At 64.0% G+C, this 50,126-nt stretch carries 42 protein-coding genes, 1 tRNA gene and 1 CRISPR repeat array; of the genes, 30 read left to right on the top strand and 13 right to left on the bottom strand.

All coding sequences use genetic code 11. From position 1 onward, the window contains the following. Both Q7S20_00285 and Q7S20_00280 read left to right on the top strand, forming a co-directional pair. The coding region (locus tag Q7S20_00285; protein MDO8500262.1) for an Ig-like domain-containing protein at positions 1 to 903 on the top strand (903 nt) is incomplete at its 5' end. Between the two features lie 3 nt (positions 904 to 906). Next, the gene (locus Q7S20_00280) at positions 907 to 1,668 is read left to right on the top strand and encodes a sulfite exporter TauE/SafE family protein (protein ID MDO8500261.1); all 762 of its coding nucleotides are present in this window, start codon (positions 907 to 909) and stop codon (positions 1,666 to 1,668) included. A 37-nt stretch (positions 1,669 to 1,705) separates the two neighbouring features. On the opposite strand, the gene Q7S20_00275 is transcribed toward Q7S20_00280, so the two are convergent. Beyond that, positions 1,706 to 2,734 (bottom strand): ion channel, encoded by a 1,029-nt coding sequence (locus Q7S20_00275; protein ID MDO8500260.1) that lies wholly within the window; start codon positions 2,732 to 2,734, stop codon positions 1,706 to 1,708. Positions 2,735 to 2,883: 149 nt separating this feature from the next. Between Q7S20_00275 and Q7S20_00270 the strand changes: the two genes are divergently transcribed. From Q7S20_00270 to Q7S20_00260, 3 genes are all read left to right on the top strand, one after another. Next, a tRNA-Pro gene (locus Q7S20_00270) sits at positions 2,884 to 2,957 on the top strand. A gap of 181 nt (positions 2,958 to 3,138) precedes the next feature. Next, on the top strand, positions 3,139 to 3,438 hold the full coding sequence (locus tag Q7S20_00265) for a nucleotidyltransferase domain-containing protein (protein ID MDO8500259.1): 300 nt from the start codon (positions 3,139 to 3,141) through the stop codon (positions 3,436 to 3,438). Further along, positions 3,428 to 3,628 carry a hypothetical protein gene (locus tag Q7S20_00260; protein MDO8500258.1) on the top strand — a complete coding sequence of 67 codons (201 nt, stop codon included), beginning with the start codon at positions 3,428 to 3,430 and terminating at the stop codon, positions 3,626 to 3,628. Before Q7S20_00265 ends, Q7S20_00260 begins: the two co-directional genes overlap by 11 nt. Before the next feature lie 195 nt (positions 3,629 to 3,823). Here Q7S20_00260 and Q7S20_00255 read toward each other — a convergent pair whose 3' ends face one another. Continuing rightward, the gene (locus Q7S20_00255; protein MDO8500257.1) at positions 3,824 to 4,258 is read right to left on the bottom strand and encodes a hypothetical protein; all 435 of its coding nucleotides are present in this window, start codon (positions 4,256 to 4,258) and stop codon (positions 3,824 to 3,826) included. A gap of 550 nt (positions 4,259 to 4,808) precedes the next feature. Here Q7S20_00255 and Q7S20_00250 point away from each other — a divergent pair. The 8 genes from Q7S20_00250 to Q7S20_00215 all read left to right on the top strand — a co-directional run bounded on the left by Q7S20_00250 (position 4,809) and on the right by Q7S20_00215 (position 13,497). Beyond that, a complete protein-coding gene (locus Q7S20_00250; GenBank protein MDO8500256.1) occupies positions 4,809 to 5,513 on the top strand; it encodes a PTS sugar transporter subunit IIA in 705 nt (234 codons plus the stop codon). Beyond that, a complete protein-coding gene (locus Q7S20_00245; protein MDO8500255.1) occupies positions 5,510 to 7,471 on the top strand; it encodes a proton-conducting transporter membrane subunit in 1,962 nt (653 codons plus the stop codon). The genes Q7S20_00250 and Q7S20_00245 overlap by 4 nt, the downstream gene beginning before the upstream one ends. Positions 7,472 to 7,478: 7 nt before the next feature. After that, a complete protein-coding gene (locus Q7S20_00240) occupies positions 7,479 to 8,405 on the top strand; it encodes an NADH-quinone oxidoreductase subunit H (protein MDO8500254.1) in 927 nt (308 codons plus the stop codon). Continuing rightward, positions 8,402 to 9,043, top strand: coding sequence for a hypothetical protein (locus Q7S20_00235; protein ID MDO8500253.1), 642 nt, complete (start codon positions 8,402 to 8,404; stop codon positions 9,041 to 9,043). The genes Q7S20_00240 and Q7S20_00235 overlap by 4 nt, the downstream gene beginning before the upstream one ends. A gap of 7 nt (positions 9,044 to 9,050) precedes the next feature. Beyond that, entirely contained in the window at positions 9,051 to 10,496 is a 1,446-nt protein-coding gene (locus Q7S20_00230; protein ID MDO8500252.1) for a proton-conducting transporter membrane subunit, read from the top strand. Next, positions 10,493 to 12,004 (top strand): hypothetical protein, encoded by a 1,512-nt coding sequence (locus Q7S20_00225; GenBank protein MDO8500251.1) that lies wholly within the window; start codon positions 10,493 to 10,495, stop codon positions 12,002 to 12,004. Before Q7S20_00230 ends, Q7S20_00225 begins: the two co-directional genes overlap by 4 nt. A 344-nt stretch (positions 12,005 to 12,348) precedes the next feature. Then, a complete protein-coding gene (nuoB, locus tag Q7S20_00220) occupies positions 12,349 to 12,831 on the top strand; it encodes an NADH-quinone oxidoreductase subunit NuoB (GenBank protein ID MDO8500250.1) in 483 nt (160 codons plus the stop codon). A gap of 141 nt (positions 12,832 to 12,972) precedes the next feature. Further along, complete coding sequence (locus Q7S20_00215) at positions 12,973 to 13,497, top strand: hypothetical protein (protein ID MDO8500249.1); 525 nt, start codon at positions 12,973 to 12,975, stop codon at positions 13,495 to 13,497. A 15-nt stretch (positions 13,498 to 13,512) separates the two neighbouring features. Here the strand turns inward: Q7S20_00215 and Q7S20_00210 are convergent, their stop codons facing one another. Beyond that, positions 13,513 to 14,541, bottom strand: coding sequence for a deoxyhypusine synthase family protein (locus Q7S20_00210; GenBank protein MDO8500248.1), 1,029 nt, complete (start codon positions 14,539 to 14,541; stop codon positions 13,513 to 13,515). Positions 14,542 to 14,754: 213 nt separating this feature from the next. Here Q7S20_00210 and Q7S20_00205 point away from each other — a divergent pair, with 213 nt between their 5' ends. Continuing rightward, the gene (locus Q7S20_00205; GenBank protein ID MDO8500247.1) at positions 14,755 to 15,735 is read left to right on the top strand and encodes a threonine/serine dehydratase; all 981 of its coding nucleotides are present in this window, start codon (positions 14,755 to 14,757) and stop codon (positions 15,733 to 15,735) included. Positions 15,736 to 15,771: 36 nt separating this feature from the next. Here Q7S20_00205 and Q7S20_00200 read toward each other — a convergent pair whose 3' ends face one another. Further along, positions 15,772 to 15,936 (bottom strand): hypothetical protein, encoded by a 165-nt coding sequence (locus Q7S20_00200; protein ID MDO8500246.1) that lies wholly within the window; start codon positions 15,934 to 15,936, stop codon positions 15,772 to 15,774. Positions 15,937 to 16,149: 213 nt separating this feature from the next. Between Q7S20_00200 and Q7S20_00195 the strand changes: the two genes are divergently transcribed. Beyond that, entirely contained in the window at positions 16,150 to 19,269 is a 3,120-nt protein-coding gene (locus Q7S20_00195) for an Ig-like domain-containing protein (protein MDO8500245.1), read from the top strand. Here Q7S20_00195 and Q7S20_00190 read toward each other — a convergent pair. From Q7S20_00190 to Q7S20_00180, 3 genes are read right to left on the bottom strand one after another with little or no spacing between them, the layout of a single operon-like run. Further along, positions 19,266 to 20,186, bottom strand: coding sequence for a biotin-dependent carboxyltransferase family protein (locus tag Q7S20_00190; GenBank protein MDO8500244.1), 921 nt, complete (start codon positions 20,184 to 20,186; stop codon positions 19,266 to 19,268). The two genes, Q7S20_00195 and Q7S20_00190, sit on opposite strands and share 4 nt — an antisense overlap. Before the next feature lie 46 nt (positions 20,187 to 20,232). Beyond that, positions 20,233 to 20,895 (bottom strand): 5-oxoprolinase subunit PxpB, encoded by a 663-nt coding sequence (pxpB, locus tag Q7S20_00185; protein ID MDO8500243.1) that lies wholly within the window; start codon positions 20,893 to 20,895, stop codon positions 20,233 to 20,235. Beyond that, positions 20,892 to 21,665, bottom strand: coding sequence for a 5-oxoprolinase subunit PxpA (locus Q7S20_00180; GenBank protein ID MDO8500242.1), 774 nt, complete (start codon positions 21,663 to 21,665; stop codon positions 20,892 to 20,894). Before Q7S20_00180 ends, pxpB begins: the two co-directional genes overlap by 4 nt. A 40-nt stretch (positions 21,666 to 21,705) precedes the next feature. Between Q7S20_00180 and Q7S20_00175 the strand changes: the two genes are divergently transcribed. Next, positions 21,706 to 23,031 (top strand): MFS transporter, encoded by a 1,326-nt coding sequence (locus Q7S20_00175; protein MDO8500241.1) that lies wholly within the window; start codon positions 21,706 to 21,708, stop codon positions 23,029 to 23,031. Here Q7S20_00175 and Q7S20_00170 read toward each other — a convergent pair. Then, positions 23,004 to 24,290, bottom strand: a complete 1,287-nt coding sequence (locus Q7S20_00170; protein MDO8500240.1) for a M48 family metallopeptidase — start codon at positions 24,288 to 24,290, stop codon at positions 23,004 to 23,006. The genes Q7S20_00175 and Q7S20_00170 overlap by 28 nt on opposite strands. A 199-nt stretch (positions 24,291 to 24,489) precedes the next feature. Here Q7S20_00170 and Q7S20_00165 point away from each other — a divergent pair, with 199 nt between their 5' ends. Next, the gene (locus Q7S20_00165) at positions 24,490 to 27,690 is read left to right on the top strand and encodes a hypothetical protein (GenBank protein ID MDO8500239.1); all 3,201 of its coding nucleotides are present in this window, start codon (positions 24,490 to 24,492) and stop codon (positions 27,688 to 27,690) included. Positions 27,691 to 27,723: 33 nt separating this feature from the next. Here Q7S20_00165 and Q7S20_00160 read toward each other — a convergent pair whose 3' ends face one another. Beyond that, a complete protein-coding gene (locus Q7S20_00160; GenBank protein ID MDO8500238.1) occupies positions 27,724 to 28,521 on the bottom strand; it encodes a LysM peptidoglycan-binding domain-containing protein in 798 nt (265 codons plus the stop codon). Between the two features lie 107 nt (positions 28,522 to 28,628). Between Q7S20_00160 and Q7S20_00155 the strand changes: the two genes are divergently transcribed. The 7 genes from Q7S20_00155 to Q7S20_00125 all read left to right on the top strand — a co-directional run bounded on the left by Q7S20_00155 (position 28,629) and on the right by Q7S20_00125 (position 37,488). After that, on the top strand, positions 28,629 to 29,393 hold the full coding sequence (locus Q7S20_00155) for a lytic transglycosylase domain-containing protein (protein ID MDO8500237.1): 765 nt from the start codon (positions 28,629 to 28,631) through the stop codon (positions 29,391 to 29,393). A gap of 114 nt (positions 29,394 to 29,507) precedes the next feature. Beyond that, positions 29,508 to 30,065 carry a helix-turn-helix domain-containing protein gene (locus Q7S20_00150; protein ID MDO8500236.1) on the top strand — a complete coding sequence of 186 codons (558 nt, stop codon included), beginning with the start codon at positions 29,508 to 29,510 and terminating at the stop codon, positions 30,063 to 30,065. Beyond that, entirely contained in the window at positions 30,049 to 30,780 is a 732-nt protein-coding gene (locus tag Q7S20_00145; GenBank protein ID MDO8500235.1) for a lytic transglycosylase domain-containing protein, read from the top strand. The genes Q7S20_00150 and Q7S20_00145 overlap by 17 nt, the downstream gene beginning before the upstream one ends. Before the next feature lie 41 nt (positions 30,781 to 30,821). Then, positions 30,822 to 31,730, top strand: coding sequence for a DMT family transporter (locus tag Q7S20_00140; GenBank protein ID MDO8500234.1), 909 nt, complete (start codon positions 30,822 to 30,824; stop codon positions 31,728 to 31,730). A 49-nt stretch (positions 31,731 to 31,779) separates the two neighbouring features. Continuing rightward, on the top strand, positions 31,780 to 34,539 hold the full coding sequence (locus Q7S20_00135; protein ID MDO8500233.1) for a M14 family metallopeptidase: 2,760 nt from the start codon (positions 31,780 to 31,782) through the stop codon (positions 34,537 to 34,539). Positions 34,540 to 34,548: 9 nt separating this feature from the next. After that, positions 34,549 to 35,385 carry a hypothetical protein gene (locus Q7S20_00130; GenBank protein ID MDO8500232.1) on the top strand — a complete coding sequence of 279 codons (837 nt, stop codon included), beginning with the start codon at positions 34,549 to 34,551 and terminating at the stop codon, positions 35,383 to 35,385. 27 nt (positions 35,386 to 35,412) lie between these two features. After that, on the top strand, positions 35,413 to 37,488 hold the full coding sequence (locus tag Q7S20_00125; GenBank protein ID MDO8500231.1) for a S9 family peptidase: 2,076 nt from the start codon (positions 35,413 to 35,415) through the stop codon (positions 37,486 to 37,488). Between the two features lie 11 nt (positions 37,489 to 37,499). Here the strand turns inward: Q7S20_00125 and Q7S20_00120 are convergent, their stop codons facing one another. After that, positions 37,500 to 39,374: an ABC transporter ATP-binding protein gene (locus Q7S20_00120; GenBank protein ID MDO8500230.1), complete on the bottom strand. Its 1,875-nt coding sequence runs from the start codon at positions 39,372 to 39,374 to the stop codon at positions 37,500 to 37,502. Between the two features lie 3 nt (positions 39,375 to 39,377). Further along, entirely contained in the window at positions 39,378 to 40,805 is a 1,428-nt protein-coding gene (locus tag Q7S20_00115) for an MBL fold metallo-hydrolase (protein ID MDO8500229.1), read from the bottom strand. Positions 40,806 to 40,808: 3 nt separating this feature from the next. On the opposite strand from Q7S20_00115, the gene Q7S20_00110 reads away from it, so the two are divergent. Next, entirely contained in the window at positions 40,809 to 41,048 is a 240-nt protein-coding gene (locus Q7S20_00110) for a hypothetical protein (protein ID MDO8500228.1), read from the top strand. Positions 41,049 to 41,126: 78 nt separating this feature from the next. Here Q7S20_00110 and Q7S20_00105 read toward each other — a convergent pair whose 3' ends face one another. Then, positions 41,127 to 41,921, bottom strand: a complete 795-nt coding sequence (locus Q7S20_00105) for a hypothetical protein (protein ID MDO8500227.1) — start codon at positions 41,919 to 41,921, stop codon at positions 41,127 to 41,129. Between the two features lie 25 nt (positions 41,922 to 41,946). Further along, positions 41,947 to 43,041: a MauE/DoxX family redox-associated membrane protein gene (locus tag Q7S20_00100; GenBank protein ID MDO8500226.1), complete on the bottom strand. Its 1,095-nt coding sequence runs from the start codon at positions 43,039 to 43,041 to the stop codon at positions 41,947 to 41,949. 411 nt (positions 43,042 to 43,452) lie between these two features. Here Q7S20_00100 and Q7S20_00095 point away from each other — a divergent pair, with 411 nt between their 5' ends. The 5 genes from Q7S20_00095 to Q7S20_00075 all read left to right on the top strand — a co-directional run. Next, positions 43,453 to 43,860 (top strand): thiamine pyrophosphate-binding protein, encoded by a 408-nt coding sequence (locus tag Q7S20_00095; protein MDO8500225.1) that lies wholly within the window; start codon positions 43,453 to 43,455, stop codon positions 43,858 to 43,860. Further along, a complete protein-coding gene (locus Q7S20_00090) occupies positions 43,860 to 43,988 on the top strand; it encodes a hypothetical protein (protein ID MDO8500224.1) in 129 nt (42 codons plus the stop codon). The genes Q7S20_00095 and Q7S20_00090 overlap by 1 nt, the downstream gene beginning before the upstream one ends. Positions 43,989 to 44,203: 215 nt before the next feature. Then, positions 44,204 to 44,456: direct repeats of the CRISPR family, unit length 36 nt; unit sequence GTGTCGTTTTCTGTGATGCCGAAAGGCGTTGAGCAC. Between the two features lie 3 nt (positions 44,457 to 44,459). Further along, positions 44,460 to 45,674: a hypothetical protein gene (locus Q7S20_00085; GenBank protein MDO8500223.1), complete on the top strand. Its 1,215-nt coding sequence runs from the start codon at positions 44,460 to 44,462 to the stop codon at positions 45,672 to 45,674. 179 nt (positions 45,675 to 45,853) lie between these two features. Further along, complete coding sequence (locus Q7S20_00080) at positions 45,854 to 49,837, top strand: PAS domain S-box protein (protein ID MDO8500222.1); 3,984 nt, start codon at positions 45,854 to 45,856, stop codon at positions 49,835 to 49,837. Beyond that, on the top strand, positions 49,837 to 50,126 hold a 290-nt coding region (locus Q7S20_00075; GenBank protein MDO8500221.1), incomplete at its 3' end, for a hypothetical protein. The genes Q7S20_00080 and Q7S20_00075, both read left to right, overlap by 1 nt.

Here is a 50,126-nt window from a genome sequence, read left to right as displayed (position 1 = left end):
ACGGTGAACATCACGTTCAGCGAGGCGATGGACGCAACCACCGTCTCCGCGACGAACATCACCGTTCGCGTGACATCTTCGGGCACTGCGGTGACCGGAACGGTCGCCTACAACACGACGACACGCGTGGCGACGTTTACGCCTGCTTCACCGCTCGCGCAAAGCACCGGCTATTCCGTCACCGTTTCCACCGGAGTGAAGGACGCCGCGGGGAACGCGCTGGCGGCGCCATTCCAGTTCGCGTTCTCGACCGGTGATACCGCAGCTCCGACGATCGTCGCGCGGACGCCGACCAACGGCGCCACCGGCATCGCCATCAATACGAACGTGACGGTGACATTCAGCGAGCCGATGAATGCCACGACGATCAACTCAACGAACATTACCCTCACGCCGACCGCGGGTGGATCTCCGATAGCCGGCACGGTGACGTACAACTCTGCGACGAACACGGCTACTCTCGACCCGACGGCGGATCTGGCGAACAACACGAGCTACACGATCACCGTGACGACGGGAGTGAAGGACGTGGCGGGGAACGCGCTGGCGGCGACATCGACGTCCACGTTTACGACTGTGACCGACTTGATAGCGCCGACCGTGATCGCCCGGACGCCGACGGACTCAATAAATGTACCGAGGGATACGACGATTACTGTGACGTTCAGCGAAGACATGAACGCATCAACCGTTAACACAGCTTTCAGTCTTGCATTTACCGGTGGTGCCGCTGTTCCAGGGAGTGTTGTGTACGATTCTGCGACGAGGACTGCGACACTCACGCCCAGCGGGACTCTCTCTGCGACTACTAGCTACACGGCAACGGTGACAACTGCGGCCAAGGATACAGCAGGCAATGGGCTCACCGGAAACTTCAGCTTCGCATTTAAGACGGGATCGTAGCCAATGACCGCGCTCGGCGCGGGGCTCGCGCTCCTCGTCGGGTTCGTCCTCGGCCTGCTCGGCGGGGGTGGGTCGGTGCTCACGGTGCCGATCCTGATATACGGGCTTCATGTGCCGGTCAAACCGGCGATTGCGACCAGCCTCTGCGTAGTGGGGCTGGTCGCTTTCATTGGGTTCCTGTCGCATGTGAGGCAGCGGACTGTCGTGTCGAAAGTCGCGATGGTGTTCGGGCCGTTCGCTGTGATTGCCGCATATGCCGGCGCGCGGCTGGCGAAGCACGTCCCCGGGGAGGCGCAGCTCGTATTGTTCGCGGTTGTCGGCCTCGCCGGATCTGTGATGATGCTTCGCGGGACTTTTCGAAAATCCGCCACGCCGGAAATTGTGGACTATGAGTTCAGCGGCGACCGGCGCACTTACGTCCTGCTCGCGCTCCAGGGAATCGGTGTCGGACTCCTCACCGGACTGATCGGCGTCGGCGGCGGATTTCTCATCGTCCCGGCGCTGGTGCTCGTCGCGAAACTTCCGATGCGCCTCGCCATCGGGACGTCACTGCTCGTGATCGCGATGAACGCCCTGAGCGGATTCCTCGGCTACGCGGGCACAGTGCCCGTGGACTGGTCTCTCGTGGCGTGGTTCACGGCGGTCGCGGCAGTCGGAAGCATGACGGGGACGCTTCTCAGCAAGAGGGTTCCGCAACGCCGCCTGCGCCAGGTTTTCGGAGTCCTCCTGATCGGCGTTTCGCTTTATGTACTTTACAGGCGATGACTGACACACAGGCAGTGGTGCATCCACCCGACGCGGTCTAGCTCTTCGGCGGTCCCGGGCGCGGGGGCGCATACCCCCTGAAGTGTCCCGTGTCGTGCCAGGTGCGTGTCGCGGACCATTCCTCGGGGGCCGGTTCCGTGTGGCCCAGCTTGCGCACGTCAATGGCGACTGTGCCGTCGGCGCGCACCGGCTTGTAGATGTTGACGAAGCGCTCGCCGAACACGATCTCGTGCGGCTTGTAGGATGTGCGCGCGTGCACCATCTGCGAGAAGGTCTCATCTATGCCCGAGAGGAGCACGAGGAACTCGGCGTCTGTGTCCGCGAGGTCAGTATCGGTGAGGCCCCACATCGGGCTCTTCTCGTTGATCGGGTGGACGATTGTCCAGCTGAGCGGGAAGAAGACGAGGCGGGTGCGCTCGAGCGTGAGCTGGTCGTACCGTCGTGACGCGCCGTCCATCCTGCTGAAGAGCACCTTCGCCTCGAGCTCGATGAGCTGATTTTTGCGGGCGTTGGTAAGTCGGAACATGAAGCCCGTCTGGTCGCGGTATCCAGTTACGACAGCGCGCTCGCTGAACACGATCGCCGCCGTGGGGCGCGAGAATCGGGCGAAGAGGATTCCCGTGCCGAGGGCGAGCATGAGGAGGCCGGTGAGCGACTCGATCGTGACGATCAGGTTGGCCGCAACACCTGTGGGGTAGATGTTCCCGTATCCGATCGTGCCGATCGTTTCGACGCTGAAGAAGAATGCGCGGCCGAACTCTCCTCCGAAAAACCTCGGGTCCTGTCCTTCGATCGCGTTCGGCCCGCAGGCGAGGTACGCCAGTGCGAAGATGACGTTGGCGAGGAAGTATCCGCCTGCGACGGTGGCGAAGAATTTCTTCCAGGAGATGTTGAGGAAGAAGTGGTACGCGCTGCGTCCCGCCAGGAAGCGCAGTCCTTCGCGCCGCGGGTTGAACGATCCGTCGCGGTTGAGCAGCCGCTTCTCGTTGGCTCCGCCGACGACGGAGCCGAAGCCGAGATCCCGGAGGTCCTGCGTGGATGTTGTGGAGAGACGTGAGTCGGCCACTTGCGCGGTGCGATAGGGGTCCAGTGAAGCAGGAAATTACAATGCGGCGAGGAGGTCTGCTTGGCGAGTGGCGAGGCATTGCCGGTCGCGAGTTGATTAGGGGGTGGTGCAGGGGTAGATTGCGCTTTGCTTCGCAGACCACCGCGTAGCGGGACGTGGCGCAGCCCGGTAGCGCACCTGAATGGGGTTCAGGGGGCCGCGGGTTCAAATCCCGCCGTCCCGATAGAGTAAGTGGCTGATTTGTATAATGTTAGAAAGAACGCCCAGCGAAATGATCGCTGGGCGTTTTGTTTGTAGGAAGCACATCGGAAGCCACGAGGGCGCGTCGGTGGGGCCTGCTCTTCGCCGCTCGCCGCCGTTCGGCTGATTGTAGGCGAACCGCGGACGCAGTAGGTTAACACCCTATGTCGCTGCTCACGAACATTCTCACGAGACTCCGCGCCCACGAGGTCGAACTTCGAGAGCGGGGCGTTGTCCACGTCGCGGTGTTCGGTTCGGTGGTGCGAGCGGAGAACCGAGCCGATAGCGATGTGGACCTGTTCGTGGACCTCACGCCGGATGTCGCCGACAACTTCTTCGCGTACGCGGGAATAGCGGCCGACCTCGAAGAGATCGTGGGACGAGACGTCGATGTTGCGCGACGCGACCGCCTGCGGCCTCACGTGCGTCCGAGCGCAGAGGCGGAAGCGGTGTATGCCTTCTGACGTTCCCAACGAACGGCTGCACGATATCATCACCAACATTGATCGGGCCCGAGCCCATCTGAAGGGCATGACGCCTGGGTCGGAACTCGACGACAAGACGCGCGACGCGGTCGAGCAGGAACTGGGACCGCTGCGTCAGGCCTGTGTCAACGATCTGGCGGTACGTCAGGAAGATGAGGGCGCGCGCTGAAGAAGTCCCTGTGAAGCGAACCTCCGCCTCGCGCCCGAGACCTCAGGGCGCGCACGCGTGGGCATTCAGGTTGCGGTTTCGCCGCAATGCGTTCGGTTGGCGCGGATCGCGGCTCGCGATCAAGCGCGTGAATGAGGCGGTCAGCGAAATCAGAAAGGCGGCGCGAACGGGTCCCCTCGTCGCCGCCGTTGATCGTCACGGCGCAGGGCCACCCAGATTCTCAGGGTCGTTCTGCGCATTCCTGACTTCAGTGCGTTCTCTCGACTCTGCTGCTGCGATTTCCATCCGATCTTCCCGAATCTCCAGACGCAACCTGCCAAAGAAGCTCATGTAGACGTTGGCCAGCCATACCAGCGAGAAACCGGCGATGAGATAGCCTCGCCAGTCATCGAACAGCAGCTTGTAACGGGTGATGAACAGGAAGAAGGCGGTGACGTAGTGACTGAAGCAATACTCGCACGTGAACAGGTAGAACAATTTGCGCGAGTATAGGCGCTGGCACGATTTGCTTTTCGCAGCGCACCAGTCGCGAGGCTCGCGAAACAGATCTTCGTGCGTCACGGTCCACGCGATGGACGCAATCGGAATCGGGAGAACAAACAGCAACACGAGCTGACGGTCCAACGTCATACATCCACCGCGTCGTTCCATTTCGACGTGCGCGCCGCGTCAAAGGGATGTGGGGTCTGGGTCAAGGTGCCGTCAGAGATCATGAATCACCTTTGGGAAAAAAGGGCGGCCGCCACACCGACCGTGGCGGCCATCATGACCGGGGCATCATTGATGCCATCCCCCACGCAAAGTGTTTTGGCGCCTGGCATGACCGCTCGGATCGGCCATTGATGGCATCGCCGAGACGCCGCGCCCCGATCGCCCCATCGGTTGGTCTGGGTACTCCGTGCGCTGGTCGCGAGCGTTGACCTGTCGCAACAACGCATTCGCCGGCGCAGTTCGCAGCGGACGACAGAGTGTGCTATTGTTGGCGCGAACGTCTCGCGTTGCGACGATGCAGAAGGACATTCGCGCCGCGTGCATCCCAGGGACGGTGATTCGCACAGTGCGGATATGGGCAAACCGCATCTGAACACCACCGCTACAACCGAGGGCTGGGCGAAATGACCGGCAGGGAACTGAGTGCGCTTGAGGAGATCGGAGTTTCGACGCCGTCGCCCGAGACCGAATGCAGCTGACAGTTCGTGAGGCCGCCCGCCATCTCGGTGTGAACGAAGCTACGATCAGGCGTTGGATCAGTCAGCGCGCGCTCCCCGCCCACCACGCGAATGAACAGATCTACATGAATGCCGTCGAGCTATGGGAGTGGGCGGTCGAAAATGGCGTCCCGGTTTCCCGGCAACTGCTCGATCAGGCTCGGGGCTCGCCGGACCCCGTCCCATTGCTGAGCGAGCTCCTGCGCGCTGGTGGAATCTTCAGCGACATTGGAGGAAACACAAAGGCCGAGGTGCTCGGCGAATTCGTCGAACGGTTGCCGCTGGCGCCGGAGCAGGATCGTGCATTCCTGTTGAGTGTGCTCGAGGCGCGTGAAGCCATGGGCTCCACTGGCATCGGCGACGGAATCGCGATTCCCCACGTGCGAAACCCGATCGTTCTGCAGGTCGAACAGCCGTTCGTTACACTCGGGTTGCTCCGCCACGCGATCGAATTCGGATCTATGGATGGCAGGCCCGTGCACGCGCTATTCATGGTCGTCAGCCCGACGGTGCCGGCGCACCTGGCGATTCTCGCACGACTCGGATTTGCGCTCCGGGACGATACTCTCCGCGGTCTGCTGCGAGATCGCGCACCGGCCGACGAGATCCTCGATCGTGTCGCGCTGGTCGAAAGCACCCGCAACACGGGATCCTTCAAAGTGGTGCCCCTGGCGTGATTCTGTTCTTCGCCGGACTCGGAATGCTCGTGGCCGCCGTTGTCACCGCCCTTGTGGTCCGCGGCGATGCGATGCGCGATCGAGTATTCGCGACGTTCGTTGTCGCGGGGGCGAGCCTGGCTTCGGTTCCTGCCTTTCGCGTGCTCGGCGGCGCGACCAGCCTGGCCACGCGCTGGCCTTCGGGCCTTCCGGGGGGCGACTGGGTGATCGGCATCGACCCGCTTTCGGCCGTGTTTCTGCTCGCGGTATTGGTCGTCGGGGCCGCCAATGCCGTATACGGTGCTGCCGACATGCGCGCCGGTGCGAACACAAGCGTTTCACGACAGGCAAACACGACATACGCCGTGCTCGTCGTCGTTCTCGCGCTCGTAGTCACCGCGCAGAGTGTGATGTTGTTCCTCTGCGCGTGGGAGATGATGGCGATCAGTTCGTTCCTGCTCATCATGACGGACCATCACCAGCCGCAGGTGCGCCGTGCAGGGTTCATCTACATCGTCGCGACCCACACCGGCACGCTTTTGCTGTTCGTGATGTTCGCGGTCTGGTCGCGAGGAACGGCCGATTGGTCGTTCGCGTCGCTTGCTGCTACCCGACCGACGCTGATGTGGGGCGGGGGACCGCTCTTCCTTCTGGCGCTCGCGGGCTTTGGAGTGAAGGCCGGTTTTGTGCCACTGCATTTCTGGTTGCCTTCCGCCCACGCCGCCTCTCCCTCACACGTTTCGGCGGTCATGTCGGGTATCGTCATCAAGACGGGTATCTACGGCTTGCTTCGCGTCGTGATGCTTGCGGGTCCGCCGCCCGCGTGGTGGGCGTGGACCGTCCTCTTGCTGGGCGCTTTGTCTGCCGTGCTTGGAGTGCTGTGGGCGCTCGCGCAGCACGACATCAAGCGTCTTCTCGCGTATCACAGCGTCGAAAACATCGGCATCATCCTGATCGGCATGGGACTCGGCGCGCTGGGGACTGCATACGGGCACCCCATCCTGGCAATTCTTGGATATGGCGCTGCCGTCCTCCACACGGTGAACCACGCGCTCTTCAAGGCGCTCCTGTTCATGAGTGCAGGCGCCGTGTACCGAATGACGGGCACTCGCAACATGGAGGAGCTCGGAGGCATCGCACGTCGCATGCCCATTACCTTTGCGGCGTTCCTGATCGGCTCCATCGCAATAATCGGCGTGCCACCGCTGAACGGCTTCGTAAGCGAGTGGCTTGTCTACCAGGGGCTCTTTCGTGCCGGGTATTCGCCGGGCGCGCTGCGGATCGCGCTGCTCGGCGCTCCGGTACTGGCGCTCGCTGGTGGTCTGGCCTTGGCCTGCTTCGCAAAGGCCGCCGGCGTAGTGTTTCTCGGCCGCCCCAGGAGCGACCGGCCGCTTGCGGCACGCGAGGTCGGCCCGGCGTTTCTCCTCCCGCAGCTTGCGCTGGCTGCGATATGTGTCGCCATCGGGCTACTGCCAGCATTGATCGTCCGGCCGTTTCTCTTCATTGGGGCGACAATCGGCGGCCAGCCCCAAAGTCAAGCGGCCGCAGCCTGGGCTGAGGTATCGCCCGCCGCGCAAAGCGTCGCCGTCTTTGCTACGGGTCTTTTACTCGTCGTTGTGGTGATCTGGGCTGGAAGACGGTTCGTGCTGCGTCGCAGATCGGTGCGGCTGGATGCCACCTGGAGCTGCGGATACGGAGCGACGACGTCGCGAATGCAGTATACGGCATCGTCGTTCGCCGCGCCGCTGCTCTCTGTATTCGGACCTCTGACGGGCGTGCAGGAACATCGTGGTGCAACCGTGTTCCACAGCATGCCACGCGATCTCATTCTCGACCGCGTTGTCGCGCCATTGTGGGCGCGCGTGCGGAGATCAGCTCTTCGGCTGCGTCCGATTCAGGATGGACGGTTGCACTTTTATTTGCTTTACGTCGTCGCCGCCGTTCTGGCGTTTCTCACCTATCTGGTTGTTGCGCCGTGAGCGCCGAGTGAACATCACGACGTCCGCGGCGTTTGCCTTCATCCTGGTATTGCTTCTCGCTCCTGCTGTTGCTGGCGTGGCGACGCGGACGAAGTCGGCGCTTACCGGTCGCCAGGGAGCGCCGGCACTGCAACTGTACTTCGATCTCTGGAAGCTCGTTCGGCGCGGTGCGGTGTTCAGCGAAACGACGACGTGGATCTTCCGGTTGGCGCCCGTCCTGGTGGTGGCGACGACCCTTCTGGCGGCGACGGTCGTCCCGCTGGATGGCCGTGTGTCACTCATCCGATTCAGCGGCGATTGGGTGGCGTTTGCGTACGTGCTCGGCCTTGGCCGCTTTTTTCTTGTGCTGGCAGCGCTCGATACCGGGTCGAGCTTCGAGGGAATGGGCGCGAGCCGGGAGGTCACTTTCGCGAGCCTCGTTGAAGTCGGCCTGTTCCTGTCGTTCGGGACACTTGGCGTGGTGACGCACGAGCTGTCTCTGTCTGGAATGCTGGGCGTGCCTTTCGCGCGCCATTGGGCAGCAAACGCTCCGGCACTCGTAATGATCAGCGCCTGCCTGTTCGCGTTGCTGCTCGCGGAATGTGCCCGCGTGCCGGTGGACGATCCGGCCACACACCTCGAGCTGACCATGGTGCACGAAGTGATGGTTCTCGATCACAGCGGCCCGGACCTCGCGCTGATTCTGTATGGAAGCGCGCTGAAGCTCGCTGTTCTCGGCGCGATGGTTGTCAGCGTGCTCGTGCCTCGCGCGAATCTGTCAGCCGCGGGCTCGGTCGCCGTGCTCGGGGGCGGGCTGCTCGCAGTTGGAGTCGGTATCGGCATCGTCGAGGCGACGATGGCACGACTGCGGCTGCCGAAGGTACCGTTGTACCTCGCCGGCGCCTCATCGCTCGCGCTGTTCAGCCTCATCCTCGTGCTCTGGAACCCGGCGTGACGCACTCGTCGCTGCAGCTGCTGCTCCTCCTGGTGGTACTGACTGATTTCGCTGTGTTGGGCACGTCTCGCCTGAGCGCCTGCATTCGCTGGATCGCGTTCCAGGGCGCGATTCTGGGACTTCTTCCATTGGTCACGGAGGGCGAGCTCACGACGCATGTGGTCGCGCTCGCGATTGGCACGGTGATCGTCAAAGCGATACTGCTCCCCGGGTTTCTTCGCTGGGCTATCCGGGAGGCCGCGATTCGGCGTGAGGTCGAGCCCCTCGTGCCTTACATGGGTTCGATGCTTCTCGGCGCCGCTGCACTTGGCGCGGCGTTCGCCGTCGCGAGTACGATGCCGGTTTCGGCGCGCGGCAGCCTCGTTGTGCCTGTGGCACTCGTGACCGTGATGATCGGTATGGTCATACTCATCACGCGCGCAAAGGCAGTGATCCAGGTGGTCGGCTACATGATGCTCGAGAACGGTGTTTACATCTTCGGTCTCACTCTCGCCCGCCGAGTCCCTTTTCTGGTCGAGGCGGGGGTCCTGCTCGATGTCTTCGTCGGCGTGTTCATCATGGGCATCGTCGTGTTCCACATCAACCGCGAGTTTGACTCGATCTCCGCGGTGAATCTGACCGAGCTGCGCGAATCATGAGAGGGATGTGCTGATAGAACTTCTGATTGTGGTGGTCCCCCTCGCAGCCGGCGCGCTCGCCTATGTGGTTCAGGGGGCTCGAGCGCGCTCGGCGTTGCTGCTCACGATCGCGACACTACACACCGGCGCCGTCGGCCTGCTATGGGTGCATCAGGCGGACCGGGCGCCTGGCGGCTGGTTAATGGCCGACGAACTGGGCCTCGTCGTTCTCAGCACCGTGAGCGTGCTTTTCCTCGTCGTGGCGTACTACGCGGTGGGCTACCTCCGCGACCAGACTCCACGCGGCGGGCGCGCCTTCGTGAGCTGCCTCCTGGCGTTCCTGTCCGCCACATCGCTGGTCGCCCTAAGTCAACATTTGGCGCTGCTGTGGGTTGGGATGGAATCCACAACGCTCGCCATTGCGCCGCTGATCTATGCGCGCCACGACCGGCGCTCGCTCGAAGCAGTGTGGAAGTACCTCGTGCTCTCGTCCGTCGGAATAGCACTCGCACTGCTCGCGGTGTTTCTACTGGCGACAGCTCAGCCTGTAGATGGCGGCTCGCGAGCGCTTCTGCTGCCGGACCTGATTGGCGGCGCCAGCCGCCTGGACCCGTGGTGGTTGCGAGCATCCTTCGTGTTCGCGCTGGCCGGGTTCGGTACCAAGATGGGACTCGCTCCGCTCCATACCTGGAAACCCGATACGTACGGCGAGGCGCCGAGTCTCGTCGGCGGCCTGATGGCGGGGGCACTCACGAGCTGCGCCTTTCTGGGTCTGGCGCGTTTCACTCAGGTCGCGATGGCCGCCGGTCTCCAGGACTTTGTGCGGCCACTCCTGATCGCGTCCGGCCTCTTCTCACTGCTCGTCGCCGCGGCGTTCATCATCGGCCAGGCCGACGTCAAGCGACTGCTCGCGTATTCAAGCGTCGAGCACATGGGGCTTCTCGTGCTCGGTCTGGGGATCGGTGGAGCAGGGGCGTATGGCTCAGTGCTTCACCTGATCAACAACGGACTCGTCAAGGGCATGCTGTTTCTGGCCGTCGGGAACCTGGTGCTTGCCGCCGGGACGTCCGTCGTGGCCGACATGCATGGCATGCTGCGCGTGCGTCCTGTGTCGGCGTGGCTGTTGGTGATCGGCCTGTTCGCGGTCACCGGATCGCCGCCATTCGGACTCTTTATCAGCGAGTTCTCGATCATCACCGGCGCCGTGCGTGAGCATCATCCGTGGGTCGCCGCCGCGACGGTGTTGATGCTCACGATCATCTTTGTGGGAATCGCGGGGATGATAATCGACATCGTCTATGGTGAACCCGCCGGCGCGGCTGACGAGTCGTCGTCCGGCGCGGAGCGACCCTCATTCGTGGTGGGACCGGTGATTCTCGCGAGCATCGTACTTCTGCTCGGCTTGTACATCCCGGCCCCGTTGCGCGCAGCGATCGGTCGTGCCGCTGCATCGCTGGGCGGGATGAGGCCGTGACGATCCTGCCTGGTGCGCGAATCGGCAATCGGCGAAGCGTCCGACTCGCCGACGTTCCAACGCTGCCAGTGACGGAAGTCGCCACCGTGATCTCGACGGCGATCGGTGATCAATGGCGCCTCGTGTCCCTGTTTGGCGTCCCCGAAGCCGAGGACCGATTGCGGCTCATCGCCGTGTTGGCGCACGACGAGAGCGGGCAGCTCGCCGTCCTGAGCGCGATCGTCGGGCAACACTATCCCGCGCTGGGAGCCGCTTGTCGCCAGGCGGCGCTTTTCGAACGCGAGATCGCGGAGCAATGTGCAGCAGCGCCCGAAGGGCACCCCGCGTTGAAGCCGCTGCGCCGCCATCCTGCCGACCACGCGCCTTCGTCGTGGCGCATCGAGGAGCGTAGCCACGCCGAATATCGGTTCTCCACGATCGCCGGAGACGAGGTCCACGAAGTGGCCGTCGGACCGGTCCACGCAGGCATCATCGAACCTGGACATTTCCGAATGCAGGCGCATGGCGAGGAGGTTCTCTCACTCGAGATCATGTTGGGATATCAGCACCGGGGAGTGGAACGTCTTCTGGAGACGTTGGACCGGGCACGCGCGATCTACGTCGCCGAGTCGATCGCTGGCGACTCGGTCATTGCGCACGCCAGTGCGTACTGTGGTGCAATCGAGGCGCTCGCCAGGAGCCGCAAGAGTCCTCGCGCTCAAACGATTCGTGGCATCGCGTTGGAGTTGGAGCGGCTCGCGAATCACATCGGGGATCTCGGTGCGATCTCTGGCGACGTGGCATACCAGCCTGCAGCTGCATACTTCGGCAGAATGCGCGGGGAGTGCCTGAACCTGCTCATGACGATCTCGGGCAACCGTTACGGGCGCGGACTCATTCGGCCGGGTGGGGTGACGTTTGACATTCCGGACGAGATGGGTGAAGAGATCGGGCGGCGTGTCCGGCGGCTCGGCCAGGACCTGCGCCAGGTGGCTGGCCAGTTTTTCGGAGCCGCATCCGTGCAGTCACGCCTGGAAGGTGTGGGCGTGGTCACGAAGGACGTTTGCATCGCGCGCGGGTATGTCGGCCTGGTCGCGCGAAGCTGCGACGTCGCGCTCGACGTGCGACACGATCATCCGTACGGGGTGTTCCGCTTCGCGCAGATTCCGGTGGCGAGAGCCTGGGCGGGCGACGTCTACGCGCGCGCGCTCGTTCGGTGGCTGGAGATTCAGCGCTCACTGGACTTCGTCGCGGAGCAGGTGCGTGCATTGCCGAAGGGTGAGCTTCGGTCGCCGTGTGCCGCGCTTGCTCCCGGCGAACTGGTCGTCTCGCTCGAAGAAGGGTGGCGTGGGGAAGTCGCCCACGTGCTTCTCACAGATGATCGTGGTGGCGTCCGTCGCCACAAGGTGACCGACCCATCGTTTCACAACTGGGGGGCGCTCGCCATGGCGATGCCCGGAAACCAGATCTCTGACTTTCCGCTCTGCAATAAGAGCTTCAACCTGTCATATGCCGGCCATGATCTCTGACCGTCCCGACCATCGCCACGGTCGGCGCCAAGGTGAAGCCCCGGCGTCGCGAACCGGAGGCGTCGGTGTTTGAGTTCCTGCGAACATGGGTCGAGCAGCGTGGACAGACCTCGCCCTTTCCCACAGAGGACACGCCATTCCCTGAGCGGTTCAGAGGGCGCCCGAATGTCGGCTGCGTGGGAAATGCCGCGCGCGTGGATGAGTTCTGCGCGCAAGTCCCATCCGGGGCGGCCCGCAAGGGACCGCGGGGTCTTCCCGTGATCGATCTCGGAACGTGTTTGTTTTCGCCGGAGGAGGCGTCCGAAAGCCACGGATGCCGGACGATCTACACGCGGGACTTTCGGATGGCGACGAGCGCGCGCGAGGGATTGGTCACTGCGACCGGCGAAGTGGAGCTCGCGCGCGCTCTCGATAAGAAAATGCGCCAAATCCTCGGCAGGTCGCTTCGACTGCGCTCCGTCGTCGCCGGGAGTTGCAATGGCTGTGAGTCGGAAATGGTCGCGCTCTCGAACGTCGTTTTCGACATGGCGCGCTTCGGCGTGCAATTTGTCGCGTCTCCGCGCCATGCGGACGGAATTGTAATCACCGGAGTTGTGAACTCGAACATGGTCGAAGCGCTCGAGCGATCCTACGCCGCCGTCCCGGATCCGCGAATCGTCGTCGCTGTTGGGGCCTGTGCCGTGAGCGGAGGACCGTTTCGAGGAAGCTCCGCGATCGTCGGGATTCCCCCATCGATTCCGGTGGATTTGTGGATACCGGGGTGTCCACCGCACCCGCTTACGATACTCGACGGCCTGTTGCGCCTTGTCGGCCGCATCGCCGGCTGATCCGTGCGCCGGCGGTCTGATCCGCTCGGTCGATCTCAGGCGGGGCGTTCGAGAAGTCCAAGCGTGCCCAAAGGGTCCGGTCCGCGTTACCATTCCCCTCGGAGAGCGTCATCAGAGACAGTACCCTTCACTCCGATTTCGATGAGACATCCGCTTCTTGCCGCGTCAGCCGCAATTCTCGCCGCGTCCGCCTGCACGATGAAGGACACGGCAGCGCCTGATGCTCCTCCGACCTACCGCCTCACCGCGACAGTCACCGAGAACAACAGCTGCGCGGTGACGGTCATGGCCAAGACCTACTCGTCCATAGGCCAGATCCGCGGCGACGTGCCGAGCAAGTTCATCGGGACGATTCCCGACAAGAGCTATCACGGCTTCGGCTGCTGGGTTGCAACTGACGGAGGCGATGGCGATCTGATCATCCTCTTCTCGGGCAACAATCTCGGCAAGCCGCTGGATGTCGGCACCTATCCGCTCCGCTTCGAGATCCTCGACAACACGCCGCCGATGATGGCGCAGGTCAGCTTCCGTCCCTCGGCACTTGGTGGCGACAACCTGCGCACGACGGACGGCGCGGCGGGAAGCGTCGTGGTAGAAAGCACCCCGTCGGGGGGCCGTCAGATCCGGGCCGACGTTGACGTTGTCCGCTGGGGGTCCAGCTTCTGAAACTGAGACGTCCGGCTACCAGCCCAGAATCAGTGCGAACATGAGCGGCGCGACGATGCTCGCGTCGCTCTCGATGACGAACTTCGGCGTGTCCATCGCCAGCTTGCCCCACGTGATCTTCTCGTTCGGCACGGCGCCCGAGTAGGATCCGTAGCTCGTCGTAGAATCGGAGATCTGACAGAAGTATCCCCACACCGGAACATTGTTGCGCTGCAGATCCTGGTGCAGCATGGGCACCACGCAGATGGGGAAATCGCCGGCGATGCCGCCGCCGATCTGGAAGAAGCCGACGGTGCCGTCGGTGGAGTTGTTCGTGTACCAGTCCGCGAGCACTATCATGTACTCGATTCCCGTCCGGACGGTGTGGACGTTCTTGACGTCGCCGGAAATGCAGTGGCCAGCGTACATGTTGCCGAGCGTCGAGTCCTCCCACCCCGGAACGAACATCGGGAGGTTCTTTTCGGCTGCGGCGATCATCCACGAATTCTTCGGATCTATCTGATAGCTGCCTTCGAGCGAGCCGTTCTTCAGGATGCGGTACATGAACTCGTGCGGAAAGAGACGCCCGCCGCGCTTGTCGGCGGCGATCCACTCGTCGAGCACCGCCTTCTCGATGCGCCGCATCGCCTCCATCTCGGGGATGCAGGTATCGGTCACGCGGTTCATGTGGCGATCGAGCAGATCCTGCTCGTCACGCGGTGTCAGGTCGCGGTAGTGCGGCACGCGCTCGTAATGATCGTGAGCGACGAGGTTGAAGATGTCCTCCTCGAGATTCGCTCCCGTACATGTGATCGCCTGAATACGTCCCTGGCGGATCATCTCCGCGAGCGAGATGCCGAGCTCGGCGGTGGACATCGCGCCGGCGATGGTCATCATCATCTTGCCGCCGCCGTCGAGATGCGCGGAGTAGGCATCGGCGGCGTCAATCAGCGTCGCGGCGTTGAAGTGACGGTAATGATGGCGCAGAAACGCCGACACCGGGCTGCCGCGCGTTCCCGCCGCTGTGACGGAAGCGCTCTTTCGAGGAGTGTCATTATGGCTCATGCGTGATAGCTAACCGAAACCCGGGAAGGCTGTCAAGCGACGGTCACGCGAGCGGCGCTGGTGCGTCGAGTGGCTATTTTGCGCCGCGTGTCGCACAATTGGCGGAAGGCGGCACATACGCCGAGTTCGAGAGCGAGGGCGGCGTGTTGCTGGCGATTCATCTCCTTCTCCACGGCGTTGCGTCTGGCACTCAGATAGAAATCAGGGGAAACAATGACATCGCAGGCAGTTGATTCACCGCTCGTCACGCTGCGCGATCTGAAGCGCGCCGCCGAAGTTCTGGCGCCGGTCGCCATTCGCACTCCGCTGCTCTACGACGACGTCCTCAGCGACCGCCTCGGCGCTCCCGTATGGTACAAGCCGGAAGGTCTACAGCGCGCCGGTGCGTTCAAGTTTCGCGGCGCCTACAACTATCTGCATTCGCTGCCCGCCGACGTACGAGCGCGCGGGGTGGTCGCTCCGTCGTCGGGCAACCACGGTCAGGGTGTTGCGATGGCGGCGAAACTGTTTGGCGTTCCGGCTGTCGTCGTGATGCCGACGAACGTGACCGCCGCCAAGCGCGCCGGTGCGGAACGTCTCGGCGCGCGGATCGTGCTGTCCGGCACGACGACTCAGGACCGGGCGGAGAAAGCGCGCGAGATCTGCGATGAGGAGGGGATGACGCTCGTTCATCCTTACGACGATTTGACGATAATCGCCGGGCAGGGAACGGTCGGTCTCGAAATCGCCGAAGACATGCCCGACGTGGATACGGTGCTCGTTCCCGTCGGAGGTGGTGGACTCAGCGCGGGCGTGGCAACGGCGATCAAGCTCCTTCTGCCCGGCGTGAAGGTGATCGGGGTCGAACCCGTCAGCGCGCCGAAGCTGTATCGCGCGCGGCAGAAAGGGGCGCCGGTAAGGCTCGAAGCGACCGGCGGCCTGGCGGACGGGCTGCAGGCGACCGAGATCGGCGGACGACCGTTCCTGCATCATCAGGCGTACATTGACGACGTGGTGCTGGTGGACGATGCGCCGCTCCCCGCGGCGATGCGCCATTTGCTGGACCGTCTCAAGATTGTCGTCGAGCCCAGCGGCGCGATTACAGCTGCGGCTTTGCTCACAGGCGCGGTGAAGCCGTCCGGAGCGACGGTGGCAGTGCTGAGCGGCGGGAACATCGAGTGGCCCGGGCTGCTTCAGCTCCTGTCAACGGAGTAGCTCGTCCGCGAGCGACGGGCCATCTCCTCCACAATGTCAAAGCTGGCTTGTGCAGTGCGGGCAACGCGTCGCGGCGGCGTCCACTTCCATCTGGCAGTACTGGCATCTTCTCACGGCGACAGCGGGGGGCGCCGGCTTCTCGATCAGCTTCGCGATGCGCCACACGACAAAGCCGATTCGGTAGTGGGTCAGTTTAGCCATGTCTCTGCACTTGCCACGAAGACACGAAGCACACGGAGGAAAACGGTTGTTGGGGGAACTGCGGGACCACGCATAGTGCGGTGCTGAGGGCCTCCATTCTCCGTGGCACGCAGGGCGGCTCGCCTCCATCCTGCCAACTCGAAACTGACCCACTACGGCCGGCGTCAAGGGCGTTGTTTGGCCAAGTGCCAATCATTAGAATGGATAGCTGCCATGTCAAATCCACCGAACGACTTCAATCCTCGAGGTGAAGCCGCCGATTCGCAATCGGCGCGTGTTCGCTCGCGCGGAAGTCGCTCCGAGGCTTTGATCGCGGCTGCCGCGCGGGGAGTCCGGCTGAAGTTGACCCGGGAGACGTTGCTTCGCGGGGCGGCGCTGGTCGCGGCGTTTGGTTGGGCCTGCGGCGAAGGGACAGCGCCGCCGGTGCCTGTCGTCACGGTGCAGATCGTGGTGTCGCAGGCCGTCGAAGTCGTTCCTGGTGGAACGCAGATGCTCACCGTCGTGCCGAAGGACGCGACGGGCAACGCGCTCACCGACCGGCTCGCGACGTGGTCGAGCTCGGACTCGACCAGGGTCACGGTCGCCGCAGGTCTCGTGACTGGCGTGGCGCTCGGAACGGCCACGATCACGGCAACGGTTGAAGGGCACGCGGCCACCGTGGATGTGAAGGTGAAGAACGGCGCGGTCGTCTCGCCGGCAGGGACTTCGTTCTCCGTCCTGAGCGGAGCGGTTGCCGTCGCCGTGCCAGCCGGCGCGGTGTCGCAGACGACGAACATCACCGTCGAGCCCGCGGCCAACGCCCCGCCGAATCCGCGCCTCATGCCGGGCACGGCTTTCGACTTCGGCCCGAATGGCGCGACGTTCTCGCAGCCCATCACGCTGACCATCAAATACGATACGGCCAACGTCGCTTCCGACAGCCCCGAGAACGGACTGCAGCTGTACGAGGCCAACGGATCATCGTGGCGCGTCGTTCCCGGAAGCTCGGCCAATCTCACCGCGAAAACCGTTACGGGCGCCGTGTCGCACTTCAGCACGTACGCGGCGATGATGCAGCCCAGGGTCGAAACCGTCACCATCGGCGGCGATCTCTCGGCGATGGCGGTCGTCACCACGCGTCAGCTCAGCGCGACAGTCAAGGACAACGAGGGAACGACGCTCACGCGACCGGTCTTCTGGAGCAGCTCCAACCCCGCGGTTCTTTCCGTGGATGCCGAGACTGGAGTTGCGACCGCGAAGGTCCTCGGGTCGGTGACGGTGACGGCGTCGTCCGAGGGCAAGTCGGGCACGGCGACAATCTCCGTCGTTCCGGGGCCACCATCGAAGATCCTTGCGTTCGCCGGCAACAATCAGTCGGTCACGGCTGGTGCAACGGCGCCCGTCGCTCCATCGGTAAAGGTCACGGACGCCGGAGACAATCCGATCGCGAATGTCGCCGTGACATTTGTGGTCTCGACGGGCGGCGGGACGATCACCGGCGCGACCACTACGACCAATGCGTCGGGCATCGCCACAGTGGGAAGCTGGACGATTGGAACCGTTGCCGGACCCAACACGCTGACGGCGACGTCTCCCGCGATCAGCGGCGCGTCGGTGACGTTCCAGGCAGTGGGCGGCGCGGGCCCGCCGACCACCGTCACCGCGTTCGCCGGCAACAATCAGACTGGCACCGCGGGCGGAAACGTCGGAACGCCGCCATCGGTCAGGATCACAGACGCAAACGGCAACTTCGTCTCTGGATTCACTGTCACGTTCGCGCCGGCGAGCGGCAGCGGTAGTGTCACCGGAGCGACGGTAGTGAGCGATGCATCGGGCATCGCGGCCGTCGGAAGCTGGAAACTGGGTTCGACACCGGGCCCGCAATCGCTCACCGCGACCGCAAGCGGCCTCACCGGCAGCCCGATCACGTTCAACGCTACAGCGGTCGCGCCGGTACCAAGCACGATCGCCGGGTACGCCGGCAACAATCAGACTGCGCGGCCATCGTTCGCGGTCTCGACTCCGCCGTCGGTCATCGTGACCGATGTTGCGGGCATTCCGGTCCCTGGTGTCGCCGTCACCTTCGCCGTCACCTCCGGAGGCGGCAGCATCACCGGCGCCACGGCGACGACGAACGGCGATGGCATCGCCGCGGTCGGGAGCTGGACGCTGGGCCCCGACTTTGGTCCAAACTCACTGACGGCTTCGGCGGGAGCTCTGTCCGGAAGTCCAGTGACGTTCAACGCCACCGCCGCCTCACCACCGCCCAGCGCGATCGCGATCAACGCCGGTGACGGTCAGACCGCTTTTGCAGGCCAGCCCGTTGCGATTCCGCCGTCGGTCAAGGTGACCACTGTGGACGGCATTGGCGTCGCGGGCGTGAGTGTCACGTTCAGCATCCGGAGCGGAGGCGGGACGATCAACGGCGCGACCTCGATAACCAATGCGTCGGGCATCGCCACCATCGGAAGCTGGGTTCTCGGCATCGGCGGCAACTCGCTGTTCGCGTCAGTTCCCGGACTGAGCGGGGATCCGGTGATCTTCGTCGCTCTCGGAACCGCTGAAGTTCAGATCGTGACGTTCGGGGATTCGAACACCGACCTCGGGTTCCAGGGCACGGATCCGTCGGCCAAGGTCGGCTCGTATGTGTCCAGCGCCAATCCGACGATCAAGCTCGGCGCGAACTCGCCGAACAGCACGCTGCAGCTCGCCGGGAAGATCGAGGCGAGATGGCGCGCCAATAGCACGACGACCATCCGCGCGGTCAATCACGGCATCGCTGGCACTTCGACGGGAACCGGGACAAGCATTCTCTTCGCGCCCAATGCGCTCCAACAGGTAGGAGGCGTCACGCGCTTCCGCGGCGAGGTGCTCGGCGATGCTTATCCGTGGAGCGGCGGCGAGCCGATCAACTCGTTCTATCCGAATGGGGCGATCCAGCGCGTCCAGGCGTTCAAGCCGCGCAGCTCCGACTTCGGATACATCTCGATGGGGACCAACGACATCGGAGTGGGAGTGTCAACGACTGCGATCCGCAACAACCTCGCGATCATGATAGACGACTGGACCAGCATCCGCGGATTGTCGCCCAGCCGCCTCATGATCACGACCATTCCTCCGCGTCAGCCGTCCGAGAGCACGAATATCCCAGAGCTGAACTCGAAGATCCGCGCGCTTGCCCTGGCCAAGGGCATTCGCCTCGTTGACATCTCCGCGTTAGTCTCGACCGATGACGGACGGACATGGAAGGACCCGACGCTGCACGTCACCAACGACGAGCTGCATTACGCGGAATCGGTCCGGGACTCGATCGCGGATCAGGTCGTGTCCATCATGCTGCAGCTGACGCCCTAGTCGCAGAGACACCACTCTCTCACCTGCGCCAGAAGCCCGGCCTGTGCTTCCAGTTCTTTCTGCGCCTGTTCTACAGTGACCGGCTCGAGCGAGATCGCTTCGCCCGGGAGTCTCTGAGCCAGCGCGCCCAGATCTGCCGAGATTACCGCGCCGGCGATGCGATAGCCGCCGATCGTCGGGGCGTCCGACATCAGCACGATCGGCTCGCCGTCCGGTGGAAGCTGGATCACGCCTGGACACACGGGCTCGGATGTGATTGACGCGCCGTTCTCGCGAGGCTCGCCCACCAGTCTATAGCCTGTGCGGTCGGATGCGTGCGAGACGGTGTAGCGCCCCTCGACCGTCACCGCGTCACCGCCTTCAGCCGGTACGAATCGAATCGCCTCGCGCGAGCGCACAGGGCGAAGCTCATTTGGTAACGCGTCGCTGAACTGGCGTCGCCTCCGCCCGCCGCTGGTTCCGACCGTTAGCACGTCTCCTCCTTTGATACGGCGACCTTCGAGCCCGCCGAATCGCCCGGGCGCATATGTGCTTCGGCTCGTCATGACCACGCCGCAGTCAATGCCCCCGGCAAAGACGATGTACACGAATCGTCCGCCTGTGATGGCATCTATCGAAAGAGTCTCCCCGGCCGCGGTGCCGTATGCTCTATACGCATCCAGCTGCGTCGAGCCGAGTGAGACCGACGCCTCGGCGCCGCCGACGGCGAATACCGTAGCGTCGCCGAACTCGAGCTCGCCGCCGGTGAGCGCCCACTCGATTCCGGCAGCCCCCATGTCGTTCCCGAGCAGCACGTTGAGAGTCGTAAGCGCCGGCAGATCCATTGCTCCCGCCCGAGGCACGCCGCTGGCGAGAAATCCCCGCCGACCCGTGTCCTGCACCGTCGCGTACGCCGGCGCTTTCCTGACGCGGATCACGTGCTCCATCCGTGCGTGGCGATGCTCTCATCACGAGAGAACGTGCTCACATCACCACCTCGAATCGCACTCTGTCGCCCGCCTCGAGCAATGCTGGCGGATCCCGCTCCGGATCGAACATTCGCTGATCGGTCGATCCGATAAGGTGCCATCCGCCCGGAGTCGCAGACGGATAGATCCCGGTCTGTCGCTCGGCGATCGCGACCGCGCCCTCGGGAACGCGCTTGCGGGGTGACTCGCGACGCGGCAGAGCGAGCCGGCTGTCGAGAGGGCCGAGATAGGCGAACCCCGGCACGAACCCGATGACGAACACCCGGTACTCGGACACCGTGTGAATTCGAATTACATCTTCGACCGACAGCTTCGCGAGCCGCGCGACTTCCTCCAGATCCTCGCCGTCGTATCTCACCGCGATTCGGTGGAGCCGCTCGGCGCGCCGGCGGGACGCACTCTCGCCCGGCGGCACCGCGATGGCCTCGACGGCCGCGAGAATCTCGCGGTGAAGATCAGCGTATTCGATCGTCAGCGGATTGTAGTAGACGGCAAGCGCGGCGTACGAAGGCACGACGTCGGTGACTCCGCCGATCCTCGCCGCGGAGATGGCATCGGCCTGACCCACGACGCGCTCGCTCAGCTCCTCGCTGATCCCTTCGCCGAGCGTGACCGTGATCGCCGAGTCTCCAAGTGGCGAGATGCGCGGCCCACTCATCGAGCGAACGGCAGAATGCGGATTCCTGATTCTTCGAGCCGGCTTCTTGCGAGGCGCACAGTCGCGAGAGCGTTGCGGCTGTCCCCATGCATGCAGAGCGACTGGGCGGAAATCGCAACGACCGATCCGTCCATCGCCCGGACCCGCCCGTCGAGTACGATCTCCACCGCGCGAGCCGCCGCGATCCCGGGATCCTCGATGACGGCTCCTTGCTGATCGCGCGGAACGAGCGCGCCATCGCTCTGATACGCCCTGTCAATGAATGCTTCCCGCGCCACCGCCAATCCGCGTGCCGTTGCCTCGCGCTCGAGCTCGCTGCCGGGCAGGGTGAGGACGACGAGCGATTCGCTCACCTGCGCGACACAACCGGCGAGAAGCTTCGCGAGCTCCGCATCCCGCGCCGCGCGGTTGTAAAGGGCGCCGTGGGGCTTCACGTACCGGAGCCGCGCGCCGGCTTCATCGCAGCATCGCGAAAGGAGCTCGATCTGCGCCGCGATCGATGCGGCCATCTCGACGGGCCCCAGTTGGAGATCTCTCCGTCCGAATCCCTCGCGATCGGGATAGCCGGGATGCGCGCCGATGCTCACACCTCGCTCGCTCGCGGCAACTACCGTGCGGCGCATCACCTCGAGCGACCCTGCGTGCGCACCGCACGCGATGCTCGCTGACGACACGACGTCGAGTATGGCCTCATCGGCTGCGTATCCGTCGCCGTCGTGCTCGCCGAGGTCGGCGTTGATGTCAATCGAAATGAGCGGTTTGTCGGTCAATGGTTGTCCGAAATCTCTGGCGTGACGTAAGATAAGCGCCATGCCGAACGCCAGGGAACTCGAGAAGGCTCCCCGCGGAATCTGGCGGGTGATCGCCGCATCCACCGCTGGTACGATGATCGAATGGTACGACTTCTTCATCTTCGGCAGTCTCGCGACGATCCTCTCCACACAGTTTTATCCCCCGGGCAACGCCACTGCCAGCTTCCTCAAGACGCTCGCGACATTCGCAGTTGGCTTCGCGGTCCGGCCGCTCGGCGCGCTGTTCTTCGGGCGCATCGGCGATCTCGTGGGGAGAAAGTTCGCGTTTCTCACCACGCTTCTTGTGATGGGCGGAGCGACCGCGGCAATCGGCATTCTTCCAGGATACTCCCGGATTGGCATGGCCGCGCCGGTAATGCTCGTCATTCTCCGGATGCTTCAGGGCCTCGCCCTCGGTGGCGAGTACGGCGGAGCCGCGGTGTACGTCGCGGAGCATGTTCCCGACTCGCGCCGCGGATTCTACACGAGCTTCATTCAGACCACCGCGAGCCTCGGCCTGTTCACGTCGCTGATTGTGATCCTCGTGACCTCGAGATTGCTCGGCGAGTCGAGCTTCGCTCAATGGGGATGGCGAATTCCGTTTCTCCTGTCGCTGCTGCTCGTGGCGGTGTCGTTCTACATCCGGATGCAGCTCGGTGAGTCACCACTGTTCGCGAAGCTCAAGGCGGCGGGCAATGCATCTGTCTCGCCGATCCGCGAGAGCTTCGATACGTGGCCCAAATGGAAGGTCGTACTGCAAGTGCTGTTTGGAGTCACGGCGGGGCAGGCGGTCACGTACTACGCGTCGCACTTCTACGCTCTCTTCTTTCTCCAGACCGTTCTCAAGATCCCCGCCTCGCAGGCGTACACGATCGTCGCGGTCGCCGTCGTGATCGGCACACCGGCATTCGTGATCTTCGGACGGCTCTCCGACCGGTTCGGTCGCAAGCGGATCATGATGGCCGGCAATCTGTTGTCGGCGCTATCGTACTACGCGCTCTATCGCGCGATGACATCGTTCTCCTCGCCGGTCAATGCTCCCGCGATCGTCGCGATCATAGTCGTGATGATTGCCCTCGCGGCAATGGTGACCGGGCCTGTTGCGGCGTTCCTCGTCGAGTCCTTCCCGGCGAAAGTCCGCTACACGTCCATGTCGCTGCCGTACCACTTCGGCAACGGGTGGTTCGGCGGGTTCCTGCCATTGATCGCGACAGCGCTCGTCGCCCGCACGGGTAACATCTACGCTGGACTGATGTACCCGATCGGGATAGCGCTTCTCACTTTCATCGTCGGGTCACTCGTCCTGCCGGAGACGCGTCACCGGAGAATCTGGGACGAGGTGTAGTCGGCGCGATGCTCCGCCTTCCAGCGCATTGACGCGTAGATGCGCGTCCTGCCGCTGGGATGATCGAAGAAGATGAACTCCTCTATTGGCCCCGGATCCAGCTTCCGGTACTCCGACAATAGCAGCGCCGCCTGGGCGAAGCCGTCCGGCTCGCGCGCGGCATTGAGACCGAACATGTCCGCCTCGGCTTCCGTGGCCCGGGTGAACGACGTCAGCAACGGGCCCGTGACGAGAGTAAAGACGACAAGGATCCCCACCACGACCGGCAATCCAGCAGGATCGCCGATGTCGCGCACCCCCCAGCGCTCTCCCCATCGGCCAACGGCGCGCCCGAACGCCCATTGGAGGAAAGAGAACATCACCACGATAAAGATGCTGAGGAACATCAGGAACTTGTACACGTGATTGAGCACGTAATGTCCCATCTCGTGTCCGACCACCGCCCTTACTGACTCCGGTGTGGAACGGTTCAGCAGGTTGTCGTTGAGCGTGATGCGCATCGTGCCGAACACACCCGATACGTTCGCGCTGATGCGCTTCGACTGTTTCGAGGCGTCAACCACGAACACGTCGTTCGCCTCTATGCCGTTGGCGCGCGCCAGCGACAGTATCGGCTCGCGAAGGCGTTCGTCGGTGAGAGGCGTGACCGTGTTGAACAGGGGAACGATGAACACCGGTGCGATGAGTGCCCCGATCGTCGCGAGGATGACGCCGACCACGGCGCCCCAGACGGTCCACGTGCGAGGAAAGCGCCGGACGACACCGTAGAGTGCGGTCACCGCGAGCCCGCCGAGAATGACGGCGACCAGAAGCCCCTTGGCCTGATCGCCGAGCCACTGTCCGAGGTTCTGGGTGGACAGATCATACTGGTGCTCGCGGATGAATCCCGTGTAAACGGTGAAGGGGAAGGCGAGCAGCGTCGTCAGGACGACGAACTGCGCGTAGTAGAGAAAGGTCTGTACCGGTCTCCACCGGGCCCGCCGCTCCGAGAGGTTCCGCATGCCGCGCGAAATTCCGGTGCGCAGCAGCAGGACCATGATGGCGATCGTGATGAGGCTGTCCCAGAGGCCTATCCAGTAGCCGCCTTCAAAGTAGGCGTCGGAAGCGGCTCGCTTGTCGGCGGGGAGGGTGGCGAGGTAGGCGTTAGTGGCGGCGACCGGGTCGAGCGGCACTCCCGGCTGGAACTGTGCCGCGAGAGGAATCGTCCCGCCCTGTGCGGTGCTCGTGGAAAGCTGGTAGTAGCCGAAGGACTGAGGCATGCGGCGCTCGGTGAATGTGTTGGCCTGACTGCGGCGCGGCAAACATAGGGAAGCGCAACGCCGGCAACAACCGTCGCCCCATCTCCGGGGCCGCTCCAACACTTACCGCCTGCCGGACGTAGTTGCATCATTGGTCCGACTGTCGCGCGTCCGGTCTGTTTTGAGCTGGTCGGCGCCGCCAAACCCCACAACCACAACAATGCGTACACTTCGTGTCCCCCTGCTCCTCGCCGGCGCCGCTGTGTTGCTCGCCGGGCCGGTCAATGCCCAGCTCTCGGCCCCGCTGGATTCGGCGGCCCTCGCCGCCTTCCGATGGAGGTCCATCGGCCCCGCCAACATGGGCGGCCGGGTCACCGACATCGAAGTTGATCCACGGAACTCCAAGGTGTTCTACGTCGCCACCGCCACCGGCGGAATCTGGAAGACGGTGAACGCCGGCACGATGTTCTTCCCGCTTTTCGACAAGGAGCGCGTAATCTCGCTTGGTGACATCGCCATCGCACCCTCCAATGGCGACATCATCTACGCCGGCACCGGCGAAGAGGACTCCCGCAATTCGCTCTCGCCCGGCGGCGGCATCTACAAGTCCAACGACGCGGGCAAGACGTGGAAGCTGATTGGCCTCGAGAAGACACAGGCGATCGGCCGCATCGTGGTTGATCCGCGCGATCCGAACATCGTCTACGTCGCCGCCGTCGGACAGACGTGGGCGACCAACCCGGAGCGCGGACTCTACAAGAGCACCGACGGCGGAGCCACGTGGAAGCTGGTGAAGTTCATCAGCAACAAGGCCGGGTTCGTGGACCTGGCGATGGACCCGGCCGACCACAACACGCTCTGGGCGTCGAGCTGGGAGCGCATGCGCGGACCGTACTTCCTGCAGAGCGGCGGACCGGGCAGCGGGCTCTGGAAGAGCACCGACGCCGGCGAGACGTGGACCGAGATCAAGGGCGGCGGCTTTCCCTCGACGATGAAGGGACGCATCGGCATCGCTGTCGCTGCGTCGAACCCGAAGGTCATCTATGCGATGGTCGAGGCGGACACGCTGCAGAAGGCGCTGAAGAAAGGTGAGGTTCCCGACACGTCGAAGGCGCAGCGGACGAACAGCGGGCTGTATCGCACGTCCGATGGCGGTGCGACGTGGACGCTCCTGCAGCGTAACGCCGGCGACGCCCGGCCCTTCTACTACTCGCAGGTGAGAGTGGACCCGAAGAACTCCGACCGCGTGTACTGGATGTCGTCGGTGTTCCGTTTCTCCGATGACGGCGGCAAGACCGAGCGTCGCGGGGCGCTGTCAATTCACACCGACTGGCACGCGATGTGGATAGATCCAGCCGATCCCGACCATTTCATCATCGGTGACGACGGCGGAATCGCGATCACGTGGGACAAGGGCGGGACGTATGACTTCCCGAACACGTTCCCGATCGGACAGTTCTACGGCGTCAGCTTCGACATGAGCAAGCCGTATCGCGTGTGCGGCGGGCTTCAGGACAACGGAACGTGGTGTGGGCCAACGCGCACGCGCGGCCGCGACGGTGCGAGCAACGCGAGCTGGTTCAACGTTGGCGGCGGCGACGGCTTCTACAGCGCGATGGATCCGACCAACCCCAACATCATCTACAGCGAGTCGCAGGGAGGCAACGCGTCGCGTCTGGACGTCGCCAACGGTGCGCGCTATCCGATCATGCGCAGCAATGCCGGCCGCATCAACTTCGAGGATTCGCTCATCGTCGCACGCGGCGACACGGTGCAGCCGGTGAACCTGCGCGTCACGAGCGCGCTCGATGCCGTCCGCGCGCGCGCGCGGGCCGATTCCGCGGCGCGGTACCGTTTCAACTGGTCCGCTCCGTTCTTCCTTTCACCGCATTCGCCAACCACGGTTTATATGGGCGGCAATCGCCTTCTCAAGTCAGCAAACCGGGGCAATAACTTCTATCCGATATCGCCCGATCTCTCGACGGCCGATTCGATGCGCATCCGCGTCAGCACGAAGACGACTGGCGGAATCACGCGCGACGCGACGGGCGCCGAGACGTATGGCACGATCACCACGATTGCGGAATCGCCGGTGCGCCCGGGCATTCTCTGGGCGGGGACCGACGACGGCAACGTCTGGGTCAGCACGAACGACGGCGGCAGCTGGACGAACCTGACGAAGCGGTTCCCGGGCGTCCCGCCGAAGACATGGGTGAGCAGGGTCGAAGCGTCCAACTTCGACACGGCGACCGTCTACGTGTCGTTCGACGCGCATCGTGACAACGATTTCAGGCCATATCTCTTCGTATCGAATGATTTCGGCCGCACGTTCCGAGCGATAGCGAACAATCTTCCGAGCGGCGGCGTGGACTACGTCCACGTGGTTCGCGAGGATCCGTACAACCGCGACCTGCTTTTCGTCGGAACCGATGTAGCCGCCTATGTCTCCACGAACCGCGGGGCGTCGTGGCAGCGCTTCATGACGGGCCTGCCGACGGTCCCCGTGCACGACCTCAGGATCCACCCGCGGGACCGCGAGCTCATCGCCGCGACCCATGGCCGCTCCATCTGGATCACTGACATCGCGCCGCTCGAGCAGATGGCCGACACCGTGATGGGACAGCGCGCGTATTTCTTCCAGCCGACTCAGGCCTACCAGTACGCGCAGCAGTTCACCCAGCAGTGGAACGGCAACAAGATCTACGTTGCCGACAATCCCCAGTATGGGGCGACGTTCACCTATCGCCTCACCGCCGGTGATGCTCGTCGTGACACGACGCGCATCGTCGTCACGGACGTGAAGGGCGACGTCGTGCGCCGGCTGACGGGACCTGGCGGCGCGGGAGTGCATCGTGTCAACTGGGATCTGCGCGGAGCGCCGCGTCCGCTGTCGCCGTCAGGAGTTCGTGACAGCATCAATGCGGCGCGGATACGGCGCCAGCGCGAGGATTCATTGCGTGCGAGCGGTGACACGACGGGTGCCGGGCGCAATCTCCCTGGCATGGATACGACCGCAATCGGCAACCTGCGGGACTCGATGACCGCGATGCGTGTGCGCGGAGACACCGCCGGTATGCGCGCGCTGCGCGAGCGGATGCAGGCGCAGGGTAGAGGGCCCGGTGTGCCGGGTGGTCCCGGCGGCCGCGGCCGTGGTCAGGGCGGCTTTGGGCAGCAGCCCGGAGAGATCAACCTTCGTCCGGCGGAAGCGCCTCCTGGTGGCGTCCCCGGCTTTGGCGGTGGCGGCGGTGGCGGCGGCGGGGGCGGCCGCTTCGGCGGCGGTCCGCGACCCGGGCCCGCGGCGGCCGAGGGCGACTATCTCGTCACCATCACGGCCGGCGGCACGACGATGAAACGCGTTGTGCACGTCGAAAGGATCGGAGAAATCCCCGAGGACACCGGCTTCGGCGGAGACGAGCACTGACGGGCAGCGGGTCACGGGCAGCGCGGGTCGCCTCTAGATCTTCGGACCGCGCGGCTGCCGCTGGCGAGGCGCGGGCTTCGGCGGCGGCTTGGGACGCGGTCCCGCGGCCTTGACGATGAGCCGGTCACCGATCCTGACCTTGTCGCTCGGCAGATTGTTCCACTTCTTCAGCTGCTCAGTCGTCGTGTCGAACCGCACGGCAATGCTGGAGATCGCGTCCCCGCGTCGCACCACATAGTAGATCGGCTCGTTGATCATCGCCGCGACCGCGGCTCTGATCCGGCGCTCCCTGATCGCTTCCACCCGCTGCGCGTCGAGCCGCCGGTTGACATGCTCAATGAGGCTGTCGAGGGCCGGCTCATCGCCGCGTGAGGCGGCGAACTCCTCCTTTGCCCCGTTGGCTTGTGACACGCGTACGCCGTGAGCTGTAAGGAAGTACAGCCGGCTCTTCTTCATCGTCAGCAGCATGTCGTTCGGGAACTCATACTGGAGAATCGTCGCTGGCGCGTCCTCGTTCTGCAGCTTGTCGCTCGGCGCAATGCCTATGAAGATGACGCGGTCATTGGTCGCGACGAGAAGGCCATTCGCGGCGCGATAATAGTCGGTGGGCCGCCGCTGAAAAGCCTTCGCGTAGCGTTCGACGTGCTCGCCGTAGTGGAGCATCCCGCCATTCAGCTCCCGTGCAGCGGACTTCCACGCACCGCGGGCGTCCATGTGCCGCATGAACACGGCGTACCCGAAAATCATGAGGCCCCCGATCACGAAAACCAGTCCGATCAGGGTTCGCTTGATGACACGGAACCACCTGTAGAGTCCTTCCGATTCCTTCATTTCGCAGATTTAGGTGGTTCCGGGAACAATATCACAAATGAAGATGCGTGCCAACTTGGGCAATCTCCATACCCGCACGTGGCATGCACGGTGCAGAAGAGAAGACCATGATGGCTTCCGCCAGCTCGGATCGCCAGGACGACGAAACGCAGATTCAGGGTCCGGACGATCGACGCAGGTTGTCCGGAAGTGTGTATACGGATGTCCGCCGCCACGGGTCCGAGCGTCCTCCGCTCTCACGCGGGCAGAAGGCCATCCGCGCGCTCGCGCACAGCCTCGGCGCTGGGGCGCTTCTGGTTGCGGGCACCATCTGGACCGTCAATCAGCAGAAGCCGGAGTTCGTGAAACCCGGGTCGATCCTTCAGCTTCCCGCGGAGTTTGTGCTCGCGCCCCCGCCGGTGAGCGAGCAGGTCTTTCGCGTGAGCAGCGTGCTCCGCCGGTACACGAAGGACACCGTGCGCGCGAATCGCATCGCCCAGGCGATCATCAATGAAGGCGGGAAGAGAAATCTCGACCCCGCCCTTCTGATCGGCGTGCTTCTGACGGAGAACGCAAAGCTCGACCCGGTCGCACGGAGCAATGTCAGCGCGAGAGGGCTGATGCAGGTCATGCCCTTTCACGCCGGCAAATGGAAGGCCTGCCCTTCGAGCGATCTCGCGAACATCGAGTCCAATATCTGCTACGGAACGAGCATCCTCGCCGATCTGGTCAAGCGATCGCCGAACATGGAAAGGGCGTTGCTTCGCTACAACGGGTGCGTGCGCGGGACGAACACGCCACACTGCCACACCTACTCGGGCAAGGTGCTGAAATACGCCGACCAGGCCGCGTCGCAGATGCTCCAGGCGCTTTTCCCGAGTGCCGCCGAGTAGTCGTCCATAGAAGCCAGCCCACCCTCGGTAGGCTATTTACCGGGAAGGGTTGTACCAATACCTCAACCGGGTTACTGTTATACGTTGTCAGTTAACAGGATTACCGGAATAGGTATGGCCGACTGGATAGGACGCGACCTCGAGCGGCTTCGCAAGCTCAGAGGTCTGCGGCGCGAAGACGTTGCCGCACAGCTCACCGTTCCCGTGTCGCCGTCAACTATCCGCAACATCGAACACGACGAGCACTACAACGTCTCGCTCGATCTGTTGCGTCAGATAGCCGCGGTGCTCGGGGCTGAGTTGCGCGTCAGCCTGAGCTCGGTCGAGCCGGTGGCGGACGACTCCGTGCCCGTCGGACGAAGAATCGTGGATAACGAATACTTCATCAGGTATATCCGGTCGCGTTACCCGGACTGCCCGTTGACAAACTCGCAGATCGGCCGCCGCATGTGGAGCTTCGCCGAATCACATGGCGCGGAGCTGGTTCGCGAGCGCAAGCAGATCAGAAAGGTGGTAGATCCGTCCGCCGGCACGACGCTCCACCGGTCTCCGACGACGGCAGCCGAATATGAGGTTTGGGAAAAGGATTTCGCGGCCCTGGAGAAGTTTGCCGACCGGCTCGGCAGGGCTTTTTCCGATGGTAAAGGAGGAGTGCTTGTACCAGCGGCCTGATGGCGAACTGTCCCGTGTGGTTTCGGGGCGGACCAGTCTCAAGATCGTGACCAGCCGAGAGCAGGTCACCGAGCTCTACCGTCCCCGGTGGCGCCGTTACATCGGCGCGGCCGCGCAAGCGGTTGTGCTTGCCGTGCTTCTCGCTGCCGGAACGGTGTGGACGCTCGAGCACCAGCATCCGCAGTTCACGCGGCCGGCAGAGCTTCTCAAGCTCCCCGGTGCCGTTATCAGCGCCGCGAAACCGAGCGAAGATGCGTTCCGCATCGCCCAGGTCCTTCGCCGCTATACCCGGAACGGTGAGGTCGCCGAGCGGATCGCCAGCGCCGTCGTCGCCGAGGGGAAGCGCAGGAAGATCGATCCCGCGCTTCTGGTCGGTGTCATGCTGGTCGAGAGCAGTAACCTGGATCCGCACGCCCGCAGCTTCGTGGGAGCGCAGGGCCTCATGCAGGTCATGCCGTTCCACCGCGGACAGTGGGGCTGCAAGTCGCGCGATCTCTATGACATCGAGGGCAACATCTGCCACGGCGTCAGCGTTCTTGCCGACGCGATCAAGAATGCGCCGAATCTCCGTGTCGCGCTTCAGCGATACAACGGTTGCGTCCGCGGCGCCAACACACCGAACTGCAGCAGCTATTCGGGCAAGGTCATGACCGCCGCCAACCGCACGACACGCCAGCTCATGACGATCAACGACCAGCCGCAGGGTCAGGAGTAGCGGCTGCGGCGGCAGCCGGGCAGTACGCCGCTTCCGTCAACTTGAACCGCCCCTCGCCGGGTTGGGTTCTCGCGGTATCGCTGCTCGGCATCTCGTTCGCCGGGCCGCTGGTCCGGCTCTCGAATGCCGATCCCCTCGCCATCGCCGCATGGCGACTCTGCTTCTCTCTCGTGATCGTCGCCGTCGCGCTGGCCGTCACAGGCCAGTGGCGCGACTGGGCCAAGCTGACGGCACGCGACACCGCCCTCGCGTCATGCGCCGGGATAGCACTCGCTCTTCATTTCTGGGCGTGGAACGCGTCCATCCATCTCACGACGATCGCCGCTTCCGTAACACTCGTCAGCCTTCAACCGGCTGTCATCGTGGCGATCTCCACGATTTTTCTGCGTGAGGCGCCGAACCGGCGGCAGCTGATCGGCATCTCGATCGCTCTTCTGGGGGCCATGCTTATCGCCGCTCCCGCCTGGCGCGACAGCGCTTCGGCCGGCGGAAGCAACGCCATGCTCGGCAACATGCTTGCGGCGTCGGCGGCGGTGACTGCGGGCATCTACTATACGATTGGTCGCCATCTTCGTGCGACATACGGGATATGGGCCTACGTCGCGCTCGCATACTCGGCGTGCGCGATAGCGCTCTTCGCGATGGCCGGCCTGACAGGCACTCCACTTACCCCACAGCCACCGCGCGAGCTGGCGATCTTCGCCGGTCTCGCGATCGGACCCATGCTGCTTGGGCACACGGGAATGAACTGGGCGCTCAAGTATCTCCCTGCATACGTCGTGAATCTCACAGTCCTCGGAGAGCCCGTTGGCGCGACACTTCTTGGCGCGCTGATACCCGCGATTGCCCAGGTGCCGCCGCTCGCGACTCTTCTCGGCGGTGTGGTGGTGCTTGCGGGAGTGCTTGTCGCCGCCTGGAACACGGTGTCCACACGTCGAGCAGCGGGGTAGCTTTTACCGCACCAGAAAATCGCTCAAATCATTCCTCCCGATTCTCATCATGATTTTCAGCCGCACCCTTTCGCTGATCCTTGGCCTGGTCGTCGTCACGTCGTCCGCTTCCGCGCAGGGGCGTATCACGACCCCGCTGCAGGAGTTCGGGCATAACATCGGCGACGACTATTTTCTCGCCAACTATCAGCAGCTCACGAAATACTGGGAGAAGCTGGACCGTGAATCGGACCGCATGCGTGTAGTGCGCATCGGAACCACCGCCGAAGGCCGGCCGATGCTGATGGCGATCATTACCGCGCCGGAGAATTTCCGGAAGCTGGGACGGTACCAGGAGATTGCGGCGAAGCTGGCCCACGCCGATGGCCTGAACGACGAGCAGGCACGCGCTCTGGCCCGGGAAGGGAAGGCGGTGGTCTGGATTGACGGCGGTCTGCACGCCAGCGAAGTCCTTGGCGCCCAGCAGCTCATACAGTACGTGTACGAAATGGTGAGCCGCAACGACGCCGAGACGCAGCGGTTCCTGCGGGACGACATTCTGCTGGCGGTGCCGGCGAATCCCGACGGCATGGACCTCGTCTCGAACTGGTACATGCGCGACTCGGTGAAGGAAAACCGGTCAACAGCCGGAGTGCCGCGACTCTATCACAAGTACATCGGCCACGACAACAACCGCGATTCGTACATGGCGTCGCAGCCCGAGACACAGGCAGCGGACAGCATTCTCTACAGGGCCTGGTATCCGCACATCGTCTACAACCACCATCAGACGGGCCCGGAAGGCACAGTTATCTTCGCGCCGCCTTTCCGCGATCCGTTCAACTACAATCTCGATCCTCTGATTCCGGTTGGCATAGATCTCGTCGGGGCGGCGATCCACAGCCGGTTCATCGCTGAGGGAAAGCCGGGGGCGACGATGCGGAACGGAGCCAATTTCTCGACGTGGTGGAACGGCGGTCTCCGGACCACCGTGTACTTCCACAACATGATCGGTCTCCTCACCGAGACCTTCGGCAATCCCACGCCGGGCGAGATCGCGCTGGTCCCCGAACGCCTTCTGCCGAGTGGGAGCACGCCTTTCCCGATCCTGCCACAGAAGTGGCACTTCGCGCAATCCATGGCATACGAGCTCTCCGCCAACCGCGCGGTCATGGACGTGGCTTCGAAGTATCGTGAGGACTTCCTCTTCAACGCGTATCGCATGGGACGGAACTCCATCGATCGTGGGCGCAGAGACACGTGGACGCTGACACCTCAGAAGGTGGACGCGGTGAAGCTCGCTGTGGAGAAGGACAGCGCCGCGAAAACGCGGCTGCCAAGCGCCGATTACGTGAAGCTCCTCAAGGATCCGGCGGCACGCGATCCGCGCGGATACATCATTCCGTCGAATCAGAAGGATTTCGCCACGGCGGTGAAATTCGTGAATGCGCTGGTGAAGAACGGCGTGACGATCCACCGCGCGACGAGGGCATTCTCCGTCGCCGGAAGGACCTACCCTGAGGAGTCATATGTCGTGATCACGTCGCAGGCATTCCGTCCGCACGTGCTCGACATGTTCGAGCCGCAGAATCATCCTGACGATATCCCGTATCCTGGTGGCCCGCCGACTCCGCCATACGACAACGCCGGGTGGACGCTGGCGTACCAGATGGGTGTGAAGTTCGATCGCATACTCGATTCGTTCACGGGACCTTTCGAAAAGCTGAATGGATTCGCGCCGGTACCGGCGGGAACGGTGGGAATGAGGGTGCAGGCGCCTGAATCGCGTTTCCTGGCGCCGCAGTTCTATTCGTGGACACGAGGGACGAACGATTCGTTCACCGCGGCCAACCGGCTGCTCAAGGCCGGCCAGGAGGTTTACACACTCGCTGCTCCTGCGGCCGGCACGGGCCTCCCGGCAGGCGCCTTCGTGGTGCGCAACACCACCGCGGCGGAGCCGATGCTCCGCGCACTCGCCGCCGAGAGGGGTGTGACGTTTTCTCCGGTGGATATCGCGATGCCTGGAGGGTCGATGACGCGCCTGCACTTGCCGCGCATTGCTCTATGGGACGTCTACGGTGGCGAGATATCGTCGGGCTGGATGCGCTTCGTTTTCGATCAGTTCGAATTTCCGTACGAAGTCGTCTTCGCCAACGATCTCGACAATGGCGACCTGAGCTCAAGGTACGACGTGCTCGTTCTTCCCAATTGCGCGAGACTCTCCGCCCCGGTGGACTCGACGGGAAGCTGTCAGCGGCGCTTGCAACCGCCCGCCGACAAAGTCCCGGCCGAATGGCACTCCCGTCTTGGACGAATTACGATCGAGAAGACGCTGCCACGCATTCGCAGCTTCGTCGAGAACGGGGGGACGCTGCTCGCCCTCGGCGTTGCCTCCGAGATAGCGTACAGGCTGGAGCTGCCGGTATCCGACGCAGTCGTGGACGAGAGCGACAAGCCGCTTCCGCGCGCGAAGTACTACGTGCCGGGGTCTGTCCTCTCCGTCGCGGTGGACACGACCAACACCATCGCCTGGGGAATGTCGCCCAGGGCGGATATTTTCTTCGACAACAATCCGGCATTCCGTCTGCAGTCAGGAGCGTCGGCGAAAGGAGTGAAGCGCGTCGCCTGGTTCGACAGCCCGGCGCCCCTTCGCAGCGGGTGGGCCTGGGGGCAGAAGGTGCTCGATGACGCGACGGAAATCCTCGTTTCACCGATGGGGAAGGGCAGCGTCGTGCTGTATGGACCCCAGGTATATTTCCGGGGTCAGACTCATGGTGCGTTCCGCTTCCTGTTCAACGGTATCTACTACGGTCAGCTGAATCGTCCGTAAGGACATGTCATGAGAACGATGCTCCACCGCACTGCCGGGCGCGCGCTTCTGAATGCGCGCCCGTGGACTACCGCGCTGGTTTTCTTGACAGCCGCATGTTCGGCCGCGAATCCGCCGGTCGGGGAGCCGGCGCCTGAAGAGGCCCCGAAGCTCGCCATTACTTCCTCGCGCGATCTGGTGCGCGAGATGCACGACCGGTACTCGGACAAGTGGTACAGCACGCTCCGCTTCGAGCAGGCGAATACCTTCTACACTCAGTCCGGCAAGGAAGAGAAGTCGCGCTGGGTGGAGAATCTCTCTGTACCCGGAAAGCTCAGGATAGACTTCGAGCCGCTTTCGTCGAAGAGCGGGCTGCTCATCCTGAACAATCGCGTGATGACCTTCGACAACGGTCGCAGGGTAGATTCGCGCCGCTCGATCCAGCCGATTCTCACGCTCACCGCCGACGTGTATGCCATTCCACCTGCGGTGACGCTGCGGCGGCTTGATTCACTGCGCATGGATCTCGACAAGTTTCGGAGCGGTCGGCTCGACAGGAAGCGCGTCTATGTGATCGGCGCGGATGAAGGCGACGAAGAGTCGAGTCAGGTCTGGATAGATGCGGACAAGCTGCTCCTCCTCCGTATCATTCAGCGCGAAAAGCGCGGCGACCGCACCGTCGTGACCGACACGCGCGTCGGTGAGTACAAGGAGATAGACGGTTTCCAGGTGGCGCATGAGTTCGTGTCGCTGCGCGATGGCAAGCCCTACTTCAGGGAACAGTACGAGAAGGTGCGAGTGAACGAGCCCATTCCGCCTGCCGTGTTCGATCCGTTACGCTGGTCCGCTGCTCGGCCCGACGCCTGATCAACCCCCAACACAACCCACCAGAAAATGAGAACTCAGACTTCGATTGCGGCGGCGTTGCTGTCTCTCTCGCTGTTGACCCCGCCGGAAGTATCGGCTCAGAAGAGGCCGATGACGTTCGACGACCTTGCCGCCGTGCGAGGCGTCTCGGACCCGCAGGTATCACCCTCCGGGACGCTCGTGCTTTACGCCGCGCGCACCGCTGACGTCCCGGCGAATCGTCGCTCGACCGCGACATTCCTCGTCTCTTCGGCGGGCGGTGGTGCCGCAAAGCAATTCCCATCAGCCAATGTCAAAGCGAGCGAAGCGCGCTGGTCACCCGACGGCAGGCAGGTGACCTACATAACTGGAGGACAGCTCTGGCTGGCTGATGCGGATGGGACTGGCGCGCGACAGCTCACGAAGCTGAGTGGCGGAGCGTCCGGGCCGGTCTGGTCGCCAAAAAGCGATCGCATCGCCTTCGTGTCGTCAGTGTATCCCGACTGCGCCGACGATGCCTGCAACGCGTCGCGCTCGCAGGCCGAAGAAGCCAATCCGGTCAAGGCGCACATCGCCGACAATCTGATGTACCGCCACTGGACCGCGTGGGCGGGCGATACGCGCTCGCATCTCTTTGTCGTCGGCACCGCCAGTGGCGCGCCAGTGGACGTTACGCGTGGAGTGAAGTACGACGTGCCCCCTGGGCCATTCGGCGGGAGCGAGGGCTACGCGTTCTCTCCCGATGGTGAGGAGCTCGCGTACACCGCCAAGGATCAGGGAAGGGAAGATGCGTGGAGCACCGACATCAACGTGTACACCGTTTCCGCTGGCGGCGGCACGCCGGCGGTAATCACTCTCGCCAACAAGGGCGCGGATGTGAATCCCGTCTACTCGCCTGACGGGCGCTCGATCATCTATCAGTCGCAGGCGCGCGCCGGGTTCGAGTCCGATCGCGGCCGGCTGATGGCGTACGATCGTGCCTCGCGCACGTCAAAGGAGCTCCTGCCGTCGTGGGATGCGACCGCCGATGCTTATGGGTTCACCGCCGCCGGCGACGCGATCTACATCAGCACCGCCGACGCGTCGCGCAACAAGATCTATCGCATCACGCGGACCGGCACGGGTTGGACGTCCAGACCTGAGCTCGTCGTGGGGACGATGAACAATTCGTCGCTCAGTCTTTCTCGCGACGGCCGCACGATGGCGTGGGTACGCGACGCCGTGGATCACCCGGCAGAGATATACGTATCGGCCACGTCAGGCCGCGGAGCACCGGTGATCCGTCAGCTGACGCACGAGAACGACGCCCTCATCGCGCAGCTCGCGCTTCACCCCGCCGAATTCTTCTGGTTCAAGGGCGCCAATGGCGACAGCGTCCAGGGCATGCTCGTGCGGCCCGCACAGTGGCAGCCGGGCAGGAAGTATCCGGTGCTTTTCCTGATTCATGGAGGACCGCAGGGCGCCTGGTTCGACCAGTGGCACGGCCGGTGGAATTTCTCTCTGTTCGCTTCGCGAGGGATGGCCGTGGTGGCCATCAATCCGCGCGGATCAACCGGGTACGGACAGAAATTCGTGGACGATATCTCCAGGGATTGGGGCGGCAAGGTATACACGGATCTGATGAATGGTCTCGATGCAGCGCTCGCGCGAAACAACTGGCTCGACTCAACCCGCATGGGAGCGGCCGGCGGCAGCTATGGCGGCTACATGACGAACTGGATCGAGGGACATTCCACGCGATTCAAGGCGCTCTTCACGCACGCCGGGCCGTTCAACCTCGAGAACATGTACGCGGCGACGGAAGAACTCTGGTTCCCCGAGTGGGAGTACGGCGGCCCCTCCTGGGACAAGACGGCGATGGACACTCAATACCGCGTGTGGTCGCCGCATCTCTACGCCGCGAACTTCAGGACCCCGATGCTGATCGTGCACGGTGAGCTTGACTACCGGGTTTCCTACTACGAGGGAGTCTCGATGTTCACCGCGCTCCAGCGACAGGGCGTTCCCAGTCGGCTGATAGTCTTCCCCGATGAAGGCCACTGGATCGGCAAGCCGCTCAATCAAAAGCTCTGGTGGGGAGAGGTGCTCGGCTGGTTCGAGAAGTATCTCCGGCCTGGTGCGTAGCGCACGACGCGCTACCGATACCCGGCCGCCTGCATCCGGAAGAGCTCGTCGTACAATCCTCCGCCCGCGACGAGCTCCTCGTGCGTCCCCGATTCCTCGACCTTCCCGCCGCGGAGTACGATGATCCGGTCGGCCATGCGCACGGTCGAGAACCGATGCGAGATCAGTATCGCCATTCGTCCCGCGACGAGCTGGGAGAATCGCAGGAATACCTCGAACTCGGCACGCGCATCCAGCGCGGCAGTGGGCTCATCGAGAATCAGCACCTGGGCGTCTCTCAGATACGCGCGCGCCAGGGCCACCTTCTGCCACTCGCCGCCCGAAAGATCCACCCCTTCCTCGAAGCGGCGGCCGAGCATCTGCCGATAACCGTTCGGAAAGCGCGGCAGGAGTGAAGCGGCGAGCGAATTCTGCGCGGCCAGCTCGATGCTGTCGGGCACTCCCTCGGCGCCGTCGAGAGCGGCTCTGACCGACTCAATTTCACCGACGCCGATGTTCTCGTCGAAGCGCATGTCGTAGCGCACGAAGTCCTGGAAGATCACGCCGATCGCATGCCGCAGCGATTCGAGGTCGTAGTCGCGCAGATCCACGCCGTCGAGCGTTATCCGCCCTTCAGTCGGCTCGTACAGTCGCGCGATGAGCTTCGTGATCGTCGTCTTGCCTGCCCCGTTCTCGCCAACCAGCGCAACGCGCTCGGCGGGCCGCAGTTCCAATGACACGTTCCTGATCGCCCACCGGTCGCTGCCCGGGTATCTGAAGCCCACATCCTCGAATACGAATCCGCGCGCGATAGGCATCGGCACCGGCCGCGCATCGGGCCGCGACGAGATGGTCGGCTTCATCTCGAGAAACACGAACAGGTCGCGAAGGTAGAGCGCCTGCTCATATACGCTCGACGCCGAAAGCAGAATGCCCTGGATGGTGTCGCGGCCGCGCGCAAACGACGCCGACAGGAAGATGAGCATGCCAGGCGTTATCTCTCCACGCGCGGCGCGGAGAATGATGATCACGTACGCGATGTAGTACCCGATGGTGCCGAAGATCGAGAGCAGGGCGCTGATCGCTCCGCGCCGAAGCGACAGCCGCTTGTTCTCCTCGTAGAAACGATCGGACAGAATCCGGTACCGGTCGGTGAGCCACGGCGCGAGACCGAACATCTGCACTTCCTTCGCCGTCTTGTCGCTCGCTCCGACAAATCGCAGATAGTCGAGCTGTCGTCTCTCCGGGGTCCATCGAAACAGCAGCGAATATCCGAGCGCGGCGAAATGCGTCTCCCCGAGGAAGCTTGGCAGCACGGCGCCGAACAGCAGGAGGACCAGCCACGGGTTGTAGGCGATCAGCACGCCACCGATCGTGAGAAGCGTTACCGCGTCCTGGGTCATTGACACGACCTGCGTGAGCAGCGCGATCCGCCCTACCGTCTGTCGCCGCGCACGCTCCAGGTGATCGTAGAACGTCGGGTCCTCGAACTGCGCGAGATCGAGAGTCGCCGCGTGCTCCATCAGCCGGACGCTCATGCGGTTGGAGAACAGATCGCTGAGCAGGCTCTCTATCAGAGACGATGCCCGCGCGAGAATCTCGCCGGCCACGACGATGCCGATCTCCATCGCGACGTAGCGCCAGAGAGTCGGCAGCTCCGCACGGCCGTCCCGCACGCCGATCACGGTATCGAGGATGAGCTTGCCGACCCAGAACGTTGCAACGGGAACGAACGCGCGGGTCAGGCGGAGCGCCATCATCGCCACCGTGTACCCGGCGTGCGTCTGCCAGACGAGCCGGCCCAGTGGCGGAATGTGGCGCAGCGCGGCCAGCCGCTCGCGCCATGAAGGGGGCTTCTCGTCCATCCGGCGACCGCGGGAGACCATCGGTGTCAGCGGATGGGTCATGCGTCAGCTCCCCTGAGTTCGCGAACCTCGTTCCACAGGGTTGCCGCTCCGCTCCCACTCCGAGAAACCGCCGTACATGCTCGACATGTCATCTCTGCCGCCACGCTGCAGGATGCTCGCCGCGATCGCCGATCTCGAGCCACCTTGGCAGTGAACGACGACCTGCCCCTCGGGAATCTCGTCGAGGCGCCTGCGGAGCTCGCCGAGTGGAATGTTCAGCGCGCGCGGCAGATGCCCCGCCGCGAACTCACTGCGGCCGCGAACGTCGAGGATCGTCGCGTTGCGTCTGGTCCGAACGTCTCCGACGGATATCTGTCTCGTCGCGCTCATCCGCACGCCGAGCTTCGAGAGCTCGTCGAGCGATTCGGCGGGGAATACGCCCGAGACTCGCTCGAGGCCGATGAGCGACAGGTCCGCCGCAAGCTGGCGTCGTGCCTCCTCGGATGAATCGCCGATCACGCACACGTCGCGGTCGTACGGCAGAAGGGAACCAGCCCAGTTGAGAAAAGATCTGTTGCGCGGGATGTTGACCGAGCCGGCCGCATGTCGCGCTGCGAATTCCAGTACGGATCGCGTATCCACCACTGTCTCACCGGCCGACAGAGAGCGCGCGATCTCGTCTGCGCCAGCGACCGGCGGGACCGTTGTCGGCGCGTCTGCCGGCCCGTCGCGGTTGACGCGCTTCATGATCGCGAAATACGCGGGTGGCTCGGGCTGTCCGGCGAGTACTTCCGTTACGAAGCGTTCCTCATCGTCCTCGGCGAAAGCCCAGTTGAACAGCTTCTCGTAGCCAAGCGTGGATTGCGGCATGGCGCCGAGGGCCTTTCCGCAGGCTGAGCCTGCGCCGTGACCGGGCCATATCTGGAGATAATCAGGGAATGTCTTGAAAGCCTGCAACGACTGGAAGAGCCGCCGAGCGCTTGTTTCCATCGTGCCGGCGTATCCCGCAGCGCGCTCGAGCAGGTCGGGGCGGCCTACGTCTCCGACGAAAATGAAATCGCCGGTGATGGCTCCCATCGGCTCGGCGGCGACCGCCGTGTCGGTGACGAGGAAAGTCATGTGCTCGGGCGTGTGACCGGGAGTGTGGATCGCGTCTATTCGTACGTCGCCGATCATGAAGTGCGATCCGTCCGTCAGCAGCTCCGCACGTGACTCGCCGGCGAAACCGTACTTCCACTCGGCGTCGCCCGCATCGGAGAGATAGAGCTGGGCGTTCGTGCGCCGTGCCAGCTCCCTCGAGCCGGAAACAAGATCGGCGTGGATGTGGGTCTCGGTGACCGCGACGATGCGGATGTTGTCGCGTGCGGCCGCCTCAATGTATTGAGCGACGTTGCGATTCGGGTCCACTATGACGCCGAGGCGCGCGTGATCGCACGCTGCGAGGTAGCTCGTCTGGGCGAGCTGTTCGTCGAAGAACCGGCGAAGGAGCATGTAGTGAAGATAGCGGGCGTGGCCGCGGCAGGTCAGAAGGCGATGATCTGCCTCGATACTCCGGTCACAGTCTTCGAGGCGATGATCGGCACCACAGGAATTCTAATCGAGCACGCAGTAGTATGGCGCGACGCTTCACGCCGCGCCACGAGTCCGCGTGCGGTCCAGGTGGGGTCTTTCTCCCGTCCGCCCGCGTCGCGGGTAAACAAAAAAGCAGGACCATTTCTGGCCCTGCCTTTCTGAAATTATACCATTGATGCATTTCGCTTTACTTCTTAAACAGGCACTCAAATCTGTCTACGATGTTATGACGCTCAACAATTACACTTTTAGATGAAATGCACTTGTTGGGTCAGAATCGATACCAAGGTAGTATGTGGTATCAATATTCTTAACACCACCGACCATAGTAATATTGGTTTGCGAAAATGACCATTGCGCATTATAACCAACTCCACCCGGTGAAGAACCATTCTTGAATGAAAATATTGCGGAGCTGTTTATTTTTATGGGGGAGCCATTTGGTAGTGTTATTGATGATTTCGATGACCATCCGACACACAGAGCAACGGAACCTTGCAAATTAAGTTCAGAATGATAATCTATGGTAGTTGCACTAAGGGTTGGATAAGGAGGTGCTGGATCAAAACCAGGTATTGCTTGCTGTGTAACTTCACTCAATCCAAATTCACAATCTAATATATCTGATGTTATCTTATTGTATTTTACAACCATAAAGGGTTTGCCTGTAACTATGCGTGCCCTCTCACCCCATATATTAAGGTCATAGAAAGATTCCCGGAAAGATCCTTTCCATAATTTATAACCAGAACCCGTGCCTCCAGAACCCGCACAACAATACACACCGCCCGCGCTGGGCGAGCTGCAGTTTCCGCTGGGACTGGTGGTGCAATAGGACCCACTGGCGCAGGGACCATAGCATTTGCCGTCCGATCCCTTGCAGCTGTCTGACAGGCACGATTTGGGCTCGGTCGGTACTGCGCAGGCGAGCGCGCCTGCTCCGCCGAAGATCGCGGCGAGCATCACGCGCACCGCATCGCGGCGCGACGTGGCCGTTGCGAGCCTTCGAGACAGTTCATCAAGTAAGTCGTCCATCCCTCCTCCAGGTGACGTGAGGCAATCAGACTGAGGTTGCCGAGTATGACGCACTTGCGCTGGCATCGAGAGAAACCGTGTCGAGCTGCAGGAGCTGCTCAATCGCGTCGCGACCCAGCATCAGCGAACTGCCGATCTGTCCGTCAACCCGAATGAGCACGGCCGAAGGGATGGCCTGCACGTTGTACGACTGGGCCACCTCGCGATCCGTCTGGAGGAGCACGTCCGTCAGGTCGTGGCGCTTGGCCATCATGCGAACCGCATGATCGCTACCACGGCTCACCACGGCGATCCTGATCTTGTCTGCGTAGCCGACTTGCCACCGCTGGACTTCAGGCAGCAGCGCGGTGCAGGCACCGCAATCCGGATCGGAGAAGATCAGCATGACCGGACGACGTTCCTGGAGCAGCGCGCCGAGCGACAGCGTGCCGCGTGAGGGAGTCGCGAGCTCGAACGGCGGAGCCGTCGTGCCGACCGGGAGCCCCTGAAGGAGTGGCTCGAGCGCGGCGAGCGACTCCACCTGCTGCGCTTGGTGCGCAGCCTCGCTACTCCGTTCGATGCGATCCATACGCAGGAGCAGGCGCCCGTGCTGGCGAAAGAGCTGCCAGATCAGCACGGACTGTCCGATGCACAGCGCGGCTGCACATGCGATGATGACGACGGCGGCTGGCGCCAACGCCGTTGCGTCGGACAATGAGCGCAGGATTTCCGGTTGCGGTCGGCCCGGTCCGGGCCAGACGACCAGCGCCGCACAGCCGGCGAGAGCGGCGTTGCGCAGGAGCGTCTCCGAGCCGACAGGCCGGGAATGAAGCTGGCCGAAGCAGTGGCACGGGGGCTTGCGTCCGCGCGCGAGGTTCGCCGCGATGACGACCGTGAAAGCGATGAGCAGCCCGAGCGCAGCGGCGCCTCCCCACCATGCGGTCGGCGCGCCCAATAGCAGGACGACGATCGCGAGTTCCGCCACCGGCAACGCCAGACTCGCGGCGCCGACGAGCGCCCGTGGGACTCCGAACGCGGCGAGCGAGGTGCGCGTCTTCGTGCGGTCCGCGAGCTTCGCGAGACCGGCTGCGCCAAACACCACGGCGAGCACGAAGCGAGCGAGAAGCGTGAGGAGGCTCATGGCGGCGCTCAGAACGATCCGAGTGTGAAACAAAAGGCATAGCTGTTCACGTTGACCGCCACTCCTGACCTAAGCCGCCGAGAAGCTCTGCGCTCCCGTCAGCGATGACGGCACGCGGATGTCGTGGGGGACCCGGGAAACATACGGCGGGCAGGCGTAGCTCGCCAGAGGCGACTCGCCCTCCTCGACGTTGAGCGCCCGGCTAACGGCGCTGTCGCGGCGCTTTTTCGTTTCAAACAGCGATACCTGTTTCTCCTACCTTGCCACTGAGATGTTGTCCGAGACTTTCCGCGGGTCGCTCATGACGACCTTTAACGTTGCCGGATCTGGCTGCTGGTAGACTTTCAGCAGTGTGTTGACGTCGTTCCATCTCGGCTGCAGCCACGTCTTTCAGCGGGAGATTCGCCATCAATGAGCTCCGACAAGAAGTACACGACCGCCGAGATCCTCGTGGATCGCCTGCTCGACTGGGGCGTGGACACGATCTTCGGCCTTCCTGGGGACGGCATCAACGGGATCATGGAGGCGCTGCGCGTCCGGCAAGACCGTGTTCGCTTCATCCATGTGCGCCACGAAGAGGCGGCGGCGTTCATGGCCTGCGCCTACGCCAAGTACACGGGCCGGCTCGGCGTCTGCCTCGCCACCTCGGGGCCGGGAGCGATCCATCTCCTCAACGGGCTCTACGACGCGAAACTCGACGGCGCGCCGGTGCTGGCCATCACGGGCCAGACCTACCACGACCTGCTCGGCATGCACTACCAGCAGGAGGTGGATCTCCTCGCGCTCTTCAAAGATGTGGCCTGCTTCATCAGCAGGTGATGGGCGCCGCACACGCACGCAGCCTGGTTGACGCCGGCTGCCGCGCGGCGCTGGCTGGTCGCAGCGTGGCGCACATCACCTGCCCGGTGGACATCCAGGAGCAGTCCACGATACACGATACACGATAGGAATTCTAATCGAGCACGCAGTAGTATGGCGCGACGCTTCACGCCGCGCCACGAGTCCGCGTGCGGTTGTCCGCGTGCGGTCCAGGTGGGGTCTTTCTCCCGTCCGCCCGCGTCGCGGGTCGTTGCTTCGGCCCCGCGACGGGTCGTCGTCGGACACCATCACCATCCGCCCAATCGGCCGCGAGCAGCCGGCTTACCTGCGCGGGTGAAAGACCTCCCAGATCAGACTGCGGCCGCTTGGCGTTGAGCACTTCCAGGAAATGAGCGGCACGAATATGGGCCGCATCGTGTCGTTTTCTGTGATGCCGAAAGGCGTTGAGCACGCGACTTAGTGGAAGGCGATCACCACTCTACGACTCAGTGTCGTTTTCTGTGATGCCGAAAGGCGTTGAGCACATTCACAAACCGGACATGGATGGACTCCGCAGACTGGTGTCGTTTTCTGTGATGCCGAAAGGCGTTGAGCACTTGTTGCTGAACCCATCAAGGACGACGTTCTCAACCGCGACACGTTCCACGCTCATCGGCAAGATCGTCCTCGCGCGCTTCCTGGAGCGGCCGCCGGCGTCCGTCCTGGCGGCCGCGCTGAAGGCGGAGGACGTGGCGCGGCGCGCTGGCCTGTTCGACGGAGCCACCCCCGCGTTGTGCCGCACGCTCCTGCCGGGGGCCAGCCACGCGCCCGTCGCGCACGGCCCCGACGGGGTCTTCGCTCAGGTCCGGGTACGGAACGAGACGCCGCACCTCGTCTGGCGCTCGCTCTACTTCGGCTGTGAGTACACGGTGGACTGGCATCGCCTCGGGGCCTGGATGGCGCCCGCGGACGGGGAATGTTCGGAAGACATCCGGCGCGCCGTGCGGACCTTGCTGCTCGTCAGCACGAGAAACCGCATTGCCCACGAGGTCGTCCGGGTGCTCATCGGCGCGCAGCCCGACTTTCTGTGCACGGGCGCCGAGACCCGGCTCGTGGTCCTGACCGAGCGCCAAGTCGTGCGCCAGGCACGCGCCCGTCTCGCGGTGGCCGATGCGAGCCGCGTTTCGCGCGTGTTGCGCTCGACGGTGGTGCTCCTGCCCACCGGCGCGCCCCTGCCGCTCCGGGCACTCTGTGTGAGCTCGCGAGCCGTCCTGCGGGCGCTGCTGCGCGACGTGCTCGCGCGCGAACGGTGGCTTCGCGAGCAAGGGCTCCTCCTGGGAGCCTGGACCGATGAGGAACTCGCGTGTCGCGTGCCGCGGCGCGCGGGAATGCGCGTGTCCCGCCGGCTCGTGGCATACTGCCGGAAGTCCCTGGGCGTGCCGGGCGCGAGCGTACGCGCTCGCCGCAGTGGCTACATGGCGACGACGATGGATTTCTCCGCGCTCCGTACGTTGGCGCGGCCGGGCATCCTTCAGGGGGCCCCGCAGGCAGCGGGCGTCTACGAGCTCCGCCTCGCCCCCGGCCAGCCGGGGTACGAGCGGCGCTGCGCGGGCATCATCTACCTGGGGAAGGCGAAGAACCTCAGGCGGCGACTGCTCGCCCATGCGACCCCCAACGGGCGCAACCAAGGGCTCGCGAGCCATGTGCGCCGCGCGCAGGTGCTGTTCCGCGTTCGGCTCGAGGCGGGCGACCTCACGCGCGCTGAGCAAGCGCTGTATCGGCAGTTCGTGGACACGTACGAGCGCCCGCCCGCGTGCAACACACTACGCCCGTGAGGACAGGCCGGAGCGGGCGAGGTTCTCCAGCAACGCTCGCCGGCATTGCTGGTGCAGGGCGGGGCGCGTAATATGGGAACCTATGACCCCCGCCCCGAACGATCGCAAACAGGACCGCGCTGTGTTTGGAACGAACGTTGCGCAGGCAGGCAGGCAGGCAGGCAGGCAGGCAGGCAGTAGTGAGGCCGACCCTCACGACGAAGATTGGTCTGCTGCTGCTGTTGCCGTTCCTCGGGTCGCTTGCCGGCACGCTCGTCTTTGCCTCGTACCTGCAGCGGGCACGCACCACTGACCACGTCGTCAACGTGGCGGGTCGGCAGCGGCTGCTCGCGGCGGAGCTCCGCGACTGGGCGCACATTGTCGCGCTGGGTCAGGAGGAAGACCGCGCCGGCCTCCGATCTCGCGTGGCGGAGTTCGAGCACAGTCTCGTAGCGCTGCAACGGGGTGGGCAGGTTTTGGACGGCGTCGTGGACGCGGCACCACCGGACCTCACGCCCGAGTTGGCCGCCGTGGCCTCCCTGTGGCACCAGCTTCGACCAGACCTCCTGACCATCGCCGAGGCGTCGCGCCAAGAGGCGCGATTCGTGGCGGCGTACCAGCGCGTCGAGAACCGCCTGCCCCAGCTCAGGGACCTCGCGCACCGGTACCTCACCGCCTTCGTGGCGCGGCACCAGCGCGAGCGGCGCGAGATGCTCTGGACGCTCGGGTTCATCGCCGTTGGTAATTTGGCGGTGCTGCTCGCCGGTCTCTTCATCACCCGGCGCTACATCGTCCGGCCGATCATCGGGCTCGAGACCGCGGCTCGGCGCATGCAGGCCGGGGACTTCGCGCACCGGCTGGACGCGTCCGCGCGCGACGAGCTCGGCACACTGGCCCGTACCTTCAACGCGATGGTCGAGCAGGTCGAACAGCTCCTCGCGGCACTCGACCTTCGCCGGAAGCACGCGGAGACCATTGTCGCCAGCGTGTCGAGTTGGCTGCTCGTTCTGCGCCAGGACCTGACCGTGCTGCAGGTCAACCGATCCTTCCGCGAGGCCTTCGGACCGGACGAGGGCGCAGTGGGCCAACCCGTGACGGCATTGCTCCCGGCCCCTGGGCTCCTTGAAGCCGCGCTCGAGGTGCTCGCCTCCGGCAAGCCCCAGCGCGGCCTCCAGCTCGAGATGCCCTGGCAGGGGGGCACGCGGTCGCTGCGCGTCACGATTACCGGAACACGCCTTGAGGAGGAGGAAGAGGAGGCGGAAGCGGAGGTCCTCCTCGTCGCCGTCGAGGATCTGACGACCGAGGAGCGGCTGACCGCGCGCGCGCGCCTGCTCGCCGCCGCGCTTGAGAGCGTCGGCGACCCGGTGACGATCACCAACCCGGCCGGGGCGATCCAGTTCGTCAACGCGGCCTTCAGCCGCCAGAACGGCTATGACGTTGCCGAGGTGCTGGGAAAGAACCCGAGGATCCTGAAATCCGGCCAGACCGACGCGGCGGTCTACCCGGCCCTGTGGCAAGCCCTCACGGCGGGCCGCACCTTTTCCGACACGGTGGTCAACCGACGCAAGGACGGGAGCACCTACGAAGCCGTTCTCACGATCACCCCGGTGTGCGACGCCTCCGGCACCGTCACGCAGTACGTGTCCACGCACCACGACATCACGGAGCGCAAGCGGGCGGAGAGGCAGAGCGAAGGCGAGCGGAGCGTGCTGGAACTGCTGGCCAAGGGCGAGGCGTTGCCCGTGTTGCTGACTCGCTTGGCGCTCAGTTATGAAGCGATGTATCCGGGGATATTGTGCTCGGTGTTGTTGCTGGATGCGGAGGGGAGGCATCTCACGCACAGTGCGGCCCCCAGCCTGCCGGCTGCGTATTGCCAAGCGATTGACGGGATGGAGATCGGCCCCTTGGTTGGCTCGTGCGGCACGGCTGCCTACACGGGGCAAACAACGATGGTCGCGGACATCGCCAGCGATCCGCTCTGGCGGGACTACAAGGCCCTTGCGCTGGCGCACGGGCTATTGGCGTGCTGGTCGGTGCCGATTCTTTCCACCAAAGGCCGGGTGCTGGGCACATTCGCGCTCTATCATCGCACGCCGCGCGCCGCGCAGCCGGAAGAACTGGCGGCGGTTGAACGGGGGGCGCGTCTGGCCAGTCTGGCGATTGAGCGCCAGCAGACGGAGGAACAGCTTGCGCGCAACGCCGAGCTGCTGCGCTGCACGGGGGAACTCGCCATGGTCGGCGGATGGGAGCTTGACCTGCTGACCATGAAACTCACCTGGTCGGAAGAGGTCTACCGCATCCACGAAGTCGATCCTGCGATTGCGCCGGTGGTCGAGCAGGTGATCGAGTTTTACGCACCCGAGGCTCGGCCTGTCATTCAGGCCGCGGTGCAGGCCGGGATCGCTAGCGGGACGCCTTGGGACCTCGAATTACCGCTCATCACCGCCAAGGGCAGGCACATTTGGGTGCACGCCCAAGGCAGGGCCGTGATGCGGGACAGTAAGGTCGTGCGGCTGACCGGCGCCTTCCAGAACATCACCGGGCGCAAGCAGGCGGAGGAGGCGCTGCGGTTCTCCGAAGCCGAGCTGCGCGGCCTTATCGAGCGCGCGGTGTTCGGCATCTACCGCAGCACGCCGGATGGTTGTCTGCTCATGGTCAACCAGGCGCTCGTCGAGATGCTGGGCTACGACTCGGCGGAGGAGGTCCTCGCCGTAAGCACGGTGGCCACCCTGTACCAGCATCCCGAAGAGCGAAGCCGGTTGCTGGAACGCTACGCAGCGCACGATGCCTTCACCGGCGTGGAGGCTGGCTGGAAACGGAAGGACGACACACCGATCACGGTGCGCCTGTCGGGCAAGCCGGTCCGTGGCCCGGGCGGGGAACCGGTGACGTTTGAGGTCTTCGTCGAAGACGTCACGGAGCGTGTCGTGCTCGAGAACCGTCTGCGGCAATCGCAGAAGATGCAGGCGGTAGGCGATCTGGCGGGCGGGCTGGCCCACGACTTCAACAACCTATTGACCGCGATCCTGGGCAGCAGTGAACTCATGGCCAGTGAGCTGCCGGCCGGTTCACCCGTCGGGGAGAATCTCGATACGATCCGACGTGCTGCGCTGAGGGCCGCGGAGCTGACGCGCAAGCTGCTGGGGTTCAGCCGCCGCCAGCACTTGGAACTGCAGCCGGTCGATCTTGGCGCCGTGGTCACGGACTTCGGTCGGATGATGCGACGCGTGATCCGCGAGGATATCCACGTGAGGGTGATCGTCGACGAGGCCCGGCTCGGGGCGCTGGCCGATTCTGGCGCGGTCGAGCAGATACTCATGAACTTGATGACCAACGCCCGCGACGCCACTCCGCCGGGCGGGGCATTGCTGGTCAAGGCGCGTCGAGCCGTGCTCGACGAGGCGTATTGCGAGGGACGGGGTTGGGGCAGGGCCGGTGCGTACATCGCGATCGAGGTCAGCGATACAGGCGCTGGCATGGACGAGGAGACTAGGCATCGGATCTTTGAACCGTTCTTCACCACGAAGCCCATGGGCAAGGGCACCGGGCTCGGTATGGCGATGGTGTACGGGCTCGTCAAGCAGCACGGCGGCTTCGTGGATGTCTCCAGCGCACTTGGACGCGGCACCACGGTCTGCGTGTTCCTCCCGGCAGTGGCCGAGGAGGGCTCCGAACGCCCGGCGGTGGCAGCGCCGCCGCTGGGACGGGGTGGAAGAAACGATTCTCCTCGTCGAAGACGAGGAGGCGGTGCGACGCCTGGCGCAGCGCGTGCTCGAGGAATGGGGGTACACGGTGCTGGCGGCGGTGAACGGTGCGGAGGCGCTCGAGACGTTCGAGGCGCATCGGGGAGCCATTGCGTTGGTGATTTCCGATGTCGTGATGCCGGTCATGGGAGGGCCAGAGCTGTTTCGGACCTTGCGGCAGGCGGGGCACCGGGTCCGATTCCTGTTCACCAGCGGGTACATGAGCGGGTACATGGAGCGCGAGGTCGAAGAGACCGCGACGATCCCACCCGGCGTCCCCTACCTCTCGAAGCCGTGGCACGTGGTGGATTTCCTTGGGAGAGTGCGGACGGTGCTGGACGCGTCGGTATGACCCGAGCTGCGCGGTGCCCGCCGAACGGGAACCACGGTGGGCGGTGTCTACCGCCGGCGTTGTTCTGCGGCCGCGGTCGCGTGGGATAATGCGCACGCTCATTGTGGTTCCGATTATTCATACCGAACAGGATATGGGGTCGCTGCTCGAGCAGATCAAGCAGGAGTACGTCACCCGCTACGGCCACGAAAAGTGGACGGAGCATCTCAAGTCAATTGATGAAATCTGGAGCGGGATTCGCCGGATGATCGCGGCGCTGGAGCTGCCCTATGCGAGCGTCCGCCTGTATCAGGACGGGCTACCCCTTTGCGGAAAGGAAGCGGACATCGTCAAGGAGGTTGCCGTTCGAGGGGGCCAGAATCATCAGCTCCTCGTCGA

The sequence above is a fragment of the Gemmatimonadaceae bacterium genome (assembly GCA_030647905.1).
Lineage (GTDB): Bacteria > Gemmatimonadota > Gemmatimonadetes > Gemmatimonadales > Gemmatimonadaceae > UBA4720.
The sequence above is the reverse complement of the archived record's forward strand: the minus strand, read 5'-3'. Positions and strand labels throughout refer to the sequence as shown.

Bases quoted from the DNA above. Each gene is read 5' to 3' on its own strand.
- Q7S20_00250 (MDO8500256.1), top strand. From the start codon at position 4,809: ATGCAGCTGACAGTTCGTGAGGCCGCCCGCCATCTCGGTGTGAACGAA.
- Q7S20_00160 (MDO8500238.1), bottom strand. From the start codon at position 28,521: ATGAAGGAATCGGAAGGACTCTACAGGTGGTTCCGTGTCATCAAGCGA.
- Q7S20_00255 (MDO8500257.1), bottom strand. From the start codon at position 4,258: ATGACGTTGGACCGTCAGCTCGTGTTGCTGTTTGTTCTCCCGATTCCG.
- Q7S20_00165 (MDO8500239.1), top strand. From the start codon at position 24,490: ATGCGTACACTTCGTGTCCCCCTGCTCCTCGCCGGCGCCGCTGTGTTG.
- Q7S20_00115 (MDO8500229.1), bottom strand. From the start codon at position 40,805: ATGCTCCTTCGCCGGTTCTTCGACGAACAGCTCGCCCAGACGAGCTAC.
- Q7S20_00260 (MDO8500258.1), top strand. From the start codon at position 3,428: ATGCCTTCTGACGTTCCCAACGAACGGCTGCACGATATCATCACCAAC.
- Q7S20_00210 (MDO8500248.1), bottom strand. From the start codon at position 14,541: ATGAGCCATAATGACACTCCTCGAAAGAGCGCTTCCGTCACAGCGGCG.
- Q7S20_00215 (MDO8500249.1), top strand. From the start codon at position 12,973: ATGAGACATCCGCTTCTTGCCGCGTCAGCCGCAATTCTCGCCGCGTCC.
- Q7S20_00175 (MDO8500241.1), top strand. From the start codon at position 21,706: ATGCCGAACGCCAGGGAACTCGAGAAGGCTCCCCGCGGAATCTGGCGG.
- Q7S20_00205 (MDO8500247.1), top strand. From the start codon at position 14,755: ATGACATCGCAGGCAGTTGATTCACCGCTCGTCACGCTGCGCGATCTG.
- Q7S20_00195 (MDO8500245.1), top strand. From the start codon at position 16,150: ATGTCAAATCCACCGAACGACTTCAATCCTCGAGGTGAAGCCGCCGAT.
- Q7S20_00100 (MDO8500226.1), bottom strand. From the start codon at position 43,041: ATGAGCCTCCTCACGCTTCTCGCTCGCTTCGTGCTCGCCGTGGTGTTT.
- Q7S20_00120 (MDO8500230.1), bottom strand. From the start codon at position 39,374: ATGACCCATCCGCTGACACCGATGGTCTCCCGCGGTCGCCGGATGGAC.
- Q7S20_00125 (MDO8500231.1), top strand. From the start codon at position 35,413: ATGAGAACTCAGACTTCGATTGCGGCGGCGTTGCTGTCTCTCTCGCTG.
- Q7S20_00265 (MDO8500259.1), top strand. From the start codon at position 3,139: ATGTCGCTGCTCACGAACATTCTCACGAGACTCCGCGCCCACGAGGTC.
- Q7S20_00280 (MDO8500261.1), top strand. From the start codon at position 907: ATGACCGCGCTCGGCGCGGGGCTCGCGCTCCTCGTCGGGTTCGTCCTC.
- Q7S20_00155 (MDO8500237.1), top strand. From the start codon at position 28,629: ATGATGGCTTCCGCCAGCTCGGATCGCCAGGACGACGAAACGCAGATT.
- pxpB (MDO8500243.1), bottom strand. From the start codon at position 20,895: ATGAGTGGGCCGCGCATCTCGCCACTTGGAGACTCGGCGATCACGGTC.
- Q7S20_00150 (MDO8500236.1), top strand. From the start codon at position 29,508: ATGGCCGACTGGATAGGACGCGACCTCGAGCGGCTTCGCAAGCTCAGA.
- Q7S20_00170 (MDO8500240.1), bottom strand. From the start codon at position 24,290: ATGCCTCAGTCCTTCGGCTACTACCAGCTTTCCACGAGCACCGCACAG.
- Q7S20_00200 (MDO8500246.1), bottom strand. From the start codon at position 15,936: ATGGCTAAACTGACCCACTACCGAATCGGCTTTGTCGTGTGGCGCATC.
- Q7S20_00105 (MDO8500227.1), bottom strand. From the start codon at position 41,921: ATGGACGACTTACTTGATGAACTGTCTCGAAGGCTCGCAACGGCCACG.
- Q7S20_00135 (MDO8500233.1), top strand. From the start codon at position 31,780: ATGATTTTCAGCCGCACCCTTTCGCTGATCCTTGGCCTGGTCGTCGTC.
- nuoB (MDO8500250.1), top strand. From the start codon at position 12,349: ATGGCGACGAGCGCGCGCGAGGGATTGGTCACTGCGACCGGCGAAGTG.
- Q7S20_00130 (MDO8500232.1), top strand. From the start codon at position 34,549: ATGAGAACGATGCTCCACCGCACTGCCGGGCGCGCGCTTCTGAATGCG.
- Q7S20_00090 (MDO8500224.1), top strand. From the start codon at position 43,860: ATGGGCGCCGCACACGCACGCAGCCTGGTTGACGCCGGCTGCCGCGCG.
- Q7S20_00095 (MDO8500225.1), top strand. From the start codon at position 43,453: ATGAGCTCCGACAAGAAGTACACGACCGCCGAGATCCTCGTGGATCGC.